Source organism: Stenomitos rutilans (assembly GCF_059505485.1).
Map to the genome: position 1 here is coordinate 1 of NZ_JCACKR010000048.1, position 57671 is coordinate 57671.

General features: G+C 50.3%; 42 protein-coding genes. 19 read left to right on the forward strand and 23 right to left on the reverse strand.

Annotated elements, in window-relative coordinates; translation table 11 throughout:
• Both AC5JLP_RS07725 and sipA read right to left on the reverse strand, forming a co-directional pair.
• Positions 1-3982: cadherin-like domain-containing protein (locus AC5JLP_RS07725; protein WP_496067345.1), on the reverse strand; the 3982-nt coding region annotated here is incomplete at its 3' end.
• Between the two features lie 180 nt (positions 3983-4162).
• Positions 4163-4387 carry a regulatory protein SipA gene (gene sipA / locus AC5JLP_RS07730; protein ID WP_496067346.1) on the reverse strand — a complete coding sequence of 75 codons (225 nt, stop codon included), beginning with the start codon at positions 4385-4387 and terminating at the stop codon, positions 4163-4165.
• Positions 4388-4543: 156 nt separating this feature from the next.
• On the opposite strand from sipA, the gene AC5JLP_RS07735 reads away from it, so the two are divergent.
• Positions 4544-5362, forward strand: coding sequence for an ion transporter (locus AC5JLP_RS07735; RefSeq protein WP_496067347.1), 819 nt, complete (start codon positions 4544-4546; stop codon positions 5360-5362).
• A gap of 359 nt (positions 5363-5721) precedes the next feature.
• Here AC5JLP_RS07735 and AC5JLP_RS07740 read toward each other — a convergent pair whose 3' ends face one another.
• The gene (locus AC5JLP_RS07740) at positions 5722-6324 is read right to left on the reverse strand and encodes a hypothetical protein (RefSeq protein ID WP_496067348.1); all 603 of its coding nucleotides are present in this window, start codon (positions 6322-6324) and stop codon (positions 5722-5724) included.
• A gap of 127 nt (positions 6325-6451) precedes the next feature.
• On the opposite strand from AC5JLP_RS07740, the gene AC5JLP_RS07745 reads away from it, so the two are divergent.
• From AC5JLP_RS07745 to AC5JLP_RS07760, 4 genes are all read left to right on the forward strand, one after another.
• Entirely contained in the window at positions 6452-7708 is a 1257-nt protein-coding gene (locus tag AC5JLP_RS07745; RefSeq protein ID WP_496067349.1) for an ABC transporter ATP-binding protein, read from the forward strand.
• The gene (locus AC5JLP_RS07750; protein ID WP_496067350.1) at positions 7709-8497 is read left to right on the forward strand and encodes an ABC transporter permease; all 789 of its coding nucleotides are present in this window, start codon (positions 7709-7711) and stop codon (positions 8495-8497) included.
• A gap of 207 nt (positions 8498-8704) precedes the next feature.
• The gene (locus AC5JLP_RS07755; RefSeq protein ID WP_496067351.1) at positions 8705-10507 is read left to right on the forward strand and encodes a GldG family protein; all 1803 of its coding nucleotides are present in this window, start codon (positions 8705-8707) and stop codon (positions 10505-10507) included.
• Positions 10508-10657: 150 nt separating this feature from the next.
• On the forward strand, positions 10658-11362 hold the full coding sequence (locus tag AC5JLP_RS07760) for a DUF4340 domain-containing protein (RefSeq protein ID WP_496067352.1): 705 nt from the start codon (positions 10658-10660) through the stop codon (positions 11360-11362).
• A 12-nt stretch (positions 11363-11374) separates the two neighbouring features.
• On the opposite strand, the gene AC5JLP_RS07765 is transcribed toward AC5JLP_RS07760, so the two are convergent.
• Both AC5JLP_RS07765 and AC5JLP_RS07770 read right to left on the reverse strand, forming a co-directional pair.
• On the reverse strand, positions 11375-11728 hold the full coding sequence (locus tag AC5JLP_RS07765; protein WP_496067353.1) for a hypothetical protein: 354 nt from the start codon (positions 11726-11728) through the stop codon (positions 11375-11377).
• Positions 11729-11868: 140 nt separating this feature from the next.
• On the reverse strand, positions 11869-13452 hold the full coding sequence (locus tag AC5JLP_RS07770; RefSeq protein ID WP_496067354.1) for a bifunctional aminoglycoside phosphotransferase/ATP-binding protein: 1584 nt from the start codon (positions 13450-13452) through the stop codon (positions 11869-11871).
• A gap of 536 nt (positions 13453-13988) precedes the next feature.
• Between AC5JLP_RS07770 and AC5JLP_RS07775 the strand changes: the two genes are divergently transcribed.
• The 4 genes from AC5JLP_RS07775 (at position 13989) to AC5JLP_RS07790 (ending at position 18709) form a co-directional block, all read left to right on the forward strand.
• Positions 13989-15728, forward strand: a complete 1740-nt coding sequence (locus AC5JLP_RS07775; RefSeq protein ID WP_496067355.1) for an iron uptake porin — start codon at positions 13989-13991, stop codon at positions 15726-15728.
• Between the two features lie 231 nt (positions 15729-15959).
• Positions 15960-16838, forward strand: coding sequence for a transporter substrate-binding domain-containing protein (locus AC5JLP_RS07780; protein ID WP_496067356.1), 879 nt, complete (start codon positions 15960-15962; stop codon positions 16836-16838).
• A gap of 140 nt (positions 16839-16978) precedes the next feature.
• Positions 16979-17893, forward strand: a complete 915-nt coding sequence (locus tag AC5JLP_RS07785; RefSeq protein WP_496067357.1) for an amino acid ABC transporter permease — start codon at positions 16979-16981, stop codon at positions 17891-17893.
• Between the two features lie 81 nt (positions 17894-17974).
• Complete coding sequence (locus AC5JLP_RS07790; RefSeq protein WP_496067358.1) at positions 17975-18709, forward strand: amino acid ABC transporter ATP-binding protein; 735 nt, start codon at positions 17975-17977, stop codon at positions 18707-18709.
• A gap of 277 nt (positions 18710-18986) precedes the next feature.
• Here AC5JLP_RS07790 and AC5JLP_RS07795 read toward each other — a convergent pair whose 3' ends face one another.
• Positions 18987-20276 carry an acyltransferase family protein gene (locus tag AC5JLP_RS07795; RefSeq protein WP_496067359.1) on the reverse strand — a complete coding sequence of 430 codons (1290 nt, stop codon included), beginning with the start codon at positions 20274-20276 and terminating at the stop codon, positions 18987-18989.
• 404 nt (positions 20277-20680) lie between these two features.
• Between AC5JLP_RS07795 and AC5JLP_RS07800 the strand changes: the two genes are divergently transcribed.
• The 3 genes from AC5JLP_RS07800 to AC5JLP_RS07810 all read left to right on the forward strand — a co-directional run bounded on the left by AC5JLP_RS07800 (position 20681) and on the right by AC5JLP_RS07810 (position 25387).
• Positions 20681-23413, forward strand: coding sequence for an MGH1-like glycoside hydrolase domain-containing protein (locus tag AC5JLP_RS07800; RefSeq protein WP_496067360.1), 2733 nt, complete (start codon positions 20681-20683; stop codon positions 23411-23413).
• Positions 23414-23481: 68 nt separating this feature from the next.
• Positions 23482-24138: a cadmium resistance transporter gene (locus AC5JLP_RS07805; protein ID WP_496067361.1), complete on the forward strand. Its 657-nt coding sequence runs from the start codon at positions 23482-23484 to the stop codon at positions 24136-24138.
• A gap of 13 nt (positions 24139-24151) precedes the next feature.
• On the forward strand, positions 24152-25387 hold the full coding sequence (locus tag AC5JLP_RS07810) for an MFS transporter (protein WP_496067362.1): 1236 nt from the start codon (positions 24152-24154) through the stop codon (positions 25385-25387).
• Here the strand turns inward: AC5JLP_RS07810 and AC5JLP_RS07815 are convergent, their stop codons facing one another.
• Positions 25388-26599, reverse strand: coding sequence for an acetate kinase (locus AC5JLP_RS07815; RefSeq protein WP_496067363.1), 1212 nt, complete (start codon positions 26597-26599; stop codon positions 25388-25390).
• Positions 26600-27037: 438 nt separating this feature from the next.
• Positions 27038-27469 (reverse strand): TOBE domain-containing protein, encoded by a 432-nt coding sequence (locus tag AC5JLP_RS07820; RefSeq protein ID WP_496067364.1) that lies wholly within the window; start codon positions 27467-27469, stop codon positions 27038-27040.
• Between the two features lie 89 nt (positions 27470-27558).
• On the opposite strand from AC5JLP_RS07820, the gene modA reads away from it, so the two are divergent.
• The 5 genes from modA to modB all read left to right on the forward strand — a co-directional run bounded on the left by modA (position 27559) and on the right by modB (position 35456).
• Complete coding sequence (gene modA, locus AC5JLP_RS07825; protein WP_496067365.1) at positions 27559-28350, forward strand: molybdate ABC transporter substrate-binding protein; 792 nt, start codon at positions 27559-27561, stop codon at positions 28348-28350.
• A 329-nt stretch (positions 28351-28679) separates the two neighbouring features.
• Complete coding sequence (locus AC5JLP_RS07830) at positions 28680-31181, forward strand: TonB-dependent receptor domain-containing protein (protein ID WP_496067366.1); 2502 nt, start codon at positions 28680-28682, stop codon at positions 31179-31181.
• A gap of 53 nt (positions 31182-31234) precedes the next feature.
• A complete protein-coding gene (locus AC5JLP_RS07835) occupies positions 31235-32128 on the forward strand; it encodes an MbnP family copper-binding protein (protein WP_496067367.1) in 894 nt (297 codons plus the stop codon).
• Positions 32129-32133: 5 nt separating this feature from the next.
• Positions 32134-33306 (forward strand): MbnH family di-heme enzyme, encoded by a 1173-nt coding sequence (locus tag AC5JLP_RS07840; protein WP_496067368.1) that lies wholly within the window; start codon positions 32134-32136, stop codon positions 33304-33306.
• A 299-nt stretch (positions 33307-33605) separates the two neighbouring features.
• Positions 33606-35456 carry a molybdate ABC transporter permease subunit gene (modB, locus tag AC5JLP_RS07845; protein ID WP_496067421.1) on the forward strand — a complete coding sequence of 617 codons (1851 nt, stop codon included), beginning with the start codon at positions 33606-33608 and terminating at the stop codon, positions 35454-35456.
• Between the two features lie 405 nt (positions 35457-35861).
• Here the strand turns inward: modB and AC5JLP_RS07850 are convergent, their stop codons facing one another.
• A complete protein-coding gene (locus AC5JLP_RS07850; RefSeq protein ID WP_496067369.1) occupies positions 35862-36428 on the reverse strand; it encodes an NADPH-dependent FMN reductase in 567 nt (188 codons plus the stop codon).
• 267 nt (positions 36429-36695) lie between these two features.
• On the opposite strand from AC5JLP_RS07850, the gene AC5JLP_RS07855 reads away from it, so the two are divergent.
• Positions 36696-39185 (forward strand): glycoside hydrolase family 31 protein, encoded by a 2490-nt coding sequence (locus AC5JLP_RS07855; RefSeq protein ID WP_496067370.1) that lies wholly within the window; start codon positions 36696-36698, stop codon positions 39183-39185.
• A gap of 57 nt (positions 39186-39242) precedes the next feature.
• Positions 39243-39548 carry a hypothetical protein gene (locus AC5JLP_RS07860; protein WP_496067371.1) on the forward strand — a complete coding sequence of 102 codons (306 nt, stop codon included), beginning with the start codon at positions 39243-39245 and terminating at the stop codon, positions 39546-39548.
• A 103-nt stretch (positions 39549-39651) separates the two neighbouring features.
• On the opposite strand, the gene AC5JLP_RS07865 is transcribed toward AC5JLP_RS07860, so the two are convergent.
• The 14 genes from AC5JLP_RS07865 to AC5JLP_RS07930 all read right to left on the reverse strand — a co-directional run bounded on the left by AC5JLP_RS07865 (position 39652) and on the right by AC5JLP_RS07930 (position 57239).
• Positions 39652-40278, reverse strand: a complete 627-nt coding sequence (locus AC5JLP_RS07865; protein WP_496067372.1) for a TMEM165/GDT1 family protein — start codon at positions 40276-40278, stop codon at positions 39652-39654.
• Positions 40279-40699: 421 nt separating this feature from the next.
• On the reverse strand, positions 40700-42463 hold the full coding sequence (locus AC5JLP_RS07870; RefSeq protein WP_496067373.1) for a glycosyltransferase family 39 protein: 1764 nt from the start codon (positions 42461-42463) through the stop codon (positions 40700-40702).
• Between the two features lie 21 nt (positions 42464-42484).
• Complete coding sequence (locus tag AC5JLP_RS07875; protein WP_496067422.1) at positions 42485-43141, reverse strand: DUF1295 domain-containing protein; 657 nt, start codon at positions 43139-43141, stop codon at positions 42485-42487.
• 423 nt (positions 43142-43564) lie between these two features.
• Positions 43565-44278, reverse strand: a complete 714-nt coding sequence (gene urtE, locus AC5JLP_RS07880) for an urea ABC transporter ATP-binding subunit UrtE (protein WP_496067374.1) — start codon at positions 44276-44278, stop codon at positions 43565-43567.
• The gene (gene urtD, locus AC5JLP_RS07885) at positions 44253-45050 is read right to left on the reverse strand and encodes an urea ABC transporter ATP-binding protein UrtD (RefSeq protein ID WP_496067375.1); all 798 of its coding nucleotides are present in this window, start codon (positions 45048-45050) and stop codon (positions 44253-44255) included. The genes urtE and urtD overlap by 26 nt, the downstream gene beginning before the upstream one ends.
• 99 nt (positions 45051-45149) lie before the next feature.
• On the reverse strand, positions 45150-46403 hold the full coding sequence (gene urtC / locus AC5JLP_RS07890) for an urea ABC transporter permease subunit UrtC (protein ID WP_496067376.1): 1254 nt from the start codon (positions 46401-46403) through the stop codon (positions 45150-45152).
• Between the two features lie 27 nt (positions 46404-46430).
• Positions 46431-47378, reverse strand: coding sequence for an urea ABC transporter permease subunit UrtB (gene urtB, locus AC5JLP_RS07895; RefSeq protein WP_496067377.1), 948 nt, complete (start codon positions 47376-47378; stop codon positions 46431-46433).
• Between the two features lie 145 nt (positions 47379-47523).
• Complete coding sequence (locus tag AC5JLP_RS07900) at positions 47524-48924, reverse strand: ABC transporter substrate-binding protein (protein ID WP_496067378.1); 1401 nt, start codon at positions 48922-48924, stop codon at positions 47524-47526.
• 191 nt (positions 48925-49115) lie between these two features.
• Complete coding sequence (gene ureG / locus AC5JLP_RS07905) at positions 49116-49721, reverse strand: urease accessory protein UreG (protein WP_496067379.1); 606 nt, start codon at positions 49719-49721, stop codon at positions 49116-49118.
• A 31-nt stretch (positions 49722-49752) separates the two neighbouring features.
• The gene (locus AC5JLP_RS07910; protein ID WP_496067380.1) at positions 49753-50817 is read right to left on the reverse strand and encodes an NAD-dependent epimerase/dehydratase family protein; all 1065 of its coding nucleotides are present in this window, start codon (positions 50815-50817) and stop codon (positions 49753-49755) included.
• A gap of 67 nt (positions 50818-50884) precedes the next feature.
• On the reverse strand, positions 50885-53155 hold the full coding sequence (locus AC5JLP_RS07915; protein WP_496067381.1) for a glycosyltransferase family protein: 2271 nt from the start codon (positions 53153-53155) through the stop codon (positions 50885-50887).
• Between the two features lie 52 nt (positions 53156-53207).
• Complete coding sequence (locus AC5JLP_RS07920) at positions 53208-54275, reverse strand: NAD-dependent epimerase/dehydratase family protein (protein ID WP_496067382.1); 1068 nt, start codon at positions 54273-54275, stop codon at positions 53208-53210.
• Positions 54268-55038, reverse strand: a complete 771-nt coding sequence (locus AC5JLP_RS07925; protein ID WP_496067383.1) for a glycosyltransferase family 2 protein — start codon at positions 55036-55038, stop codon at positions 54268-54270. Before AC5JLP_RS07925 ends, AC5JLP_RS07920 begins: the two co-directional genes overlap by 8 nt.
• Positions 55039-55262: 224 nt before the next feature.
• Complete coding sequence (locus tag AC5JLP_RS07930) at positions 55263-57239, reverse strand: hypothetical protein (protein WP_496067384.1); 1977 nt, start codon at positions 57237-57239, stop codon at positions 55263-55265.
• Between the last annotated feature and the right edge of the window lie 432 nt (positions 57240-57671).

Here is a 57671-nt window from a genome sequence, read left to right on the forward strand (position 1 = left end):
TGGTGAAGGTGCTGTTCTGGCTCAGGGTGAAGCTATCGGCGACGGCCGTCGGTGCCTGGTTGGTTGGTGCCGTCACACTCAGACTCACAGTGGCTGTGGTGGAAGCGGCTCCAAGGGCATCTTTTGCCACATACGTGAAGCTATCGGTACCGCTGAAGTTGGCGGTGGGGATGTAGGTGAAGGTGCCGTTGGTATTAAGGGTGAGGCTACCTTGCGTTGGTCCAACCACGAGCGTCGCCGTGAGCGGCACATTGTTGTCTGGGTCACTGTCATTGGTGAGGACATTCCCGGTGGTGAAGGTGCTGTTCTGGCTCAGGGTGAAGCTATCGGCGACGGCACTCGGGGCTTGGTTGGTCGGTGCGGCGACCGAAAGATTTACGGTTGTTGGATTGGAATTGCCAATGCCATCGCTTGCTAGATACATGAAGCTGTCATTGCCGATATAGTTAGCGTTTGGCGTGTAGGTAAAGGTGCCGTTGCTGCTGAAGACGACGCTGCCATTTGTTGGGGTGGTTAGCAGGTTGGCCGTGAGTGTATTGCTATCAGCATCAGTATCGTTGGCAAGGACACCTTGCCCAGTGACAGTAAGAACTGTGTTGCGAGTTGTACTGTAGCTGTCAGGGTTAGCGGTTGGCGGGGTATTGACGGCTCCGCCCACGTTCACATAAAGCGTTTTGGTATCAGATAGGGCAGTGCCGATACCTGTATTCCCACCATCGTTGACGCTGATGGTGATGGTGTCAAAGCCTGTAAACCCAGGATAGCTGCGGTAAACGAGATTACCGATCGCTGTATTAATGGCAGCCAAAGTCCCCTGGAACGTCACGCGATTATTTTGATTACCCGTCCCCTGAGTGAAGGTGAGTCCGGCGTTAGACGGTAGAGACAGCACCCCATTCGCGGCAGCGATCGTGACGGTTTCATTGCCACCTGCGGCATCTAGATCGCTAATGCTGACCCCTGTAATGGTCAGGTTGGTGTTGGCTGTAGTGGATGGTGCTAAGGGAACCTGGATGACAGGAGCCTGATTGACTCCCAGCACGGTTAGCGCGATCGTCTTGCTATCACTCAGCGGAATACCAAAGCCCGTATTGCCGTTGTCATTCACATTCAGACTGATGGAATCAGCCCCGCTGAAATTAGCGTTTCCTTGATAGATAAGTGTGCTCAGAGCGCTGTTGATTGCTGCCAACGTGCCGCTGAAAATGAGGCTCGTGCTGGGAGTGCTGCCATTCCCACTGGTGAAAGATAAACCTGTGGTTGAGCCAAGGGACAGTTTGCCGTTGGTAGCCGCGAGGCTAACCGCGATCGCGCCACTGCTAGCATCTACATCGCTAATACTGACTCCCGTCACATGTAGGGTTGTATTCTCGTTGACGACCTGAGCTGTGGGTACCGTTAAGATGGGTGCGTCATTGACGGGCGTAACGGCGATCGACAGGCTCTTGGTGGCTGAGAGCGCTACGCCATTGCCTGTATTGCCATTGTCATTCACGTTGACGGTGATGACATCAGACCCGTTGAAATCTTTATCAGCTTGGTACGTCAAGCTCTGTAGCGCGGCATTGATGAGTGCCAGAGTGCCTGACATCGTGATATTGCGGTCTTTCAAGCCAGTTCCTGTTGAGAATGTCAACCCTGCGGTTGTACCCAGGGAGAGCACGCCATTGATGGCTGAAAGGCTAACGGTCTCATTGCCGCCATTTGCGTCTACATCCCCGATGCTGATACCAGACAGGGAGAGACTTGTATCTTCGTTGACTGACTGAGACGCTGGTACGGTAATCGTGGGTGCTTTGTTGACTGGGTTGACCGTTACCGCGATCGTCTTGCTGTCAGTCAGCGCGCCACCTTTACCCGTATTGCCCTGGTCATTTACAGAAATGCTGATGGTATCCGTCCCCTGGAAGGACGCATTGCTGCGATAGACCAGGCTGGTCAGTGCATTATTAAGGGCACTCAGTGTACCGCTCATGGTGATAGATGTCGCCGGACTACCGTTGCCCTGAGCAAACGTTAAGCCTGCGGTTAAACCCAGTGATATAACGCCATTAGCGGCTGAGATCGTAATCGTCTCAGAGCCTGTACCCGCATCTGGATCAGCAACGGTAATGCCTGCAATCAACGAGTTGGCATTTTGATCAACAACTTGCGCCCCCGGAACCGCCAGCACAGGGGCATCATTCACCGCATTGACGGCAATGCTGAACGTGCTAGCCGCCGTGCCGCCCGCGGAATCTGATACGGTGAAACTAAAGGTGTCAGAAAGCGTTTCGCTACCGTCATGACGATAGCTCAGTTTGTTGGTGTTGATATCGGTTTGCGTGAATGTCGCCCCTGCACCGATCGCCGCCCCGTTCAAAGACAACGCCCCATGTCCTGGCACACTGCCAAGCGTATAGGTCAATTGCGTGACGGCATTGTCGTTATCAGTTACCTGGAGCAAGCTACTGCTGATGGTGGTTGTGGCACCTTCATCCAGTGTCAGCCCTGCATTTGTAATGATGACAGGCAAATTGTTAACCAGCAGGTTGAGCGCATACGCACTGGTGCCCCCATTAGCCGCATACACGCGCACATAATAAGTACCAGCCGCTAGAGTGCTCGTAATGGTTTCGGCACTGGTGCCACTCAGCGTGGAACTTTGCAAGACTTGATTGCTGCTATTGACGAGCTGCACATCTAAATTCGCGGTCAAGCCTGCCAGGGTGAGATTAACCGCACTGGGCGTGCCTACATTGAGCTGATAGTAGTCGTTATTTAGGCTGCCAACCGAGTTGCGGTAGGTGGCGCTGCCTGTGAGATTGCTGCCCAAGTTAAAGGCATTTGACAGCGCGTTTCCGGCAACGCTGATGGGAGAAGGTTCAACCGCGCGTACAAAGGGTGAGAGCGATCGCCAGTTCAAATCACCAACCGGATTAAGTAAATAACTCGAACTGAAGGTCGTGCCGTTCAGCAACCAAACCGCATTCTCACCATTGCCACCATTGCTATAGTTACGCCATAACAGATCGGTCTTTCCATCCTGATTGAAATCGCCGACCCCAGAGATGATCCAATTACCACCCACAGAGTTGATTAAAATGCCCGTACTGAGTGTGCTACCGTTCATCAACCAAATGGCATTCTGACCTGTGCTGTAATTACGCCACACCAGATCAGACTTTCCATCACTGTTAAAATCGCCAGCAGCCTGAATGTGCCAGGTCGGATCGTTAAGCGACAGGAAAGAGGCTGTTCCCGTTCTAACGGTGCCATTCATCAACCAGGCAATGTTGGTGCCTGTCTTATAGTTGCGCCAAACAATATCTGCTTGACCATCCTGGTTGAAATCGCCGACTCCCTGTATTTGCCAATTCAGATCGCCGACTGTCTCCAGGATGGCTGCACCAGTCCTGACAGTGCCATTCATCAACCAGATCACGTTGTCGCCCGTCTTAGAGTTGCGCCAAACAATATCCGCTTGACCATCTCGGTTAAAGTCGCCCGACCCTTGCATGACCCAATTGGGATCTGCCACCTTCTCTAAAGACGCGAATGCTTCTAGCGACGTGCCAGATACCTGCCAGGAAAGATTCTCCCCGGTGGCATAATTCCGCCAGAGGATATCTGATTTGAGGTCACTCTTAGCCGAGACATTCAAACTATAGCTGGCGGTATTTGCAGAGGCACCAGGAGCAACCCGAATGTAATACGTTCCCACATCTAGGGTGGTATTAATTGACTCAGCCAGATTGCCCGTATTGCTGGATGATTGCAAGACCCCATTGACGCTGAGAACACTGCCTGTACTGCTTAAGAGCGCAACATTTGCGTCAGCACTTAAATTATTGAGGGAAAGGTTAAAGCTGCTCCGATGACTCAAGGTGAAGCGGTAGTAATCGTTCGCAGTGGTGGTCACAATGTCCGGGAGGGATTGAACATTGGATGTAAGGCTCAGCGATGTAGCTGTTCCTAGCGAGTTCCCAGCAATATCAGGCATAGTGACTAACCAAGCAATGGCATAGCTATCTTGCCCGGATATGTTTTTTTACTAACGAATCTGCCCTTGTTTCATAAAAATTGTCTTTTTAAACAATCATTCTGAGTGGAAATACGGACTAATTTGAAAGGCCGTTTTTTCCCCTTACGGTTTTCACAGAGTCAGCAGTATTCACGATCGCTAACCAGGCTCGATCGCTTCTAGATATTGCGGCTCTAATAAAAACGTGCCATTCGCAAAATGAATACTCCAATAGCCACCGGGTCGTTGATTGATGACAGTGCCTTCTGTTCCTATCGCAAGCACGTTAGGAGAGCGTAGCGCAGGCATCGGATCGGCTGTTTTGACAAAAGCAGGGAGTGCTACGAGACGAACACGATCGCCAGCGGAAAGAGGTTTTGACATAAAAATAAAAGAGGGCTGAAAGAGGGGAGTGGGGAATCGGAAGGCAATTAAAGGCTGATCGCTGACCGCTGAAACCAATGGATCTATTAAATGACTGGGGATCCTTATACTGTCTGAATACTTGCTTTATACTCTCATCCTATCAGTCCAGGTTTTATGCAGCTACGACAAAAAGTTACCTTTTATTTGGAAGACATTGAAACGTCGATCGGCAGAGCCATTAATTTGGGAATCACCGGACTGGTATTGCTTTCATCTGCAATTTTTGTGGCTCAGACGTATCCCCTCTCTAGCAGCCTAAGGCAGACATTGGAGGCGATCGACAACGGCATTCTCGTCATTTTTGCCATTGAATATCTGTTGCGCTTCTGGTGTGCTGAGCATAAAGCACGCTTTTTCTTTAGCCTTTTTTCTTTGATTGATTTGTTCGTCGTGTTGCCCTTTTTTATTGGCATTTTCAATATTGACATTTTCAATATCAGCTTTCTCCGAGTATTTCGCTGGTTTAGAATTCTACGGCTGGTTCGCTTTATTGAAGGAAAAACCGTTTTTGGCTACGTTACCACCGAAGATAGTGCCATCTTTACTCGCATTTTGCTCACGCTCTTCATCATCATCTTTGTGTATTCTGGCTTGATTTATCAGGTAGAGCATCCTACTAACCCGCAGGCGTTTGGCACATTTCTAGACGCCGTTTACTTTTCGGTAGCGACCATGACGACGGTTGGTTTTGGCGATGTTACTCCCATCTCAGAACTGGGACGCCTGCTCACTGTGCTCATGATTTTGACGGGTATTGCGCTGATTCCGTGGCAGTTGGGAGATTTGGTGAAGCGGCTAGTGAAAACGGCCAACCAGGTGCAAACGACGTGTGTGAGCTGCAAACTGGCACTGCATGATCCGGATGCTCACTTTTGCAAACGGTGCGGTACGAAGCTGGAATCGATCGCTGCGTCTGAAGCCTCTGAAGCTTGAACGGTCGCATTGTAGCCGTCAGCTGTCAGCGGTCAGAATGCCATTCAAAGAAGCTGAAAGCTATAGCTGTAGGCGCATTGCTCAGGGCGCACCGTAACTATATAGTCCGGCAATGTTTGTTCGTACCTATTTGCAAAGTCTTCTACGATTGCGTAGGGTGTGTTAGGTTTTGCCGTAACGCACCGCTGGTCTTGAGCTTGGTGCGTTACGCTGTCGCTAACACACCCTACGCGGTTGTGCACGATCTTTGACTGCCGATTTAATAGTAAAGCACTCAAGGATAAGGCTTACCTTCTCCATCTCATCATGCCTTTTGCTATCAAAGCTGATCGCTGACTGCTGACTGCTGAAAGCCCTTTTCACGGTCGGCTTTGAGAGGTGCCTGAAACAGCGTTGTTCGCCATAATGGGAGTGTTGTTTGCCATATATACTGCCATGTAGAGCATATTTTGGCGCTCTGAGTTGGCAAAACTGATGGTGTAAACCATGCCATCTTGCTGCCACATAATGGATGCATAGGCAGAGGAGGGGTGTTTAGCAGTGCCCATTAGCACATAACCACGAATAGTTTTGGCGAGTTGGATGGGAGATGCGGCTGCAATATGCTGTTGGTATTCCTGCTGTGCCTGCATAGTGTCAGCATTTGCGGCTGAAAAGGTACCAATGCGGCAAAATTGTGAATCATCTTCACAGCTATATAGCCCGACGGTGACGCGCTGTGGTGAGTCGAATGTGGCAATGCGCACAGACAAGGTTTGAATGAATTCGTCATCGGCTGGCTCGTTCAACACGATTCGCGATGGCAGTCGCATCACAAATTTTGGGGGCAAATTTTGACGGATGCGATCAAGGTGTCGCGTAAAAACGCTGGCAGGGTTGGCAACGGCTACTATCTCATTAGACAGGCCCAACCACAGCAGCGATACGATCGCCATTTGCCTGAGGAGGCGCTTCCTAAGCATGTTTGTCTTGCCTTTATAGCGCAGAAACTTGTTCAAGACCCTGTTCAGGAACATGATGAACGCTACCCCTCTACACCTGCTGCCACTCTCTAAGCAAAATCTTACATTGAAAGGATTGTGTCATTCAGTGGCTTGGGCATCTGGACAGCGGATAAGCCTTCAGCGGCTTCGAGGTTTACTGCTCTCCAGCAGCTTTGAGGTTTACTGCGATCGCGCAAATTATGGTGCAACAGGGATGACTGAACCCACGATCGGGCACAAAGATTCTGGTCTTTCAGTCTTGAGAGGACAGGTTTGTCGTTGTAGGATCGCAACTGATATAACCTGGGGTAGAGAAGGGTACTATCTAGCTGCCCTGATTCGTGAGGTTCACATGATTGAAGTTGAGCACTTAAGCAAGGTTTACGGCTCAACCCCTGCCATTGAGGATGTCACGTTCGCGGTGGAACCAGGGGAAATTTTGGGCTTTTTGGGCCCGAACGGAGCCGGAAAGACGACGACGATGCGGATTTTGTCGGGGTATTTACCTGCATCGGCAGGCACAGCAAAAGTCGCTGGGTTTGAAGTCCACGAAAATTCGATGGCTGTGCGAAAGCATATTGGCTATCTGCCTGAAACGCCACCGCTGTATACCGATATGACAGTGGCAGGTTTTTTGCATTTTGTGGCTCGGATTAAAGGGGTGAATGCAGGCGATCGCCCCCATCGCGTGCAAACGGCGATCGACCGCTGTAATTTGACCGAAAAAACCCACACGTTGATTCGAAAGCTCTCAAAAGGGTATCGGCAGCGAGTCGGCATTGCACAGGCGATCGTGCATGATCCACCCGCCATTATTTTGGATGAACCGACCGTTGGTTTAGACCCACGGCAGATTGCCGAAGTTCGCAGCCTGATCAAAAGCCTGGCAGGCGATCATACGGTGATTCTTTCGACGCACATTTTGCCCGAAGTCAGCATGACCTGCGATCGCATTGCCATTATCAACAAGGGGCGCGTCGTGGCAACCAATACGCCCGAAAACCTGATGGCGCAGCTCACGGGTGGTTCTGGCTATGAGCTAGAGGTGGATGGCGACGCGGCAGATATTCACGCCCGCTTAATGGTGTTTCTCCAGGGCTTGCCAAACGTCAGGCTGGTCGAGCGGCTATCGACTGACCTGCCAGAGCACCATAAGCTGCGGGTAACGGCTGAACCAGGAACCGAACTGATCGGCCGAGACATCGCGAAGACAGTTGTGGGTGCGGGAATCGGGCTGTACGAAATGCGGCGATCGCAGGCCACGCTGGAGGATGTCTTCTTGCAACTGACCACGGAAGAGAAGCCACTGGATGCCACGATCGATCCAGACGAGGCAGAACCATCAACGGGAGAAGCAGCTTAGATGCGTGTGATGATGAGCAACATTCTGGCAATTTACCGACGCGAGCTACAGAGCTATTTCGCTTCACCCCTTGCCTACGCGATCGCGGGTGTGTTTTGGCTGCTGTCCGGCTTTTTCTTTGTCACCATTTTGGGCGGCATTACGCAACAGGTGGCCTATGCCGATAGTGCGGGGTATGCCTCTCCGATCGATGTGCCCTATCAGTTTTTGCAGTTTTTCTTAGGCACCCTGGGTTCGATCGCGCTGTTCATTTTGCCGATTCTGTCGATGGGGCTGTATGCCGAAGAACGCAAGCGCGGTACCCTGGAGCTTTTAGCGACGTCACCCGTGACAAACTGGGCGGTGGCGCTGGGCAAACTACTGGGCGTGCTGACGTTTTTTACCACAATGGTGCTGCCGCTTTTGCTCTACGAAGCGCTCGTCTTTAGCACCACCACCCCACCCTTCAACTTTGCGATCGTACTGGTCGCGCATCTGGGCTTGATTCTGCTGGCGGCGGCTGTACTCTCATTAGGGATGTTTGTATCTTCGCTGACCGACAGCACGATTTTGGCGGCGATCGGCACCTTTGGCATTATCCTCTTCCTCTGGGTAGTCGAAGTGCTCGGTCAAAAGCTGGGTGGCCCAATTGGAGCAGCCCTGGGGCATCTTTCCCTCCTCAAGCATTACAACAATTTGAACCAGGGCATTTTGGATAGCAGCAGCCTGGTGCTCTTTGCCAGCTACATTGTGTTGGGACTGTTTTTAACCGCGCAGTCGATCGATGCGTTCAGGTTCCAGAGATCGTGAGAGAAAAGTTTTGAGTTCTGAGTTTTGAGTAGTCACTGAGCATCAGTTATGAATCGGTGGCTAGTGAAACAACAAACTCGCGGTAATCGTAAATGGAATTGTCAACTCTTGACTTCTTTCTTTTCCCCAAACTCAAAACTCTTAACTCCTAACTACTGCTTCCTTCTCCCCAACTCAAAACTCAACACTTTTAACTCAAAACTTCCTGTGAAAACGCTTTCTACCAACCTTAAATTCCTCAAATACCTGTTCTGGCTGGGGCCGATGCTGGTGATTGCTGGCGCGATCGCGGGTCTCGTCTCTGCCTCCTTTAGCCCCATTCCCTTGGGTTTGGTGATTGCAGGCATTGTGATCATTGGTCTATGGCTGGTTTTCCAATCTACGTATCGAGATGAGTCGCAACCAGGCTTCTGGCAGCAGCGATCGACACAAGTAGGTGCAAATGCGCTGATTACCACACTATCGGTGCTTGCCATTTTAGGCTTGGTCAACTACCTGGCGGCAAACCATGTGGGACGGCTGGATTTGACGGAGAATCAGCTTTTTTCGCTGGCTCCCGAAACCCAGCAGTTGGTGAAGAATTTGAAGCAACCCGTGAAAGTGTGGGTGTTTGTGCCACAGCCTAACTCACGCGATCGTGAACTGCTGGAAAGCTACCATCGCCAGAGCGATCGCCTGAGCTATGAATTTGTCGATCCCAACACGCAACCCTCACTTGTGCAGCGGCTAGAAGTCAAGAGCGGTGGGGATGTTATTGCTGAAATGCAGCCAGAGGGACGCAAGCAGTATGTGCAAACGATCGCGCCCACAACTGGGGATAGCCTCGTTGGTGAAGGGGGCTACCTGTCTGAGGTAAAGCTGACCAGCGCGCTAGAACAATTGATCAGCGATCGCAAAGCGTTTGCCTACGTGATCCAGGGGCATGGGGAGCACCCGATCGACCAGTCTCAGGGCGCGATCTCCCAGGCTGTGAAGACCCTGCAAGAGAAAAACTTTACGGTTAAACCGCTGAATCTACTGGAAGCTGCCACCATTCCTGCGGATGCGAATGTGCTGGTGCTGGCAGGCCCGCAAAAACCCTTGCTAGAGCCAGAAGTTAACGCACTGGAAGAGTATGTGAAAGGGGGTGGCAACCTGTTTGTGATGGTTGACCCCAATACCAATCCAGGTATAGGCAGTCTGCTGAACGGTTGGGGCGTGACAGTAGACAAACGAGTGGTGATTGATGTGTCAGGCAGACTGGCTCAACTGGGACCTGCCTTCTCGTCTGTTAGTCAGTACGGCAACCACCCAATTACAAAGGACTTTAACAATTCAATCTCAATTTATCCACTCGCACAGCCGATCGATGTCAAACCCGAAACCGATGTTAAATCCGTACCCTTGTTGTTTACCAGCGAGCGAAGTTGGGCAGAAAGCAATGTGAAGGAACAGCCCTTAAAGTTTGACTCGGCGATCGATCGACCCGGCCCGTTGGTTATTGGCTTTGCGCTCACCCGTACCATCACTCCGCCAGCGGCTTCCACACCCAAACCCTCTCCCAGCCCTTCTTCATCTGCCTCGGCCAACCCCAAGCCTTCACCTAGTCTCTCTCCCTCTGCCTCAACCAGTCCCAAGCCCTCTCCTAGCCCGTCTGCTACTTCCAGCCCTTCACCCAGCCCCAAACCTGCCGCATCTGCAAGTCCTTCACCCAGCCCCTTGCCCTCTGCCTCAGCCACTCAAGGGACTGAGCAAAAACCGAAAGAAGCGCGGCTGGTCGTCATCGGTAACTCTCGCTTCGCTGAAGATGGGGCCGTGAACCAGGGCATTAATGGCGATGTTTTCATCAACTCAGTGCGCTGGCTCAGCCATGCCGATGATCAATCTCTGTCCATTCGCCCCAAAGAAGCCAAAAACCGTCGGCTAGGGTTGTCTGCTCAGCAAGCTAGTCTAGCAACCTGGTTAGCGATCGCAATCTTTCCCTTAATCGGTTTTGGTACCGCGTTTGGGGTTTGGTGGCAAAGGCGGTAGTAAGGGGTGAAGGATAAAGTTTTGAGTTTTGAGTTTCGAGTTTTGAGTTGGAAAGAGCGGTCAGCGATCAGCCGTCAGCTTATATCCCTTAAATGCCTTTCCCCCTTCCCCCTCTGTCTTTTGCCCTAACCCCTGTCCCCTCACTTCGTTATGAAACTGCAACGGACTCCTTTGATTTTGTTGGCGATCGCCCTAGTTCTAGGGGCTTTTGTCTACCTGTATGAGGTGCAGGGGAAGCCTCAGCGCGAGGCGGCACAGGCACAGACAGAGCAACTGTTTGCCTTTAAAGAAGAAGAGGTGCGATCGCTCACGCTGACAACTCCTAGTGAGACGTTAGCGTTTGCCAAAACTCCGGCAGCGCGGGTAGCATTCCCTTCTGGTAACGATCCAAAAGCGGCGCAACCCCAAGCTGGCACATTGGTTTGGGCGATGACTGTGCCAGATAAGGCTGTAGCAAATGATGCGTCCGTTGCCTATCTGCTCAATTTGATGGCAACGGGCAAACGGCAGCAAACGCTAAAGATGCCGCTTGCACAGCAGGCAGAGTTTGGGTTTGACAAACCGATTGCGATCGCTGATGTCAAGCTGGCAAATCAGCAAACCCATCGTCTCGTGCTTGGGAAACCCAATTTTAACCGCAGCGCGCTCTATGCCCAGGTTGATCCGCCTGCCCAAGCGACGACAGAGCGATCGGTGGTGCTGGTGTCTACCGATTTTGAAAATGCCGTCAATCGTCCTTTAGCCGACTGGAAAGCTAAGGCATCAGATGCCCAGGTGCCAGCGAACCAATCAACTCCGAAGCCATTGAAGACGCCATCCTTAAGTGAGCCAACCCCAAAGCCGACAGCACCCTGAGACTCTGACGGTTTAAAGCCTTCTGCGAAAAAGCCAGCCAAAGCGTCTATTCGCTCTGGTTTGATGCTGGCGTTGAACAGCGGGCGTGCCGTATCTGCGGAATCTGACTCGACGCACAGGTTCATCAACTGTTTTTTCTGCTTTCCCTTCAGAAGCTTCCTTCACGTGTGGCTCTGCTGGCTTCGGCACATAAACATCCTTCGGTTTTAGCCATGCTGCAATGATGCCACTCGCAATCCCGCCGATCGCGCCAAAGGTGATGCTAAGAATCGGGCCGTACCCTAGTACAGCCAAGCCGAGCATAAAAACTAGCCAGTACTTTAAGCCAGTCGATAAACCCAAGTTTGCATCAGGCAGTTTGGACATCGTTGGGAGGGGGAAGGGGAAGCGGAGGAAGCAGGCGGAGCAGGGGAAGCAAAGGGGGCGAGGGGAATGGGGGAAGCAGAGGAGGCAGGGGAAGCAGAGAAGGCAAGGGGAACTTAATTCTCATCCTTTGTCCTTATCCCTCATCCTTTATCCTTCATCCCTCTGCTTACCTTCTCCAACTGTGCCTCTAGATTTTGTGTCGTGTCTAACGTAACGAGATAGGGCTGTTCGGTGGGGCTGAAGTCATCCATGTCCTGTTTGGGAAGTAGGTCGGCGGTTGCGTCGGAGATGTCATCGTGGCGTTGTTGCAGGCGTTGTTGCAGAACGGAGAGTGGCGCGGTGCAGTAGATGATTTGTACGGGGAGTTGATGGGCGATCGCGTGCTCAATCGCGGTTTGTCTCAGAGGTTGGCGATCGTACTTGGCATCCAGAATGACAGTGTAGCCCTGGGTTGCTAAGGTGATACCGAGCTTGAGCAGGCGATCGTAGGTTTTTTGCGTCATCTCAGCCGTGTAGAGATCAGAACCACCGTGGGCTTCTAGCGGGATGCCAGCCAGGTGTTTCCGCACTGCATCAGAACGAATTTGGATGGCCCCTCTTGTTTGAGCCAGTTGACGAGCCACCGTACTTTTGCCAGAGCCAGATAAGCCTGCCATGAGGATGACACGGCCCTGCTGGGGTTGGGTGTACTCCCACGCTAGACGGTAGTAGCGGGCAGCCGTCGCGGATGCCTCCTGCTTTGTGGCTTCAGGAACAGCGGGATCACTCAAAAGGAAGGAGGTCACTTTCGCACGGACGTAGGACTGACGGCTGAGGTACAGAGGTAAAACCTGTAAGCCTTCCCAATCACCCGTTTGCTCAATGTACGCATTTAAGAAGCGGTTGCTCAGGTCACGCCGATCGCGAGCATCCAGATCCATGATGATGTAGGCAATGTCGAACATCACATCAACAAACCGAAATGGCTCGTTGAATTCGATGCAGTCAAATAACAAGATTTTGTCGTGCCCCGAAGCATCGTGCCAAAGAGCAATGTTACGTAGATGCACGTCGCCGTGGCATTCACGAATCCAGTTTTGAGCGATGCGGCTCTCAAAGAGGGCTTGCTGCTCGGCGAACAAGCGATCGGTATAGTCCCTGGTTTCGTCTAGCTGCTGCTGGGTTTGAGGCCCGCCAATGTACTGGAGGGTTTGCTCATAGTTTTCGTCGATCGCCGCCCGAATTTTGGCGACCGTACCAAAGCTGCGAATGTAGTCGTTGGTCTCGGCACGGGCATGAAAGTCTGCCAGCACTCGTGCTAACTGTTCCAATAAGTCTTCGGTGAGTTCGCCTCGATCGAATAATTCTGTGAACAAACTCGACTGGGGAAACTGCTGCATTTTCACCACGTATTCCACAGCGTCTGTACCGTCAGATTCGCCTGTTCCACTGAGGTAAAAGCGATCGTCCGTTTGGATGATAGGCAGCACCTCCAGGTACAGCTCGGCGGCACCACGTTGATTTAGCCGCAGTTCCTCGGCACAAAAATGCTGTCGCTTTGCCAGCGTAGAGAAATCAAGAAACCCAAAGTTGACGGGCTTTTTCACCTTATAGGCATAATCACCCGTGAGCAGTACATAAGAGATGTGCGTCTGAATGACCTGAATGGGTGCCGTAACGGGATGGGGATAGAACGCAGGTGCGGTCATTTGTTGGATCAGCGCTGGCAGCAAAGCATCAGTCATGAGTCTTGATTTCGGTGAAAAGTGATCAAATCTAACAGAATCTCTGGGGTCGCAAGCTTTTTAATCATAGGATTCTCGATCCTGAAGTCAAACGTGTTTTAGTTTTCTCAATCAATTGTTTAATGAATTCAGTGTTCTGAGCGATCGAGCGACTTTGCCAAGAAATTAGATGTTGCTGAATCTGGGATGAATCGCTGCTTTTACCCAACCCTTCGCCCTTGAGGAGAAGGCGAGGGGACAGGATCTCTGACTCCCTTTTCCTTCGTGCGAAGGGTTGGGGATGGGGCAAAACATCCTTGTATGCAACAACACCAGAAATCCTTGAATCTTGATCGCAGGGTTCTTGATTACTGTATCTTTCAGAGTTTAGAGCTGTGAAAGAAAGAGTTCATCTCTGTGTTTATTGAATATTGTAAACGGAGAAAAATTGAAACAGGTTAGAAGAGGCCACTGGCCTTTGGTCGAAACGATTGTCATCAGCTTTGGAGTGTACGGGTTTCGGTTGTGAATTTCATCTGTGGTGTGAGTGAGGCGATATGATGACTAGGCTTTTTGGAATCACCCTGAGCGCAACTCTCGCGCTTGTGGGTCATGGTTTTTTGATGCAAGCACCTGCAAAGGCCGATTCTAGCCAGACTAAAAGCAGGCTTCCGGGCAGTGTAGTGGCATTAGAACAAAACGCTGTCCCTACGACGAATCGAGCGATCGGGGTAGAGAGCGATCAACGGTTGTCTGCTGCTCTGAACACGGTTGAGGCAGAGGATGCCTCCGTCAACGTGAATATGGAGCAAGTGACGTCAGTTTCTCAGCTAACAGACGTAAGACCGACTGATTGGGCGTTTCAAGCACTGCAATCGCTTGTGGAACGCTACGGCTGTATTGTTGGCTATCCCGATAAAACCTATCGTGGTAATCGCGCCCTGACTCGCTATGAGTTTGCGGCTGGGCTAAATGCCTGCATGGATCGCATTAACGAGTTGATTGCGGCTGGCACGGCTGATCTGGTCAAAAAAGAAGACCTGTTGGCGTTGCAGAAGCTGCAAGAAGAGTTTGCGGCTGAACTTGCAACGCTGCGCGGTCGGGTAGGTGCCCTTGAAGCTCGTACTGCTACGCTGGAGAAGCAGCAGTTTTCGACGACGACTAAAATCGGCACAGAGCTAGTGACGTATCTGGCGGATGCATTTGGCGATCGCGTTGACTCGCGCAACAACACCGCCATTGGGTACCGTCTGCGTCTCGATTTGGATACCAGCTTTACAGGTAAGGATCGGCTGCGGACTCGCTTGCAAGCAACGAACCTGCGGAAGTTCGATATCGGGTCTGACTTTGGGGTGTCGCCTGTGGGACGAGCGACCAGCGACCTCTCAGATGAAACCCGCTTCCTAGCGACGAGCACCAGTTCTAATAGCAATATCACGCTGAATCGGCTTCAATATCGCTTTCCCGTAGGCGAGAAGCTCACGGTGTTCCTGGATGCCAATACGATCGACCCGTCGATCGTCACCGATCCCATTACTCCGTTTAACGACCAGGTGACAGGATCGCCGTCTAACTTTGCCCAAATTGACCCCGTTTGGTTCCCGATCGGCAACCAGGCTGGCATTGCGGTGAACTATGCCATTAGCCCCAATTTCCAGTTTGATTTTGGTTATCAGGGTGAAGGGGATAGCCCCAATGACCCTCAACTTGGGGTGTTTAAGGCGGGCTACAGTGCCTTTGCTCATCTCATTGTTTATTCTGGCACCTTCAAACTGGGCTTCTTCTACATCAACTCATACTCCCCGCAGTTTGGGGTTGATACGCTGGCAGGTAGCAACGCCGCCAAGATCCTGGGAGCAGGGCCAGTGGTCGGCAACGGCTACAGCATCCAAATGGACTACCGCATTACCAGTTGGTTTGAGCTAGGAGGCTGGGTAGGGCTAACGCAAGCGCGAGCACTGGGCACAGGCACCAAAGGCGATGCCAATATCTGGAACTTTTCGATTGACTTTGCGTTTCCCGATTTGGGCAAAAAAGGCAACCTGGGCGGCATTGTGTTTGGGATGCAGCCCCGTTTGACGGGCACCAGTAATGCGGCTCTGGCTAGCGCGATCGGGTTACCTGCTGGGCAACGTGAAGACCGGGATACGGGCTACCACATTGAAGTGTTCTATCGCTACCAGATTACCGATAACATCTCGATTACGCCTGGTGTCATCTGGTTGACCGCTCCTAACCATGACGATCGCAACCCTGATGCTTTTGTAGGCGTGATCCGCACCACGTTTGTTTTCTAAGCACAAAACCTCGGAGGTTTAAGCGACTACATTTGGTTACGGCGCTTGATGCTTGATCAAAACCTCCGAGGTTTGCGTCAGCCCTACGATGATTTGGCTCGTCAATGGTGACGCTAAGAATTGTGCCAAGGGCTTTGCAACGTGCTGCGATCGTGTGAAATTTGCCTGATAGATTAACTGCCTGATAGATTGACTGCTCTTTATCCGCAACGCCCCATTGACAAGGAACTAATGATGAAACGTCGATCGCTTTTAACACTCTCTTTGATGACGATCGTGGCAACCACGACGCTGGCTAGCTGTGAACCACCTCAGCCAGGACAAAACGCCACCTCCAGCAGCGGCAAAAAAGTGCTGACGATGGTGACATCACCCGACTATCCGCCCTATGAGTACTACGATACAGCCAGTGGTGAACGCAAAATCGTGGGGTTTGATGTCGAAATTGCGAACAAAATCGCCAGTGAATTAGGCTACGAACTCAAAATCAACGAATCAGACTTCAACGGGTTGGTGCCTGCACTTCAGGCGAAACGGGCTGACTTTGTGATGGCAGGCATGACCCCTACCCCCGAACGCCAGAAAAACGTCGATTTCTCAACCGTTTACTACGAAGCCAAAAACACGATCGTTGCGCCTAAAGCCAGCAACTTGAAGACGACGAAAGACCTCGCGGGTAAAACGGTGGGTGTGCAGCTTGGTTCGATTCAAGAAGGCGATGCGAAAAAAATTGCCGAAAAAGTGCCTGGGATGAAAGTCAAACAACTGAACAAAGTGCCCGACCTCATTCAGGAAATTAAATCCAAGCGGATTGATGCGGCGATCGTGGAAGATACCGTTGCCAAAGGCTTTACTGAATCCAGCCCTGATCTGGCGTTCAACGTGATTCCATCCGAAGGGCCTTCTGGTTCTGCCGTTGCCTTCCCTAAAGGCTCGCCCCTGGTTGCAGATTTCAATAAAGCGCTGGAAAAAATGAAATCTAGCGGCGAAATTAAAACCCTCGCGGCAAAGTGGTTCGCCACCAGTGCTCCTGCATCACCGTCCCCTTCACCCTCTGGTTCCGCATCGCCGTCTGGTGCGATGTCGCCCTCTCCCAGCAAGTCGCCCTAGAAGCCTATAAATGTTTTTGCAAAGGTAGTTTGTTCTCTCTGTAGGGGCGTTACATGTAACGTCCCTACAGGATGCTTGGTGGAAGGTTTACCAACTGCGTTCTTGATTTGTCCTTTTGTCCGCTGCATTGAAAGGAATTTATGTTTCTACGCTTCAACAAACGTGCTGTGAGATTCCCTGCGTTGACTCGCTTACGATCGCGCTGGGCGATCGTGGTACTCCAAACCTTCCTGGTGATTGTCTTTGCAGGATACTTGGTGGCACAACCGCTACCCTCGATCGCGCAAAGCCCGACTCTATCCATTGAACGTGATACGGCTAGTCAACAGCAGAGTGCGATCGTTGCTCAGGTTCCAGCACCTCCGTCCACCGACGCTCCTGCCAGTACGGGTGGTCTCAATCTCGATTTTGGGCGCATTCAACCCGACATTCCGTTTATTCTGGCGGGCATTCCCGTTACCCTGATTTTTACCATCTCGTCCGTTTTGCTTGGGTTGGTCTGGGGTGGTGTGCTCTCGCTGTGCAAAATTTCGGGTGTAAAGCCACTGCAATGGTTTTCGTTCTTCTACACCAGCATCTTTCGTGGCACGCCGTTGCTGCTGCAGTTGTCACTGATCTATTTCGCTACACCGCAACTTACGGGTTACAACATTACGCCTTATCAGGCAGGGGTGCTGACGTTTACGCTTAACTCAGGGGCGTATATGTCTGAAACCATCCGGGCAGGCATTCAGGCAGTTGATAAGGGGCAGGCAGAAGCCTCCCTCTCACTGGGCATTCCTTACTGGCTCATGATGTGGGATGTCATTATGCCTCAAGCACTCAAAAATATTCTGCCTGCCCTGGTCAATGAAACCATTAGTTTGCTGAAAGATTCTTCACTCGTTTCGACGATCGGCGTAGTGGAAATTCTCCGTGCTGCACAAATTGTCGGTGCCAATAAGTACATCTATTTTGAACCGCTGCTGTTTGCAGGACTCATTTACTACATCCTGGTAATGGGGCTGACCTATGCAGCGAGTGCACTTGAAAGACGGCTAAGACGTAGCGAATGACGCAGTACTGCTTGCGGTTGTTGCGACATTCTAGTGTCAGACATTACCCTTAAGGTATTGATAAAAGGAGCTTTGAAAGCCGTGAGTGAAACCATCATTAAAACAGAAGGGCTGCACAAGTCGTTTGGCAAGCTGGATGTGCTCAAAGGCATTTCCACGGAGATTCGCAAAGGTGAAGTGGTCGCGGTGATTGGGCCGTCTGGGTGTGGCAAATCCACCTTGCTCCGCTGCATGAATTTGTTAGAAACGCCGACGCAAGGAAAAATTTACTTCAAGGGTGAAGAAATTACTGCCCCAAAAACGAATATTTCCAACGTGCGTCAACATTTAGGCATGGTGTTTCAGCATTTCCATCTGTTTCCCCACATGACGGTGCTGAAGAACGTCATCTATGCCCCTACGAAGATATCCAAAGTGCCATCAGAGAAAGCCCGAGAGTTGGGTATGGAACTGCTGGCAAAGGTGGGACTGGAAGAAAAAGCAGATGTTTACCCATCTCGCTTGTCCGGTGGGCAAAAACAACGGGTGGCGATCGCCCGTGCCCTTGCGATGCAGCCCGATGTGATTTTGTTTGATGAACCCACTTCTGCCCTTGACCCCGAAATGGTGCAGGAAGTGCTGGAAGTCATGAAAGGGCTGGCAAAAACTGGCATGACGATGGCGATCGTGACTCACGAAATGGGCTTTGCGCGTGAAGTGGCCGATCGCGTCTGGTTTCTCAACGAAGGCTCTCTCGCAGAAGATGCCGAACCTGATACGTTTTTCAGCAATCCTCAGTGCGATCGGGCCAAGCAATTCCTTGAGAAGATGCTTTAGTGGAATGGCTGAAATAACAATCCGAACTGCCCCCCACCCCCAAGTTTGGGGGAGCCAAATCTCAGAGTCCCCCAAATTTGGGGGATTTAGGGGGCGACCAGGGTGAAGCGTGTCCCCTTAAGTCAGCGCCATTCTGCTTTAGTGCGTGAAGAGAGCGATCGGCCATCAGCGATCAGCGATCAGCTTTTCTTTAACGGCGGTTTTGCTTTGGATTCACTCTACACCCCATACCTGCAAGCACATAGCTTTGCTCTGAAGGCTGCCCGCTGCTCGCTTTCTAGGTTTCGATCGCCTTTTGCCGACTGGAACGGGAAAATTCTGACATGAAAGGTTTCTCGAACAGCAGATGGAAGCCATAGCTTGCTAACAGTGCCATAGGTACCCCCAGCAGCAGTAATCCAAAAAACTTGCTCACAGGCGAATGCAAACCACTCAGCGGTAATTCAGCCAGACCCAGAATGGGTAGATGAATCAAGTACAAACTATAGGAGAATTTCCCCAACCAGACGACCCATTTTGATTCTAAAACGGCTAAAATGGCTAGGCGATCGTCTCGCTTTTCAGCCCGGTGAGTGGCACAGTCAACGATAACCGAGAGTGCAAAAAGGCCCACTAACAGATCGCTGATGAAAACAGTGGAGAAGTTGGCATCAATACTGGGTCGTAGGAAATATTCAGCCGCTAAGCCTGTCAAGGACATCCAGGCAAGGCTGCGCCAGGGAAAACGCTTGCGGAGAGCGATCGCGGTACGTTTTGGCGAGAACACAATATGTGCGCCGTACATGCCCAGCGCAAACAGTCCTAAAAACCAGGGAATCGCCTGATCTAAAGGGCTGTGAGGCAGGAAATGCAGCGCCAAACCGATCGCGAACGCAAGCCCAACTGCTGTCGCCAAATTGAGCCGCCGCCAGACTAGCAGCAGCAGGGGAAACACAAAGTAGATTTGCCACTCCGTAGCGACGCTCCACATCGGAATCTCCATTTTATAGATCCAACTCAAGCTCAAATTTTGAATCAGTAAAACGTGAGACAGAATCGTGCCTTCTGTTAAAGCTGGCATTGACTCATTCCAGGCAACCCCCATCAAGCTTTGTAGCGGTCTGGGAATGACCAAAAACAACAGCACCAGCAGGATGAGCGTCATGTAGTAGGGCGGTATAATTCGCCAAGCCCTTCGTTTGAGATATTGAAGTACGCCCCCTCTCAGTTGCCCTGTTGCGCTACGTACAACGGGCAGCATCAAGCAGAACCCGGAAAGCACAATGAAGATGGAGACCGCATTGCGACCGTGGGTCATCCACCGCGTTGCCCAGTAAAAGAGAACTGGTAATCCATCACCTTGCAGACCTGCATCAATTTCACGGTAAACATGCACTAGCACTACGTAGAAGGCAGTTAACCCACGCATGCCATCTAAAAATTCCAGCCGAATTTTAGGTGGTAGTGGTGGGTTTGCTCCCGGTTTCAGCCCCTCCCCTTCAACGTTTGCCATAGCGAGTCCCATGATGTGAGCGGGTTCAGTGAAATATTTTTTGCGATCGGTGCTAATTTTACCGTAATGCTCCATGAGCACAAGGGCTAACAGTCAGGCTTTAAAGTTCTTTCACAAGCGAGTTTTGCATCACCGCTTTGCGATCGACGGCTCAACTAATGACCTGCCTGTTCTTACTCCATTCTTATTTTTTTGGTTTAAGCTTCAGCCACAGTGAATTTAACATTCACTCGACCTCTAAATATGGCGATCGTATGTCGCTTGCGATCGCCCTTCCTAGCCCTTCTTCAAAGGTAAGAGCCAGCGCTATCAACAGGCATTGCGGCTTTTGCACTCACACGTTGAGCGGACGGCAACTGCCCCCATGCGGGTCAGCGACCGCTTGTAAGGTTTAGATGCTCCTGGTAGCTTAATTGAGGCTGGGTTCATTCTATAACTGAGTTCGTTGCATCAAACCCTAAGCTTTAGGACACACCATTATGACTTCAGAAAGCCAACGGTTGCAGGACTGCCGAGACGGAAAAGCCGTTTGGAAACTCTGGGGACCGTATCTCAGCGAGCGCCAGTGGGGTACTGTGCGAGAAGACTACAGTGATAACGGCGATGCCTGGAATTATTTAACGCATGACCAGGCGCGATCGCGTGCCTACCGCTGGGGCGAAGATGGTTTGGGTGGCATTAGTGATACGCATAGCCTGCTGTGTTTTGCACTGGCCTTGTGGAATGGCAACGATCCCATCTTAAAAGAGCGATTGTTTGGGCTGAATAACAGTGAAGGCAATCACGGCGAGGATGTGAAGGAATACTATTTTTATCTGGATAGTACACCTACGCACTCCTACATGAAGTATCTCTACAAATACCCGCAGGCAGAGTTTCCCTATGCCGACCTGGTGAATACGAACCGTAGCCGCAGTCGTGATGAATTGGAATATGAACTGCTGGATACGGGCATTTTTGATGACGATCGCTACTTTGATGTGTTTGTGGACTATGCCAAAGTCAGCGCTGAAGATATGTTGATTCAGATTAAGGTGTGTAATCGAGGGCCAGAAGCCGCTGCTTTGCATCTCTTACCGACTCTCTGGTTTCGCAACACCTGGAGCTGGAAAGACGGTGGCTCCAAACCTATTATGCAAAAGTACGAAGGTGCAGGGTATAGCGTTGTGCACGCGTATCACACCAATCCACTATTTAAAGAAAAGCTGGAAGACTACTATCTGTACTGCGATCGAGTCGTGCCCTTACTATTCACGGAAAATGAAACGAATAACGAGCGCTTGTTTGGAACTGATAATGACGGCCCTTACGTGAAAGATGCCTTTCACAACTACGTGGTGCATGGGCAGACAGAGATGGTGAATCCCTCTGCGATCGGGACTAAAGTTGCGCCCCATTACCAAATCATGGTCGAAGTGGGAAAAACCCAGATCGTTCGGCTACGCCTGTCGGCAACACACCCCAACCAGCTTGGAAACCCTTTTGATGCGTTTGAATCGGTATTGACCGCTCGGCAGAAAGAAGCGGATGAGTTTTACGCCAGCGTCACGCCAGCGTCGGTCAAGGCGGATGTCGATCGTACTAACGTCATGAGGCAGGCACTTGCAGGGATGCTGTGGTCAAAACAGTACTTCTATTACGATGTGGAAAAGTGGTTGGAGGAGCATAACGTTACCCCCTACATGCGCCCCGATCAGCGACGGCACGTGCGGAACAGCGATTGGCATCATATGTATACCGATGATGTCATTTCCATGCCAGATAAATGGGAGTATCCCTGGTTTGCCGCGTGGGATTTGGCGTTTCACATGATTCCTTTGAGCATTGTTGACCCAGACTTTGCCAAGCGGCAATTGGAACTCATGTTGCAAGAAGACTACATGCATCCCAATGGGCAAATGCCTGCCTACGAGTGGAATTTTGGGGATGTGAATCCACCCGTTCATGCCTGGGCTACCTGGGAGATTTATACCCGCGATCGAGAGCAGAATCATGGCGCTGGTGACATCAACTTCCTGAAATATGCGTTTTCTAAACTGCTGATTAACTTTACCTGGTGGGTGAACCGCAAAGACACCATTGGCAACAATGTTTTTGAAGGCGGCTTTTTAGGTTTGGATAATATTGGCGTGTTCGATCGCAGTGCGCCCTTGCCCACTGGCGGCATTCTAGAACAAGCGGATGGTACTGCCTGGATGGTCTTTTTTAGTCAGCGGATGTTGCAAATTGCGATCGAGCTGGCGATCCACGATCCTCTCTATGAAGACCTGGCGATCAAATTCTTTGAGCATACATTATGGATTGCTGGCGCGATGGATCGCATTGGTGAAAACTGCGATGAGCTGTGGGATGAAGAAGATGGGTTTTTCTACGATTTGCTGCGCTTGCCTAATGGCGATTGCCAGCGATTGAAGGTGCGATCGATGGTGGGATTACTGCCACTGATGGCGATCGCGGTTTTTCCACCCAACGTCTTCGAGAAACTCAGTAAATTCAAAAAACGGGCGCAGTCTTTTTTGATGCGTCATCCTGAATTGACAGCGAACATTCATCTACCCACAACGCCAGGTGTCAACGGACGGCTCATGCTTGCTCTGGTGAATGAGCAAAAGCTTCGTCGCACTTTAGCCATCATGTTAGATGAGACTGAGTTCCTTAGTGAATATGGGATTCGAGCGCTTTCCCGCTATCATCACGATCATCCGTTTCTCTTTGACCATGCTGGGCAGGAGTTTCGGGTTGATTATCTACCCGGCGATTCCAATACAGGGATGTTTGGTGGTAATTCCAACTGGCGCGGCCCTATTTGGATGCCTGTTAACTTTCTGCTACTACGATCGCTCATTCATCTCTATAGCTACTATGGCGATGCGTTTACGATCGAATACCCCACTGGATCAGGTCAACAAAAAACATTGTTTGACGTGTGGAAGGAAGTGAGCGATCGTCTGACCCGTATGTTCTTAAAAGATGAGTCAGGACGACGACCCATTTATGGCGGCGCTGAAAAGTTCCAAACTGATCCATACTGGAAAGATCTCATCCTCTTTTACGAATATTTTCACGGCGAAAACGGTGCTGGCATTGGTGCCAGTCATCAAACAGGCTGGACGGGCTGTGTAGCACGTATAATCCAGACAACAGGGTTTATGACGAAGGAGATTATTTCTCAAACCACCACTCCGGGCGATACGACTCGTTATCAGTATTAAGCCTTGATGTAGCCAACACACGTTTTTTAGCGGAGAGCTTTAAATGCGAGGAGCTTTAGGGGAACGGTATGAACTGGTTTATACAAGCTGTTGTTGCGGGCATAACAGCGTTTATTGCAACCAATATTGATGACATTGTGATCCTGATGCTCTTCTTTGCTCAGGTGAATACGACGTTTCGCCCAAAGCATATTTTTATGGGGCAGTACCTCGGTTTCGCGATCTTAATTGCGCTGAGTCTGCCTGGTTTCTTCGGTGGGCAGGTGTTGCCCAAAGCATGGATTGGGCTGTTGGGCCTGATTCCCATTGCGATCGGGCTTAAAGAGTTACTAAACCAGAAAACGGCTAAACCGGACATTCAGAACGTAGCTGATGAGCTGAGCCTACCTCAGACGGGCCATCCAATCCGTTCAGCGGTTACTAGCCTGCTTGCGCCACCAGTCTATCAAGTTGCGACCATTACCGTTGCCAATGGCGGTGATAACGTTGGCATTTATGTGCCGCTTTTTGCGAGCAGTAGCCTCTCTAGCTTAAGCGTTATTCTAACTACGTTTTTCGTGATGGTTAGCCTGTGGTGTTTCATTGCCTACCAGCTCACTCAACATCCATTGATTGCGCAGGGCTTAACTCGCTGGAGCGGTGCGATCGTTCCCTTTGTACTCATTGGCCTGGGCCTTTTTATTTTGGTTGACAGTGAATCGTATCGGCTTTTGCCAAGGCTGTGAGTGGGACAGGCGTATGAGTCTTATAACTTCCAAGAGCCAAACTCGATGGCGGATTTCCTTTGTTTTAGCTGTCACAGTTTTTATCAACTATTTAGATCGAAATAATCTCTCGCTGGCGATCCCTCGTATTGCTCAGGATTTTGGCTGGAGTGATCGCGAAATCGGTTCCAAGGGTGAATTATTATTAGCGGCCTTCTATGTCTCGTATGCCTTTTCTAACATGCTGCTGAGTCCTGCTGCTGAGCGGTTTGGGCCAAAGCGGAGTGTAATGGTGGCAATTGGAGCTTTCTCACTTATCACGCTCTTGAGTGCTCCCTTGGGATACTCTCTCACGGCGTTGATTGTATTGCGCCTCCTTTTGGGATTGGGTGAAGGCGTACATATTCCGATGGCGAGTGCGATTACCAGCCGTTGGTTTTCGTCGAATGAACGATCGCGTGCCAATGCAATTTGGGGCAGCGGCATTCTGCTGTCTACGGCGATCGCGCCGCTCATTGTGGTGCCGTTGATTCAGTCTTGGGGTTGGCGACAAACGTTTGCTAGTTTGGGTCTTGGCGGGATGGTGCTGTCGCTGCCATTGGTTTACGTGCTAGTGCGAGATCAGCCGTCTCGCAAGGAGCGTCCCCAGCCATTTGTTACCGCTATAGAGGATGAGCAGGCAATTGAGTCGTCGATCGCGTATCGTCGAGATGCTCGGTTTTGGCTTGTGGTCATTGGCGGGAGTCTCAATGCGTTTTGTGCGTTTGGCTTATTGAATTGGTTGCCGACCTACTTTAATCGTGCCAAGGGGATTGATTTTGAACAATTGGGCTGGCCCCTTGCCCTGGTGTTTACTGCTGGCATTGTGGGTATTGCTCTGATGGCTTACATCGGAGACAGGCTGCAACGGCGAACGCAACTGGCTGGTATCGGCTTTTTACTGGCTGGTGGCATGGTGTACATTGCGTCTCTGACAACGCAGGTGGAACTGCTGGTGCTGTTTTTTGCGATCGCCGTGTTCTGCCAAAGCGCGTATGGTGCTCAAGAATATGCCATTGTTCAACGTCTTTTGCCGAGCGATCAAGTGGGCGCAGGGACGGGGCTTTATAACGGGTTGGCAGTTTTATTGGGAGGAGTCGGTGGTTCCTTGATTCCAGGCACCATTGTGGCGATGACAGGCAGTTTTGATGCGGGCATGCTTAGCATTGTGGTGGGTGCATGGCTGGCATCGGGTGTGATGTTTGTGCTGGCACGGCTCATTCGCTACTGATTAGGACAAAAGACGGTAACAGTCTTGCGCGATCGCCCAATCTTCTTGGGTGTGGATGACAAAGATACGCACAGTGGAATCTGCTGAGGCGATATCTTGATCGATGGGATGGTGCTGGTTCTTTTCGGCATCGAGCTTCAAGCCCATAAAGCGAAAGCTTTCGCAGGCAAGAGAGCGCACGATCGCAGCATTTTCGCCTACACCAGCGGTAAACACGATGGCATCTAAACCACCCAAACTGGCAAGCATGGAACCCATACACGATCGCAACCGATGGAGGTAAATATCTAACGCAAGCTGGGCTTGTGGATTGCCAGCGTCGATCGCTTGCATAACCTGACGCAAATCGGCAGATACGCCAGAGATACCCAGCAATCCAGAGGCTTTATTAAGTTCCTGATCCAGACGATCAGTAGTGTAGCCCTCTTGCCGCATGAGATACAGCAGAATACTCGGATCAACCGAGCCAGAGCGCGTTCCCATCATCAGCCCTTCCAGAGGCGTAAACCCCATTGTGGTATCAATACTGCGTCCATGCTGAATGGCAGACAGGGAACACCCATTGCCCAAATGGCAAACCATCAACCGCAAGTCTTTGAGATCTCGGTGTAAAAGGTGGGCGACTCGATGAGCACAGTATTGATGGCTGATGCCGTGGAACCCATAGCGCCGAATCCCTAAAGTAACCCATTGGTAAGGTCCTGGATAGACTGCCGCCGCCTCTGGAAGATGGCTATGAAAGGCCGTATCAAAGGCCGCAATTTGTGGAATCTCTGCACCGAAAGCGCGTTCGATCGCCTCAATGCCTTCCAAGTTAGCGGGATTATGCACGGGTGCGAGAACGGCTAAACGGGCGATCGCGTCCTTCACATCGGCGGTAATTCGCACGCTCTCTCGATGGTCTTGCCCACCATGTACGATGCGATGCCCCACCACATCGATCGCGGATGGATGGTCAATGACTTTGGTTTTCCCACTCCAAAGGGTTTCTAGCATGTGAACAATCACATTTGAGCGCTGCTGGGCGGGCCCTTCTTCTTCTAACACAGTCGCCGCTGTTTTAACCTTAATTTCGGCAGCACTCTGATGATGAGTCCAGTCAACAGTAGCCTCCCAAAGCGGCTCAGGAGGAAGCTCTGGTAATGGATCACTTACCTCATACAGACAGCTTTTTTGGCTACTGGAGCCTGCATTGAGAATCAGAATTTTCATAGATCACGTTTGAAATGGGTGTCACAACATTGCTCCTGAGTTTGTGATAGCGGTTTGTTTAACGGCTCACCTCTATCAAACTGTACGTTTTTGATTCATTCTAGTGGTGATGGAATGCGATCGCATCAAGTTAGGACTTACGCAAACCTCAGAGGTTTTGACCAAGAATCAGGCATCGTCATCAAATGTGCTCGCTTAAACCTCCGAGGTTTTGGTCAAATGCGTAAGTTCTATAAGTAATACCGATTTAAAGAATGACGGCTACAGATCAATCGGTGGGTAGGGGCAAGGCATTGCCTTGCACCTACAGGATGTGTCGCATTTTCAATGCAAATTGGTATAAACGAACACACTTAAACGGAATCGACTGGAGGAGCTGACCGCTAACCGCTGAAAGCTGACCGCTCTGAACACATCAGTTCCATTACAAGTTTCTACTTATTCGATCGCGATGACAACGTCGCTGGATTTTATGACCGCGTATGCAACGTTGCCCTCTGCCAGTTCTAACGTCTCAGCAGACGTGGTTGTAATAATGGATGTGAGTTCGACGGCATGCACAATTTCCAACGTCACTTCCGTATTGACCGAGCCTTTGATGATGTGTTTAACCCTGCCCTCTAAAACGTTGCGAGAACTAACTTTAAAGGGTCGTTTGGGTAGAGCGCGGGGCTGCGGTTCACTGGTTTCTGGAAGCGGCACGTTGACAGGCTGTTCTGGTTGAGCTGTGGTGTCATCCCTTAAGCCTCGCAACATCTCCCGCAGGACTTCTGTCTTCGTGCGCTGAGACTGCTGACAAATTGTCTCCAACAGTTGACGCTCTTCTTCAGAAGCCTGGAATGTAATCCATCCCTGGTCTTTTCTAGGCATTTTATTACCAACTAAGTTGGAAAAACTGGCTAAATTGGTATGATTTTACCAACTCTAGCCGTTAAGCTTTTTATTCCAGTGAGGATTATATGAGACATAAGCAGTTTTTGATTTTTCTGCCTGTAGCGCTAATCAGTTTTTTCCTGGTGCTTGCTTTGCAGCTAGTACCCCCTGTGCCCGTTCAAGCCACTACTCCACTACTGGTTTCTGCGGCTGCTAGCCTAAAAGACGTGCTGGAAGACGTTAAGCCGCTGTATCAAAAGAGCCATGCTGATGTGAGTCTAGCGTTCAACTTTGGGGCATCGGGTGCGTTATTACAGCAGATTGAACAAGGCGCGCCTGCCGATGTGTTTATTTCAGCTGGGAAGCGTCAGATGGATACGCTCGATCAACAGGGAGCGATCGCTCCTGGCACCCGTACCAACCTTGCAAACAATAAGTTGGTCTTAATTGTGCCTAAAGATTCCAGAGGTGTAACCAGCTTCAATAGTTTGCAGCAGCCAGAGATCAAGCGGATTGCCGTTGGTGAACCACGTAGCGTTCCAGCAGGGCAGTATGCAGAAGAAGTTTTCAAAAAGTTGAACCTGGTGGATGCAGTGAAGCCCAAGTTAGTCTATGCCAACAACGTGCGGCAGGTTCTGGCAGTGGTAGAAAGCGGGAATGCCGATGTGGGATTGGTTTACCTCACAGATGCCAAAATTTCTAACAGGGTGAGAATCGTTGCTACTGCGGCTGATTCGTACCATTCACCGATCGTCTATCCGATGGCAGTGCTGAAGAGGAGCAAAAATATCGCTGCTGCCAAAGCGTTTGTGCAGTACCTCTCTGGCAGTGAAGCAAAAGGTGTTTTAAGAAAGTATGGGTTTATTGTGCCGAAGTAGAGAGGGGGAAGAGGTTGGGAGATGGGGCGGAATAGGAAATGTGTCCCCAATCATACCAATCTAATTTAAGCGGTAAGGCTGATACTCAAGGTTTTTGAGCTTAATTGATGACGCGCCCTACTTACATAAGCATCTAAACACAGGCATCCAACCTGTGGCAATGAAGAGATACAGAACCGCTGTCTTTCTCCATCAAGCTTGCTTTACGTGTTTTACAGCGTGTCTTTTGACAGTTGGTTCCATTCTATGCGACACCTCAACAGGAGTGTAAAAAGCTGCCTGTGCTGATGGCTGCCGCCAGCCATTATCAAGATTTAAAGGTGTGAGGAATGGTGAAGCGTAAGTGGTTCATTTACCTGAGTGTACCAGGGTTATTTTACCTGGGCTTTCAACCTGTTAATGCTCAATCTGCTTTAGAAGCGAAGACGACCCAAATTAAACGAGTGAAAGATTTTCCTCGTCCCATAATCAGCGTTCAACAGTGGTTGACGCAAGTAACTCCGATCGCAGGCATCGTTCAAATTACAGCAGTAAAGCTAAACCCGACTCAGGATGGTTTGCAAATCGTCCTGGAGACTAGCGGCGGGGAGCCGTTTCAGGGAACAACGACTGTTCAGAAAAATCGCTTGATTGCTGAAATTTCCAGGGCACAGTTGCAACTGTCAGATGGGAAAGAGTTTCGCCAGAACAATCCGGCTCCGGGAATTGCGGCAGTGCGTGTGAGCGCGATCGCTGCCAACACTGTACAAGTCGTTATCACTGGCATTGATGGCGCACCAGAAGGCACAATTCTCAAAAGCCAATCTGGTTTAGTTCTTAGTGTGCTGCCGTTTGAGCCAGAAGAGGAACTGGTAGTGACCGCTCAAAAACGACCGGAATCTGCTCAGAATGTGCCGATCAGTTTGACGGCGATTCCTCGACAAACGTTGGAAGATGCTGGCATCAACTCGGTTCGCAAAGTTGCCGCTAATGTCCCAAACTTCTTTGCCACATTGGGGCAACGCTCTTTTAATTTTCAAACCATTCGCGGCATCGGCAACAGTAATTATCTCGTGCGGGATGCGATCGGCTTTTACATTGATGGCGTTCCCTACGAAAATGTGCATCAGTATTTGCCCGGTGAGCTATTTGATTTAGAGCGGGTAGAAGTGCTACGTGGGCCGCAAGGCACGCTATATGGTCGCAGCAGTCAAGCGGGAGTGGTTAATATCATCAGCCGCGCACCCACCAATTTCCCAGAAATTCAAGTCGGTGGTGGTTACGGCAATTTCAACCAGCGACGGGCAAATCTCTCGCTCAGCGATGCCATTATCAAAGACCAATTGGCCTTTCGGCTGTCTGGTTCTTATAATGCGCGGGATGGTTTCACACGCGATACGCTGCTGGGTAAAGATGCTGACGCTCAATCGTCTCTGTTTGGACGCGCCAACCTCGTTTGGACACCGTCTAAGGAATGGAATATTGCCTTTAATGCAAACGGTGGCAGTAACCAGGATGGAGATGCCACATTTGTTTTACTCAGCCAGCGCGATCCGTTTAAGGTGCAGCGCAACTTTCCGGGTTCCCTGGATGTGTCGCTCAATACCCAATCAGTGCGAATTGCCTATGAAGGTGCAGCCGTCAATGTAATCTCAACCACAGCCCACAATCAAACTGATCTTACCTACATCTCAGATATTGACTATAGCCCGATCGACCTGCTGCGTGGAGAGTCTAGACAGCCTTCAACGATCTGGAGTCAGGAAATTCGCATCCAGTCACCTGCAACTGCCGATCGCTTCCGCTGGGTCATTGGAGGTTACTATCAGTCAAGGTCGCTCGATATTCGTTCAAAAACCTTCTACACGCCGTTAGCGGCATCGCTATTCGGCTTGCCTGGTAGTGGCGTTGGACGACTGACGGGCTTGTATGACCAAACAACGTTTGCTGGCTTTGGACAGATTGATTTCAAGCCGATCGATCCGCTCACGTTAACAGCAGGGTTGCGCTACGAAACCTTTGGCGATCGCTTGAGTCGCTCAAACACCTTTGAATCTTCTGGGTTAGGTGAGGTTCCCATTGGCCCAACCGTCAACAATTCTGAAATTAATGGGGATGTTGTGCTGCCTCGATTGGCGGTGCAGTATCGCTTTAGTCCCACAGTCATGGCCTATGGCAGTGTGGCGCGGGGGTATAAACCAGGAAGCCAAAATTATGGATCGGATGATCTGACCCAGTTTGTAGTGCGCCCAGAAAAAACCTGGAGCTATGAGTTGGGTGTAAAAACTAATTGGCTTGACAATCGCTTCACGGCAAATGTAGCGGTGTTTTGGAGTGACATTGATGACTATCAACTGCTCCTACCCGACGAGTTTGGCTTCGCCTTTGTAAGTACGAACGGAGGAGTTAGAACCCGTGGATTTGAACTAGAGCTAGCCGCAAAACCGTTTCAAGGCTTTGAGGTGAACGCTGGCTTTGGCTACACTAATGCAAAGTTTACTCAGTATCGCAACCCTTTCACAGGAGAGAACTTCAGAGGTAATCGTCTCACCTACGCACCCGACTATACGCTAAATTTGGGTGTGCAGTACCGCAACAGCGGCTTCTTTGGCAGGGTTGATTTGCAAGGGTTGGGGACTTACTTTTTTGATGATGCCAACACCATTAAGCAGCCGCCGTTTGCTTTAGTGAATGCTCGCATTGGGTACGAATGGAAAAGCGTAGGAATTTACTTCTACGTTGATAATCTCTTTAACAAGGAGTACGTTACAGCGGCATTTCGTCCTCCCGAAACATTAGCATCCTTTGGCGATCGCCGGACCTTTGGCTTTCAGGTGCAAGCGAAGTTTTAGCATTCAACATCCTATCATTGACCGAGGCAACCCTATTGTTTAACTCTGCAACTATGAAACTGACGCTTGAATCATCGCTCATCGCTCTCATGCCGCTTCTGACAAGCCTATTAGGCGCGATCGTCCAACCTGCAATGGCAGCCGAAACTCAATCGGTAACAATTCGGTTTGCAGCTAAAGTAAAAAATCAACCTTTTTCCTGTCAGGCGACTTATCAATTGGGTAAGCCTGCCGTAAATCAGGTCGCGTCTGACTTCCGGTTTTATGTTTCAGAGGTCGCACTGATTGATGCTACTGGAAAAGCAGTTCCTATCACATTAGAACAGGATGGCAAGTGGCAGTATCAGAACACTGCGCTACTGGATTTTGAAGATAAGACAGGAGCCTGTGCCAATGGGACGGTTGAAACCCGCGATCGCATTATCGGCACTATTCCTAAAGGCAACTACACTGGATTAAAATTCACCCTCGGAGTGCCATCTAATCTGAACCATGAAGATTCTGCCCTGGCTCCATCGCCCCTTAACTTGACTGGGCTGTGGTGGAACTGGCAGTTTGGCTATAAATTTGCCCGCATTGATTTGCAAAGTCCAGCAATGGCTTCAATGGGTAAACAAAAGCATCAGGGACATGGCGACTCGATCGGCTTTCCCATTCATTTAGGCAGCACCGGATGTGAGGGTGGCGCTGCCAGCGAAAAAACCACTGCCTGTCGCCATTCCAACCGAGCAACCGTTACCTTAATGCGCTTTGATTCGACAAAAAATACAGTCGTAGCCGATTTGGCACGACTAACGGCTAATACCGATTTGAGCCAAAAACAACCCAATGCCGTGGGATGTATGTCTGAGCCTAATAACAAAGGTTGTATCGGCATTATGGCAAATCTTGGGTTACCCTTTATGGGTAAATCTACAGCAAAGCAAACATTCTTTCGGGTTGAGTAGTGGCATTGAAAGGAAAACGAAAATTCGCACGGGCGATCGCGCTAGTGTTATCGTTTCTGCTTGCGATCGGGCTAAGCAAAGCATTTGCGGCATCCAGTCCACCCTCAACTTATGAATGGAATCTGCCTGCCAATTTACCCAGACCGATCGTACCTGCTGATAACCCAATCACCCCTGAAAAGGTCGAATTGGGGCGGTATCTGTTTTACGAGAAGCGGCTTTCAATCACAGGAAACTACTCCTGTGCATCCTGTCATGAGCAAAAACGTGCCTTTACCGACGGCAAACCCGTTGGCATCGGTGCGACTGGAGAAAAGCATCCCCGTAACTCCATGAGTTTGGCGAACATCGCCTATAACTCCGTACTGACCTGGGCAAACCCCCTGATGACAAGGCTAGAATCTCAAGCACTCGTGCCGATGTTTGGCGAACATCCCGTCGAACTGGGAATGGTTGGGCGGGAAGAGCAAATGCTTACCATGCTGCGCCAAAGCTCGACTTACAAAAAACTATTTGCAGCAGCTTTTAGTGCAGAGACAAACGCCATTAATTTGAGTAATCTCACAAAAGCTCTAGCATCCTTTGAGCGTAATTTAATTTCATTCAACTCGCCTTACGATCGCTATCGGTTTGGTGGTGACAAAAATGCCATTTCTGCCTCTGCAAAACGAGGTGAAACGTTATTCCACAGTGAACGCTTAGAATGCTTTCATTGTCATGGTGGATTCAACTTTTCAGACTCACTCAAGCATGATCGTTTAGCCTTCACTGAAATTGCTTTTCACAATACTGGTCTTTACAACATCGATGGTAAAGGTGCTTTTCCATCCAATAACACCGGAGTCTATGAAATCACTCAACAACCCATTGATATGGGACGTTTCAAAGCACCGACGCTACGAAACATTGCCTTGACAGCTCCCTATATGCACGATGGCAGCATTGCCACGCTAGAGGAAGTCATTGACCATTACCGAGCGGGTGGACGCACTGTTCAGGCTGGAGAGTATGCTGGAATTGGCAGCCAAAACCCATTTAAAAGCCACTTCATTTCTGGGTTCCAAATCATCTCTACAGAGAAACAGGACTTGCTCGCATTTCTCCACAGCTTGACAGATGAATCGTTTATTCACAATCCAGCATTTAGTGATCCCCATTTCAACAATGTGGTTGATTGATGGATAAAAGCAAGTATAGGGGGCGATCGCTGTTGAGTTTGCGATATGTCAGGAATTACACATGTCTTACAGCGTGTCTTTGACAGTTGGTTCCAGTCTTTGCCATATCCCAGTAGGAGTGTAAAAACTTGACTGTGCTGACGATTACCGTCAGTTGCTGAGGGATTCAAAGGTGTGAAGAATGTTTAACTTCAAGTGGTTCATTCACCTAAATGTATCAGTTCATAGTCCTCCACGGGGACTAAGGGAAATTGCCTTTGCGAGGTACCATGAGGTCTGTTTAAATCAGTGTGAACAGCATGAATGATGCGATCGCAGTGCCACTTGACCTGTCTCCACTCTGGATTTCGCTCAAGGTATCGCTGTTGGCAACGGGCTTCACATTCTTTGTGGGTATTGCAGTTGCTTACTGGATGTTGGGCTATCGCGGCAAGGGGCGATCGTTGCTGGAAGGGCTTTTTGTCTCGCCGCTGATTCTGCCACCGACCGTTGTGGGGTTTCTGCTGCTGTTGCTGTTTGGTAAGAATGGGCCGGCTGGACAACTGCTCATGTCAGTTGATTTCAGTGTGGTTTTTACGTGGTATGGAGCGGCGATTACGGCAACAGTCGTGTCTTTTCCCCTGATGTATCGCACAGCATTGGGAGCCTTTGAGCAAATTGATGCCAATCTTTTAGCGGTTGCTCGCACGTTAGGTGCCTCAGAATGGACGGTGTTTCGTTGCGTGATGCTGCCCCTGGCGCTGCCCGGAGTCATTGCTGGAGCGGTGCTTGCCTTTGCTCGCGCCCTGGGTGAATTTGGTGCCACATTGATGCTGGCAGGTAATATTCCTGGTCAGACGCAGACGATTCCAATGGCAATCTACTTTGCGGTGGAAGCAGGTGCTATGCAGGAAGCCTGGTTCTGGGCGATCGTGATCATGCTCATTTCACTGTCGGGCCTTTTTATGGTCGATTTTTGGCAGGAGCAGCAAAAAAAGCGACGCTTTGCGTTCAAGCTATCAAGTCCAGCGACGATCGCGCGAACAGTAACGGTACCTGCCCCGATCGCGTCACCCGAACAGCCAGCAGCTTTCCACAACGGGTTGTCTGGCTTACTGGTCAATATACAAAAGCGGCTGACCCATTTCGATTTAGATCTAACCTTTAATGTTGGGACATCTACGCTAGGAATTTTGGGCGGATCGGGGGCGGGCAAAAGTATGTTGCTGCGCTGTCTGGCAGGGATGGAAAGCCCAACCAAAGGGCAAATTGTTTTGAATGGACGAGTGCTGTTTGACGCCAAACGGGGGATTAACGTTTCCAGCCGCGATCGCCGCATCGGGTTTCTGGTGCAAAACTATGCGCTGTTTCCCCACATGACAGTGGCAAAAAATATTGCCTTTGGCTTGCCCAAAGCCCTTTCTGCTAGTGAAGCCCAACAGCGTGTAGAGGCTCAACTGGCAGCGGTGCAGTTGCAGGGTTACGGCGATCGCTATCCCAACCAGCTATCCGGTGGGCAGCAGCAACGGGTTGCGTTAGCGCGAGCACTGGCGAGTGAACCAGAATTGTTACTGCTGGACGAGCCTTTCTCAGCGCTAGACACACACCTGCGTAGCCAGATGGAACAGGCCATGATTACACGTCTCCGCAGCTTTCACGGCGTGAGCCTTTTTGTCACTCACAATTTAGAAGAAGCCTATCGAGTCTGTGAGAATCTGCTGGTGCTGGAGCAGGGTCACGCTCTGGCATATGGTTCCAAATACGATATTTTTGAACGACCGGGGCTGTTGGGCGTGGCTCAGTTAACGGGCTGTAAGAACATTTCGGTTGCAAAGGCGATCGATTCACAAACCGTTCTAGCAACCGATTGGGGTTTGTCATTGCAAGTGCTGGCCTTGCCCGATCACCTCGCGTATGTAGGGATTCGTGCTCATCAAATGCGGTTTGTTGATGCGGTTAATCAGGTCAATACTGTTCCGTGCTGGTTGGTTCTCATTAGCGAAACACCGCATCGCATGACGGTATTTTTGAAATTCAATACCCAACCCGATCACCCACAGGACTATCATGTGCAGGCAGAAGTGTTTAAGGAAACCTGGGAGTCGCTGAAGCAGAAGCCATTGCCCTGGCTCGTCTACCTCGATCCACTCCGACTCATGTTACTAAATTAGGTAATTCAGATCTTGCACCATTCTCAAGAAAGCATCTTTCATACCAATTTGCATTGAAAATGCGACACATCCTGTAGGGGCAAGGCACTGCCTTGCCCCTACCCACCGATTGATCTGTAGCCGTCATTCTTTAAATCGGTATCAGTCAGCTCGGCTATCGCATACTCCCGCCCTGAACTCAAAGTTCGGGCTAACAGCGGTAAGGCCACTTCAGTGGACTCAGAGCTACGAGGCGGCTTATCAGTCCGTTGAAACGGACTTCATTCGATTAACCCGTAATTTATTGCAGGGCGAGTGATTGGGAAAGGTGCAAGATTTAAGGTAACAGTCCCTATTAAACGGGTATGCTCCTAAAGCAAGTAGGAGTGTTACACCCGTTTAAATTCACCATTTTGTACGTATGTTTCAACTAGCAACCATTGCTCGTTGAGGCAGTCCCCTTAGCTTTTGAGTATTCTCAACCATGCTTTGTGCAAAGGTATCAATCCGCTTTGAGAGGTTCTCATCCTGCAGATTGCCATCTTGATCAAAGGCTTTCCACACTTGTCCGATCGCCACCTGTTCTGGAATCGTCCAGGCGTGAATCCATCTCGTAATGGTTCGCATATCATTCAGGGCATTACTATTAGACTGTCCACCTAAAACGCTCATGAGGCCAGTGACTTTGCCAGAAAAGTGGTCAAAACTCATGAGATCAAGCGCATTTTTGAGTACACCACTGAGGCTACCGTGATATTCGGGCGTCACCAGAATGATGCCGTCCGCCTCTAGCACCGCTTTGCGAAGCTTTTCGACATCGGGGTAGTCCGGGTACTCGTCACTACCATCACAAAAGGGGAGGTTTAGCTCCCGTAAATCTAGCAACTCTACTTCAGCGCCCAATGCCCTGACGCGTTCTATGACAACGCTCAAAGCCTGCTGGCTGTACGATGTCGACCTTAAACTTCCAGCAATACCCACAATCTTAACCATAGATACCAAACCTTCTTAATCGCTCAAGCTTCATGTGTTTCTAGTATAGCTAAAACGGATTCATTATGAGTACGCTTTAGTGTAAAATTCAGCCTGCTGTCTTGATGGTGCCTCAGGCGCAACTGCCTCTACCTCTCAAGGTAATCAGAAGCGGCAGAAGGTTGAAATCTGCCCCTGGGTGAATAGCGTTTTGGATAGACGTTACGCATGATGGGAGCGTTTGACACATGCAATGACCCATGCAAGCGGTAATACGGTGGAAACGCTATGCTCTGGACTAAGCAGCTATCGCTCAAGATCAAGTTTTTCATCGGATCGCTGTTTTACCTCAGTTACGCACCGAAGGCGTTTCGTTATTCGCGCTGGAAGGAAAGGGTTGAACGTGACGTTGCGATCGCCCCGTCTGTAGAAACCTTTGAACGACCGGGAAAATTATTGCGAGCTGAGCCGACTGCCAGCGGTGCCCAGTTTTACTTTGAGCAAGCCGAGCTAGACGTTTGCTTCCTCAAGCCTGATTTTGCACGGATGGATTGGCAACCAGGGCTACGACCCGTTCCTTACGCGATCGCTTGTCATACGTGGGAACCTGTTGCCACTCATCTAGAGGAAACAGCAGACGGTTGGACGCTCACCAGTTATGTGGATGATGCGCCAGTGCTTCAACTTGCTGTGGCCTCTGACGGTCGGGTGACGGTGCTTGACTCGCAGGGCGCGATCGTGCGAGGAGAACTGCCACCCCAAAAGACCGGGGATGGATGGACACATCGATCGACCTTACGACCAGAAGAAGCCATTTACGGGTTGGGCGAACGCGCCGTGCCGCTCAATCTACGTCTTGCCAGAGAGGTGACAGAGAAGCAGGAAATCACCCAAACGCCCAAAACCTTTCGCATGTGGAACTACGACGCAGCGGGTAAATACGACGCTGGGGCTGATCCCATGTATATTTGCATTCCACTCTACTGGGGCTTGCATCACCAGGGCAGCTACCTCGTTTTCTATGAAAACTCGTTTGATGCCCATTTCACGTTTAGCGATGTTGCCACTGCCAGCTTTAAAGGTGGTTCTTTGCGCTATTACATGGCTGTAGGCGAACCTCAGCAGCTAATAGAGCGTTATACCGAGCTAACGGGACGATCGCCCCTACCACCCCGTTGGGCTTTAGGCTATCACCAATCGCATTGGGGGTATCGCACAGAAGACGCGGTGAGAAAAACCTACCAGGGGTTTGAGGCACATCACTTACCCCTCAGTGTGTTTCACCTCGATATTGATGTGCAGGTGGGCTTTCGAGCGTTTACGGTTGACCCCGATCGCTTTCCCAATTTGAGAGGCTTTATTCAAGAATTGCTGGAACACGGCGTGCAGTTTGTCACGATTCTCAATCCGGGTGTCAAGCTGAGCCGTAAGAGCAACTTATTTCTGGAAGGGCGCGTGCTGGATGCTTTCTGTCGGCTAGCCAATGGACAGTTGGTGGTTGCTCCCGTGTGGCCCGGTTGGTGCGTGTTTCCTGACTTTACCAATCCGGTAGTTCGTCGCTGGTGGAGCCGTCAGTATGAGTTTCTGCTGACTGTGGGCGTTGCGGGCTTTTGGCATGATATGAATGAGCCTGCTGCGTTTATTGCCTGGGGCGATCGCTCGCTCCCTCCCCTTGCCACACAGCATTATATGGAAGGCAGAGGGGGCAATCATCTGGAAGCCCACAATGTCTATGGTTTGTTGCAAGCTCAGGCTGGCTACCAAAGCCTGTGTGAAGCTCGTCCCAAGCAGCGTCCGTTTATCGTCTCTCGTGCGGGATGGGCCGGATTGCAACGCTACGCCTGGACGTGGACAGGTGATATTGAATGTACTTGGACGGCGTTACGCCAAACCATTTCAACGGTCATCGGCTTAGGTCTGTCAGGCATTCCGTACAGCGGCCCTGACATCGGTGGGTTTCAGGGCAATCCATCGGCAGAATTGTATCTACGCTGGTTTCAAATGTGTAGCTTCATCACCTTCTGTCGCACGCATTCGGCCAATAATGTGGAAGATCGCACACCCTGGTCGTATGGCGAGCCAACCCTGAGTGTAATTCGCTCGTTTCTGCAACTCCGCTATCGGCTGCTGCCCTATTTCTACACGCTGTGTTGGGATGCGTCGCAGAAGGGCTATCCACCTGTGCGTCCTGTGTTTTGGCTCAATCCAACGAACCCAACCTTGTGGAATATCGATGATGCCTTTCTGCTAGGCGATCGCATGCTAATCTATCCCATTTTGCAGGAGGGGCAGCGATCGCGTGCCATCACCTTGCCTACGGGGCACTGGTATCACTTCTGGGATGATCAATTGTTGGAAGGATCCGTAACGCTCGATGCGCCTCTGGAGCAAATTCCTGTTTTGGTGAAAGCAGGAACCATTCTGCCGATGGCAGAGGGCGGCTCGTTTAACCTGATACCTAAGCAAAACTTGGAGGGAAAACACCTAACGCTACATCTCTATCCACTCACGGAAGGGTCGAGTGAATGGACGCTTTACACCGATGTAGGGGATGGGTATGAAGCGTCTCGGCTCGATCGTCTCTCTATGCAGCGTATTGCGGGTGGTTTAGATCTTTCCTGGGAGGCTGAGGGCGATTTTCCTTTTCCTTATGCATCAATTCAAGTGCATGTGCATGGAATGAGCATCCAGCAAGCCTGGGTGGATGGAGAGGCCACAACGGTTCAGGAGAATCAGGTCAATATCCGCGATCGCTTTGCCCACATGCATGTGAAGTAAGCCGCCTCATTGGTTGATGGATAAAGCTAAAACGAGCAGTGAGTTAGAGAATGAATCATGGATCGTTTGACGCGACTCCGCCACCAGTATCTTGAGCTAACCAACCATGTCTTGCCGAACCTGGCTACTGCTCGCCACTTTCCAGTGCGCTACAATCACTGCTTTCAACGTATCATTTTAGACAACCTTTTTGGTCGCTGCTGGTATGAAGTGTTAGAACGCCAGCGAGAACCTGCCTATAAGCAATTAACCGCAGCACATTTAGAGCAAGCGATCGCCCTGGCTCATTGCATTATTGACCAACCGGATTCTTACCTGCGATCGCTCAATCAGAACGGCCTAAACTGGCGTGGGAAGGTATAGTACCAGTTTTCAGTTTTAAGTTTTGAGTTTTGAGTGACCGAACCTGCGTAGCATCGGTGGTTGGAGTGCCTCAGCGGTAGCTCAATGAAAAGGAAATGGATCGTCAGTGCATGCCACTGCCCTCAAACCACGCAAGCACCCCAAACAGGATGAACAGTGCTCCGCCGCTCCCTGTAATCAGCTTTTCGGACAGGTGTGCGGCCAGTAACCGTCCGCCCATTACTGCGATCGCGGCGCAAACGGCATGTCCGGCAATGGCACCTGCTGTCACGCCCCACGGATCTTTAGCGGCAGCCAGCGCGATCGTCGCAAACTGTGTGCGATCGCCCCATTCGCCCATAAACGTGAGTGCAAACGCTTGCAGAACGATGCCTCGTCTCATGCCTCGCTTCTTGGTGAGCGTGTCAGCCTGTTGAATAGTTTCCTCTGCCTCTTTCACTTCCTCACAGATTGCCGTATTCGACATTTGGCTGGCATCGTATAGTAACTTAACGCCAAAGCCAACAAATAGCACAACCTCGGCTATGTGGAGCACCATTTTGGGCAACAGCGACACCACTTGCCCCATCAGCACTGACAGCACGGTCATCGTTGCCAAGGCCGCGATCGCGCCCACAAAGACCAGGCGGCGAGAGTGGCGCATCGCCAAAAGCATGGCGATAAAAAACGTTTTATCGCCCAATTCTGAAACTGTAATTAACAACAATCCAGCCGTAAACGCTGCTAACATTGCTCTCAAACTCCTCAGGATCGCGGTATCTGAGTGAGCTTGATGAGAACTGCAACAGCTTCACCAAGCTCACATCTGTGAACTCAGTGAAGGTCTCGCTTGCAAATCGTTGTTAGTGTTTAGTGGTTTCCTCTCAGCAATGTTTCAAAGGCTAAGAACTAAAACCGTTCAACTAAATTTTTATTTGTCATCTGAACCAGGCTTATCGCCAGTATGTTGACTCAGATGGGCTGACGTATCGTCAGCAGCTACTCCCCTTCAAACATTTGTATTGTACAGGCACTTGACTACTCAAGCAATCCACAAATCTGGAAGAAGGCAGAGGACAGAGGGCAGAAGGTAAAAGACAAAAGACAGAGGAATGGGGCAGGGGGTAGAGTTAAAGCTACCTCGTCCTTCCACAAGCCTTTGCTTTAACAAATTAAACGCCTCTCTCTGGGGCTGACACCTGCCAGACGTAAGCTTCGGGCAGGAGAGGTTGGAGGAAACGCGATCGCTCCAATGCCTGTTTCAACGGCTGTGACGGGCGAAACGCGATGACTGTTGAGCCATCTGTTTGCAACGTGAAAGCTGCGCTGGTCACCCAATTGGCATCTTGCAGGAGCAGCAGTCGCACGTTGGGGCTTAGCCGATAGCTGAGCGAAATCAAATTACCCAGGTTTGTGGCATCGTCGCCAGCATCACTCACCAGCAGTGGAGAGGGTTCTGCATTAAGCCGATGAGCAATGGTGGCATTGAAGTAGCTCTGGTGTTCGTGCCACCAGGTCAGAGAGGCTGCGCTCATCATAAAGGAGGCGAGGCTGGCAATCAAAAGAGCCAACAAAACGATGCGCCACGCCATGCGGCTGGCAAACGTCCAGGTGTAAGAGGTGAAGCGCAATATAAAGCGGGATGGATTGATCGATCGACGCGGTCTGGCGCTGAGGTAATGGGGTTTTGGTGTCAGTCGGGTGGCTAAGAAAGAGGCGATCGCCAACTGCACACCGGGATAGCACAACGCGAAAGCAGGATTAACCGTTGATTGCTGACTGTTGAGGACGAGGTCTGACAGCACCAGAACTAGAAAGGGCATGATGGTTGAGGTCAGCACAAACAACCAGGCACGATCGACCCGCTGGTAAAGTGCATAAAACGCCCACACAATCAATGCAGCAAGGCATAACCGTATCACCCACAGCCAGGGCTGACCAAACCCAGAATCCACGTCTAGAAACACCGTGGTTACGCTCAAGAGCCAAAGCGTTGCTACATGCCCCAGGCTTGATGAACTGGGGTGCCATTGACTGGTTGTAAAGGAGTGCTGAACGTGCGTGAGCCAAACCAAAAGCCAGGGCATAAACAGCAAACCAGCCACCAATAGAGAGAGCCAGAAACCGTTGAGCCTCTGATGAAGGCTGATCCGTGACTTAGAGGCGATCGCGCTCTGCATAATCCAAAGGGTATGTCCGATGAGTATAAGCACAAACAACGGATGTGTATACAGCCCCAACGTAACGACCAGTGTATACAACCCCCAATGCTGCCAGGCGAACGGCGGACGCTTGAGAACGTCGCGAGAACGAATTTTAGGCACGTCGGATAGTCGGGTTGCGCGCAGGAGGAGGTAATGACTAGCAATGACGGCAAGCGTCAGCAAGGTCAAAGGGCACGCTGTCTGCGCAAACAGAATCTCAAAAGGAGAAAGCGCAAGAAACGTGGTTGCCAACAAAGCAATGGCAGATGAGGCAAACAACTCCCAAGCAAGAGCGGCCATCAACGGGAGCGCGAGCAGGCTCAGCCACGCAGGCAGTAAGCGTGGTGCGGTGAGTGGGCTACCAAAGAGTGCCTGTATGGGTCTACCTAACGTTTGCACCCAGAGGCGATCAAGCAGAAAATACAGAGGAGGGTGCTGTGGGGTTTCCAGCGCCAGCGATCGCACTGTATCAACCAACGTACTGTCTGGCTTTGGTTGTTGAAAGCGCAACAGGTCTTTTGCCGGAATCACCTGATTCTGGAAGATTGCTTGAGCGACTGCCTGCTGAGTGTAGCCTGCTGCCCGCAGCGATGTCTCTACCTCACTGGGTGCATACACTTTGTGGTTCAGGTTGACGAAGTGAAACACAATTCCCATCACCAAAAAATGGATGACGAGCAACCGCAACCAGGTGGGAGACAAGGGACGATTCTGGTCAAAAACAGCTTTCATGTGGGCTTGTGCCTATGTCATTTAAGGCTTCTCAGTCGGCACCGTTGTTTCGGCAGTGGGCAACCTAAAGAACTTTGGCAACAGCAACCCCGTCCTGGCTTGATAGTCAGTAAACGTGGGATAACGTGCGAGAGATTGATCTTTCTTACGCATGCTGGGCAGAAACAGCACGCTCACAAATAGCGCCAGAATAGCGAAGGGAAGCCAGTGCTGAGCTAGCAACGCAAACGAGCTATAAATCAGAATCTCACCCAAATAATTGGGGTTGCGGCTGCGGGCAAAGCACCCTTCGGTAATGAGACCTGGCTGATATTTGAGCGTGTAATACTTTTGAGCATCGCTGACGTAATGGAGGAACGTCCCAACAAGGTTCAACGCGATCGCCAGTGCCACCAGAGGCAGAGGCGGCACGGTACCACGGCTGACCAGTAAGAAGGGCGTGACCCAGTAGAGCACAAGCAGCATGAATACGCCGATCGCGCCACTAAGAGACATTTCCTGCTCCCATTGGCGATCGGGGTAGAGCTGATCTTTCAGCAGCCAGAGAAACCCATAGGTGCCATGTAGTGCCAGGTAAACCCAGGGGCCAAGCGTAAAATTTTGGTACACCAGCATGAGACCAACGACGATCGCAGCCGTGAGTCCCTTGTGCAAATTGATGGCATGTTTTGCTTTCATCACACCGTGATACACCACTACAAGGATGAACAGAATTTACCCAGTTAAAAACTTGTTCCTTGCTTGTTGTATCAGATTTGCAGCCGTATGTAAGCAGCCAAGCATTTAGTAATACCAATTTGAATTGAAAATGCGACACATCCTGTAGGGGTAAGGCAATGCCTTGCCCCTACCCACCGATTGATCTGTAGCCGTCATTCTTTAAATCGGTATAACACTGCGCATGACAGCGCCCAAAGCTATTCGGCAAAGCCCAGCAATGGTGGCATTCTCGTTCAACTTGCCAATAGCTTTTTGATGTGACGGTACGATCTAACAGACTCAGCGGTGTAACCGCATCTACAGAGCGCTGCTCTCATCGAGCAGTGCCATGCGTCGTTGCTGCGAGGCTAGCCCAATCAGGCATTTGCTACAGGGAGGAAACTAGACAGCAAGATACTTGTGCACAAGCGCATCGCTGAGATCGGCGGTATGGCCCTTTGCGACGACCGAGCCTTTTTCCATGATGAAAAACTTTTGGGCAAGCTGACGGGCAAAGTCAATTTTTTGCTCCACCACCACTACCGTGATGCCTTTTTCGCGATTAATGCGTTTCAAGGTATCTTCAATCTCTTGCACGATCGAGGGTTGAATGCCTTCCGTTGGCTCATCCAGCAGCATGATTTTAGGATTGCTCAACAGCCCACGCGCGATCGCCAACTGCTGCTGTTGCCCACCGCTCAACAACCCGCCCTGCCGCTTGAGATGCTGCTTGAGCATCGGGAAAAACTCAAACACCTCTTCTGAGATTTTCTTCGGCTTGTCTTTGGCGGCTGTCATGCCCAACTTCAAGTTATCCAGCACCGATAGGTAAGGGATGATTTCGCGTCCCTGGGGGATGAACGAAATGCCATAGCGAGCACGCAAGTATGTGGGGGTTTTGGTAATCTCATCAGCATCAAATACAATGCTGCCAGACATGACTTTATTCAAGCCAATCACACTCCGCAAAAGCGTCGTTTTACCCACACCATTGCGCCCCAAAATACATGCAATTTCACCCTTTTCAACCGCCATATCGACGTTGAACAGCACAGGCGTTTGACCGTAGGAAACAGTCACATCTGTTAAATTAAGCAGCGGCATCGATTCGTTCACGACCTAAATACACCTCAATAACTTTGGGATTTGACTGGACTTCCTGGACGGAGCCTTCGGTTAATTTCTCGCCCTGATGCAACACCACAATACGCTGGGCAATCTGCTTCACAAACTCCATGTCATGCTCAATTACCACAACGGCATGATGGTTAGCAAGGGTTTTGATAATCTCACCCGTTTCATGGGTTTCATCAGGCGTCATCCCTGCGGTTGGCTCATCCAGCAATACCACAGTGGGATCTTGAGCCAACACCATGCCGATTTCAATCCATTGCTTTTGACCATGAGATAAGGAAGAGACTCTGCTAAACGCTTTGTCCAAAAGACCAATGCGCTCTAAGACCGTTTCAATTTTGGCTTTTTTAACGCTGGTAAGCTTGGCTTTGATGGATGAAAAGACGCTGTGAGATCCCTTTAAAGCCAACAAAATGTTATCAAAGACGGTCAGCTCGTTGTAAACGTTGGGATTCTGGAATTTGCGCCCAATGCCCATGTGCGCGATCGCGTGAGCACTGCGATTGGTAATATCTTGCCCCTGATAGTAAACATGCCCAGATGCCACTGGAGATTTGCCCACAATGGCGTCAAGCAGCGTACTTTTGCCAGCACCGTTTGGCCCAATGATGGTCACAATTTCTCGATCAGCAACATCCAGGCTCACGCCCTTGATGGCCTGAAAGCCTGAGAAAACGACCTTGACATCTCTGACAGAGAGAATGGCTTCGAGGGGTTCTGCCCTGGATTCATTGGCAGACACAAGTGTATCCATAAACCTAGCCTTGTACGTTCAGTTTGTTACCGTAACCTAACATCCCCGGTCAATGCGTTCTGTGACCTAAGTAGCGATTTGCATTGGGGATGAATTGGCTTATTTAACCCGTGAGCGCCCTTTTATCGGACGAGGAGTACCACTGGATGAGGGACGTACAGCTTTGAAGGCCATCAGCGATCGCCCAACCCACCGCGACCCCTGTTGAAGCGGCGTGACCCAATCAAACACCCGCGCCTGTACAAAGCCTGATGTCGAACTGGTGCTTGTGAGGGGAGCGGATTTCTCCTTGGCTACCGATTTGATCTGCTTTGGCAACAAACCCATCAACCCATCCGGTAGAAACAGCACTACGACCAGCAGAATAATACCAACGATCAACTGCCAGTCTTGCGTAACGCGATCGACCGAGTTTTGCAACTGTCCCAGCAAAATGGCTGCAATTAGAGGGCCTACCAGCGTACCCCGTCCGCCTACCGCAACCCAAATCACCACCTGCGTCCCAAAGGCCACGCCCAAATAAACGGGTGAGATGAAGCGATTCAACGGCACAAACAAGCCACCTGCAATACCCGCAATCCCAGCCGATAACGTCCAGACGAAGATCTTGAAGCTGGCAACATCGTACCCCAGGTAAGAAATGCGCTTTTCGTTCTCTTTAATGGAACGCAGGATCAAACCGAAGTTTGATTGCGTTAACCACCAGCTTCCAGCCAGCACACAGGAAGCAAAGATCAAAATCATAAAGTACAGACCGATCGGCGGAATGACTAAACCACCAAAGAGGGTGAGCTTAGAAACATCTGTAATGCCGTTTGTACCTCCGGTATAAGCCTGTTGGCTCACAAAAAACGTCGTCAGCGCTGAGGCGATCGCCAGGGTAATGATGGTGATGTAAACCCCACTGACCTTAGACCGAAAAATGAACCAGCCGATAATGTAAGCAAAAGCCGCTGGAAGCGCCACCATTGCGATCGCCGCAATGGGAAAGAACTGCAACGGCGCAATAAACCACGGCAACTCTTTCAACCCATTCCAAACCATAAAGTCTGGCAATGTGCCCCCATAGTTATTGGCAGTGGCAGAGAGATTTAACTTCAGGTAGTACGCCATCGCATACCCGCCCAGCGTGAAGAAAACGCCGTGAGCAAAGCTGAGAATGCCCGTGAAGCCCCAGACCAAATCTAGCGAAATCGCCAGTACGCCAAATAGGAGTAACTTCGCCATCAAGTTGGCTTGAAACTCGCCCGCGACAAACGGCAGAATGGCGAGAATCAAAAAACCAATGCCCCCGATCGCCAGTAGCTTAACTGGCACGGTTGATTGCCGCAGCCGACCCATTACCTCTGTCACGTTGAAATCTCCCTACATTGATAATCTCTAAGCTCGCTTCTGCACCGTAAACAGACCTTCAGGACGGTAGCGAATCAGCACAATCACCGAAAAGAGCACAATCACTCGTGCTACAGGGTCGTTCAGCAAATAAGCGATCGCTGAGTTCGCTTCCCCAATCAGCAATGAACCTGCGAGTACACCGATTAATTTGTCTACACCACCCGTTACCACCGTCATCCAGGCATCCACCAGGTAATCTTGTCCCATCGGCGGTGCAACACTCTTGAGGGATGAAATGACCGACCCTGCAATGCCTGCCAGACCACAACCATAGGCAAATGTCACCATATCCACCAGGCTCGTGTTGACACCCAGGCAACGGGTCATCTCACGGTTCTGTGTGACGGCACGAATTTGACGACCCAGGGATGTTTTATAGAGCAAGAAGGCCGTCAATCCCAACAGAACCAGTGCGACAAAAATGATAAAGAGTCGGTAGTAGGAAATTTCAACTGACTGGCCGCCCGCCTTGAAAAGTGACAGGTTGCCCTTAATATACGGTGGCGCTTTCACATACTTGAGTTGCGCCGTAAAGATGAGTTTGACAATGCCTTGCAGCACAATGCTGAGTCCCCACGTTGCCAGCAGCGTCTCCAGCGGTCGCCCGTAGAGCTTGCGGATGATGGTCAGCTCCACGATCGCGCCAATGATGGCTGTCAGCAAAAACGCGAAGGGAATGGTGAGCAACAAATCCATCTTGAAGTTTTTCTGAAGCACAAACGTGGTGTAAGCGCCCAACATAATGAATTCACCATGCGCCAGATTGATGATGCGCATGACTCCAAAGGTGATAGCCAACCCCAAACCCGTGAGCAGCAAAATACCGACAATGCCAATACCATTCAAAAGCTGATTGGCAAAGGCGATCGGGTCAATGCTTTTGGCAGGTGGAGATGACTGTGCCAGGTATACCAGAGACGAAACAAAATCCATGACCCCCTACTTCGCCAAAACGGCATCTATACCATCAGTCTCAGTAACATCAGTCTCAGTAACATCAGTCCCAGCAAGACTCAGTCCCAGTCAAAGAAGCCCGACCAGAGGCGATCCCATCTAGTCAGGCACAAACTTAACCGTGCTAAGCCTGCTTCAGAAACTCAGCTGGAATGTCTTTCTTGGTTTCCACAGTGGGGTTGCTGCGATCGTCCGGTGTCTTATGCTTGCACAGACGACCCTTGTAGAGCGCCTGACTCCAGGGAATTGGCTTCACCGCTGCTTTCGTTGCAAAGACGATTTCTGCTTGTCCGTCAGACTTCCACTTACCAATGCGGGAGTACAAATAGGTGTGGTAGTTGTCTGGATCCACTTTCACCGTACCCTGTGGTGCCTTAAACTCTTGTCCACGAGTCGCTTCACGCAGGTTGGCAGTGGTCAGTTCCTTACCTTCACCCATCGCTTTCTCCATCGCTTGCGCCATGAAAAATGTCTGAAGATAAGCCGCTTCCATCACACCGTTGGTCACACGGTCTTGCCCAAATTTTGCTTTGAACTGTTCCACAAACGCTTTGTTTTCAGGCGTCTCAACCGACTGGAAATAATTAAAGCTGGTGTAGTGCCCTTCGGCGAACTCAGAACCCATCGCCAAAATTTCTTCTTCTGTGGTGGGGTACGCCATGATGGGCGTGTCTGCCGACGTCAAACCCGCATCTTTGTACTGCTTGTAAAAGGCAGGAATACTGTCACCTACCAGATTGCTCAACACAAAATCGGGCTTTGCCTGCTTGATCTTGTTGATGATGGTGATGAATTCGGTGGTGCCCAGTGCGGCGTATTCGTCACCGACTACTTCGCCGCCAGCTTTCACCAGTTCTGCCTTGGCGATCCGATTACTTTCTTTAGGGTAGATGTAGTCAGAACCGATAAAGAAGCCTTTTTTCCCAAAGTTCTTAGCGCAGTATGGAATGGAGTCTGTGATCTGCTGGTTTGGTGCAGCACCCGTGTAGATGACGTTGGAGCTACACTCGTTGCCTTCGTAATACACCGGGTAGTACAGCATTTTGTCTTTCTCTTCAAAGACAGGCAGCACAGACTTGCGGCTGGCAGAAGTGTAGCAGCCCAAAACGCAAACTACTTTGTCTTCATCGATCAAGCGCTTGGACATCTGGTTGTACAAGTCCCAGTTGGAGTCTGGGTTTACAACCACCATGTCAAGCTTTTTGCCTTTAATGCCCTGCTTGCCAGCCCAAGGGCCTTTGCCTTCATTGATTTGCTCGATCGCCAGGAAGGTCGCGTCTTGCAGAGACTTCTCTACAATGGCGATCGACCCTGTGGTGGAGTACATCACCCCAACCTTGATGCCGTCACCGGATGCGGTCGATGCTACTGGGCTAGCACCCGGTGAAGCAGAGGTTTCAGCCGTTGGAGCGCCGCCACTCGAACAGGCAGCGACGATACTAGAGCCAAGTGCAAGCGAACCATACTGGATAAACCGGCGACGATTCATACCACCCAGTATGAACAGGGGCTGACGCGACTTCATGAAGCAATTCTCCTTACCGTTTAAAGCACTTATCTGCACAAGCTAAGGAAGCAAAGACAACATCGGCGCTCGTCAGCCGTTGTTAATTCGTTCCGCGTATAGATGGAGTGCTGCAATACTGTGTGATATTAGAGTTACGACTGCATGGTATTTGTATTGGATTATACAAACTGTGGTCGTGGACTCACAATTCATCTGCAGGGCGGTAAATTGGCAACCAGAAAGTCAATCACGATCGGTAGCCCGTCCTGAGTTTTAAGATTAGAAAACACAAAAGGCTTGGCACCCCGCATTTTTCTCGCATCTCGATCCATCACGTCTAGATCGGCACCCACATAAGGAGCTAGATCAATCTTATTGATGATTAAAAGATCAGACTTTGTAATACCCGGCCCACCTTTACGGGGAATTTTGTCGCCGCCCGCTACATCAATAACGTAAATGGTGAGATCGACTAATTCGGGGCTGAACGTGGCTGCCAGGTTGTCTCCCCCACTTTCGACAAACACCAGATCGAGATTGAGAAAGTGTTGCTCCAATTCTTCGATCGCCGCCAGGTTCATCGACGCATCCTCCCGAATCGCAGTATGAGGACAGCCACCCGTTTCCACACCACGAATGCGATCGCCCTCCAACGCCTGACTCCGCACCAAAAACTGCGCGTCTTCCTGGGTATAAATATCATTGGTGACGACGGCTAAATGGTAGCGATCGCGCATCGTTTTGCACAATGCCTCCACCAGCGCTGTTTTACCAGACCCGACTGGCCCTGCCACTCCCACTCGAAATGCGCTCATAGGATTTCACGACCTGTAACGTTCTGCTTTCTTAACTAGCTCTAGCAATCTGCGCAGTGTAAATATCTTTGAGAATGGCTGGCAAATCGTACTGATATTGCCAGTTGGGATAGTGCGACTGGAACTTCCGTACATCGGAAATATACCAGATGTGATCGCCAGAGCGGTTGTCTTCCGCATAGGTGTATTGCAGCTTTTTGCCAGACATCGCTTCACAAATGGCGATCGCTTCTAGCATGGAACAATTGCTATGGCGCGCCCCCCCAATGTTGTACACTTCTCCACAGCGAGGATTTTGGTAGAAGTGGTAGAAAGCATTGACTAAATCATTGCTGTGAATGTTGTCTCTAACCTGTTTGCCCTTGTAGCCAAAGATGGTGTACGGTTCCGACGCGATCGTGCATTTCATTAAGTACGCGAGAAAGCCGTGTAACTTGGCTCCTGAGTGGGAAGGCCCGGTAAGACAACCGCCTCGGAAGCTAGCCGTCTTCATGTCAAAGTAGCGCCCATACTCTTGCACCAACACATCTGCTGCCACTTTCGACGCACCAAAAAGCGAGTGTTTAGACTGGTCGATCGACATAGATTCGTCGATACCAATCCAATAGGGATGATCGGTAGCAATTTCCCAACGGGACTCTTGTTCTGCTAATGGCAACAGGTTTGGCGTGTCGCCATACACTTTGTTGGTAGAAGTAAAGATAAATACTGCATCAGGGCAGTGCTGCCTCGTGGCTTCTAACAGCACCAGCGTACCATTTGCATTCACGGTAAAATCCATATGCGGATCGCTAGCAGCCCAATCATGGGACGGCTGTGCAGCCGTATGGATGATCAGGTCGATCACGCCAGCATGGTCTTTAAAGATGGCTTCGATTGCATCACGATCGCGAATGTCCAGGTCGTAGTGATGATACTGGTCGCCATACTTGTCTTTGAGGACGTTACGATTCCACTGCGTTGAAGCCGCTTGCCCAAAAAAGTAAGCACGCAAATCATTATCAATGCCAATCACATGGAACCCCAAGCGTGCAAAGAAATGCACCGACTCAGACCCAATTAATCCAGCAGAACCCGTAACTAAGACTGTAGGCATACCTGAACACTCTTTATCAATACTCAATGCAAAGTATCAATACCTTACAATTAAACCGTTAAAATCTCTACGACGTTTCAGGTAGAGTCTTCGTGTGAGGCTCTATAACCGCGATCGTGTCAGTAAAAGATGCCTGCATGATCCGTCTTAAAGTTTGGCTAATACTAAGTAGGCAAACAACCGCGACCCCTGACAGAAAAAGATTGGGAGCCGTCAGAAGATATCCTTGCATACTCCAGGAGGGTGCGAGTACCCAATTGATGACAAACCAGAGAGCTTGAAGCGCAAGTACAGCGTACACCAGCAGTTGAGGCAATCGAGTTATCACACCAGCTAACCCAATGAATAAGAGGATCACCGTGGCATAGGAGCCTTGATGAAGAATCGTCGTAGCAGGCCCAAACATGACCAGAACCCAAAACAAAAGGCTAAAAACACTCACTCCCAAGACAAGAGAGATAGGTTTAATTTGTGGCGACAGCTTGGTTCGTTTCAGTAATAAGATGGCGCACCAAAGAAACCACCCAAGATTCAAAAGACCAAGGCTTCTGGTGAGATGAAAAAACTCTTTCTCACGAGTTAATTTGGGAGACAGCATCCCTGTCTCTGGACTAGCGGCAAGTATCTTTAAATTCTCCCACTTGTTATTAGCAATCTGAGCCAAGCTCAAGCGGTTATAAGAGTCTTTAATAGCCTGTATGGTTGAACGAGAATCGATTTGAACCACGCCTGCAATGTGCCATTTTGCTAAACGATTGCCAGGTGGCTCATAAAATTTCTGATAGGCTGACCACGGTGCAAGCAACAGGCCAAAGACTAAACAGCCAAGCACGATCTGGTGCCTCTTTGGGAAAGAGCGTGGCCTGATCAGCATGAGCACGATCGCGGGCAAGGTAAACACTACCCCTCCGTGCGATAACATCCCCAACGCCGCACTACCCGCTGCTAGCCCACACTCAAGGGTTGAGGGACGACGCGACTCCAATACTGACGAGAGCAACAGCGTGAAGGCAAGGACAACGAACGCGGCGGCTAGTAATTTGGGCCAAACGTAGACACTATTGAAGAAAAAGAAACCGGAGCCGATCGAAAACGCCAGCGTTAGAGCGATCTGCCATCCTGAAAAAGTCAAGCGGCGGCACAGTGCCCACATCGTCGCAACCCAGGAGCATTGCGCGATCGTGCTCAGGATTTGGTAATGTAGCCCTCTTGCCCCACTTAAAAATGAGAGGGGGCGCTGTACCAGCATGATGCCTGTTTGCAGCGGTGGGCGATCGCTGCTCAGCCATTCACCCAGCAAGGGGCGAGGATCTTTACCGTCATAGAGGCGATCGGCAAAGAGTTTGGGCAACACGTTGTCTGGAGGAAAGCCATCAAAAAAGCGAACTTGAGCCACCATTTCTGGTACGACACCCAGATTGATTGTGTAGAGGATGGCGGTATACCCCAGACCTACCAGCAGCATTAATAAGAGAGGCCATGCAAGATCTGGAGTGGCAAGAAACAAGTGCATCTTTCGTTGACGACCCCAGGCGATGCCTACAACGGTTGCCAAAAGTATACAAACGCTAAGGCCTGTACCGAGATTGGCGTTGAGCAGGTAAACCCAGAACGTTGCATAGCCAATCAGCGCATTGATCGCCATTGCCAGGATGACGGTTAACGCAGGGTGAAGCGTGCCACGTTGCACCAGGACTTTAGCAAGCAGCAACCCTGGGGTAAGAAACAGAGCAAAGTAAAGCAAATAGAGGGGCACTAACCCGATCGCCGACCATTGCCGACCCAGGAAACTCAGAAAGCTCACCTGCAACGGCGAACTCACGCCCAGCCAGCCTTGAGCCTTTTGGCTACCGTCAATAGCAATGACCTTGATTAGTTGGTTGCGCCAGTCCAGCGGCAACACCCAGTACAATTCTTGCCATCGCTGACCTAAAGGCGGTAGACGCAAGTCACGCTGTTCTCTGGTCGAGATGCGCTCAATCAGTAGCCTATTGCCGTCCGTAGAGGGTTCGCCTGAAACAAAGAGACTCAACAACAGCGGTGCTGGAAAAGAGGGTGACATGAGTTGACCTGTCTGTCGATCGCCCTGAGTCCACGAACCCCAAAGAACAATCCCTTCACCTCGTTTTTTCAGCGTTTGAACCGTACTTTTTCTGACCTCAGGACTGCCATTCAAGGCAAACTGGCCTGTGACGACATACCCAGATCGGCTCGGTGCTAGGACACGATCGCTCCCACAGATGACGGTCAGCGTTACACCAACCAGCACAACGCCCAGGCACACTAGCCCCAAAGCTCTTATCAGGAGTGGATGGCATCGAAGCATTTGAATCGGCATACGACCCTGCGAGTTCCTTAACGTCACGCTGAATTCGTTGCCGCAACCTTCGTCACCCCAGGACGGAGCGTAAAATCGCTTCGTTGTCAGCAATCCAGTGATAAATCGATCGGAGCGTTTCCTCTGGAGTCAGCTTCGGCTGCCAGCCTGTTTGCTGGATCACCTTCTGCGAATCGGTAATAAAAAGGGGCACATCACCGGGACGGTCTTCAAGGACAGACTGGATCGAAATCGTTTTTCCGGTAATCGCTTCGCAAAGCTGCGTCGTTTCAACCAGTGATAGACTACTGTTCGTGCCCCCACCCACATTGAACACTTCACCATCCAGAGCCGAAAAATGCGCTAACTGATACTCCACTAAACGGAGCAAATCATCAATGTGCAGCAGATCCCTTACCTGTTTGCCTGTGCCGCCAAAGCCGATATAGCTTAGCGCTTTTCCAAAATAATGCGCTGCCATCCAGAGGGTAAACACCCCTTGATCCACCTTTCCCATCTGCCACGGCCCAGTGAGAACGCCACAGCGGTTGACGATCGCAGGCATAGCGTATGCGTCCTGATACTCCGTGATCAGCAGTTCGGACGCTAGCTTGGTCGCACCGTAGAGCGATCGGGCACCGTCCAGACCAAAAGTTTCGGCAATGCCATTGGGCGAAACACCTGCTAATGCCTGCTCCGGAGTTAGCTCAAAGCGAGTGGCACCTTCTTTCAAGGTCAGCGACTTCAGCGCCTGAATGGGATAAACCCGGCTGGTCGAGAGAAATAGCACCCGTGCCTGCGCCTGCCGTGCCAGTTCCAGAATGTTGATCGTCCCAATGAGGTTGGTTTGCAGGACGTATTGCGGCGAACTGAACCCGGCTAATACTGACGGTTCGGCTGAACAATCGATGATGGTCTGCACTGGAAATGCACTCGGCTCTAAGTCAGAAGGCGATCGCACATCGCCATGCACAAACGCAATATCCAGCTCTTTCAAACGCGATAGATTCAGCTCGGAGCCGCGTCGCCGTAAATTATCGAGGCAGGTAATGTTCCAATCGGGATGGTATTGCTTTAGCCCGATCGCCAAAGCACTGCCTACAAACCCGGCACCACCCAAAATCAACACATGCTCAGGCATTCAGCTTTAACTCAGAAACAGCCGCCCGACCTTTGCTGCGGTGATAATCGCCCCGTGACAGGTACTTTTCCAACCAGATGTACAGCACAATAAACAGATAACGACTGCCCATTTCTTTAATCTTGAGCTTGGAAATGCCCGTTTTGCGGTTATACCAGCGATTGGGAATAACGGCATAGGAAAAGCCACGCACGATCGCCTTTAAGGGCAATTCAACCGTGAGATTAAAATGGTGGCTCAGAATCGGTTGTACCCCTTCGATCACATCACGCCGATAAAGCTTAAACGCATTGGTTGTGTCGTTGTAGTGCAACCGAAAGAGCACTTTGATGAACCAGTTTGCCAATCGGTTAATATACAGCTTGTGAATCGGATAATCGACAACCTTGCCGCCTTTAATGAAGCGAGAGCCAAACACGCAGTCATACCCTTCTAGCAGCTTGTAGTACCCTGCAATTAGATCGTTTGGATCGTCCGACGCATCAGCCATCACGATCGCCACCGCATCGCCATCAAACTCTGCTAGGCCGCGACGAATTGCAAAGCCAAACCCATTAGGTGGTTGGTTACAGAGATAGCGCACGCTAGAAAAGTCTAAGGTCAACTGCTGACAAACGGATAAAGTATTGTCGCTGCTGTTGTCATTAATAATCAAAACTTCGTGATGAATTCTCTCTCGCTGTAGTATCTCAACCAGAGCGCTCACCGTTCCATATAAACAATCCTGCTCGTTGTGAGCTGGAATCACGATCGATAGTTTCATCACTCCTCCGCGCCTTTGTCCTTGGTTTAGCCGTTTAAAGAGCTACTGTCCCACCACAACGTGCAATCATAACATCCACAATGCTTAGCAAGCGATAGCCTCAAAGATGATTGCCGCAGCGATGCCTTTAGGGTTCAGGGCTGATTAACTGACAAATCTTTTGACTGATTGCCCGCACCACCCTCACCCTAGCCGCTCTGGGAGCGGTGAGAGAGTCCTGTCACTCAACCAGGGGGGGCAGGATTTAATTGAGGCAGCACAACTTGCCGTTGAGCAATACGTAGGGCCGTCTGGTTAGATGCATCATAGACCCAAGCATCAAAAGAGTGTTTCCCTCGCGGTAAGCCTGCTAGATCAAGAGTAGCTGACCAACCGGAGTTTTGATAACGCTCATCCTTCAAAGCGTTTGCCACATCGGGTCGAGCAGTGCCAGTTTTGACGATGCCCAGTATTCGATGTTCCGTTCCTATTGTGAGGATGACCCAATGGCTAGCCGCAGAGTTCTTAGCCAATGCCCACCCTGCAAAAGTCAGCGTATTCTTAAGGGAACCACTCTCATTTACCTGGGCTATGTCAATATAACCAGCCAAATTAGAATCTGGCTGAGCAATAAATGTCGTTTGCTGAAGCTGTGCTAGATCAAACACTGGCTGCTGCTGAGGCAGATTGACTGGGAAAGAGGCGAGTTTTACTTCCACGTCAGGTTGAAAGACCATTGGGTTGTTCGTCAATAGCTGAAAAGAGCTGACGGCTGTTAGGGGATGACCACTCAATAGCGAGACAGCTTCTGCTTGATCTTTTGGTAAGTAGCTTAGCAAAAGGCCATTTTGAGCGTTGTCTGGCACAACTCTGTAGATGCCAACAGTGCCATTGGTGTATGTCACTCGCATTCTGATGGGTGGGGTTCTAAAAAGGGCTTTGTAAAGCTTGCCTAACCATGAATAGCGAAACTCGATCGCAGCATAGGTTACAAGTCCATTCTCAGGTAAAGACTTTGTCTCTCGCCACTTCAAAGCAAAGGTTTGCTCCGCTGTTTCTGGTAAGCAAATACTTGTTTGGAGCTTTTCTAGCAAGGCAGCCTGCATCGCTACGGTTTCTGAGCCTAATGTAATGGAATCAGGCAGTTGCTGAGAAACGTTGTAATGGCAAAAAATATAGCGAAAGGTTTTTGGTTCTTCAAAAAAAGGATGTCTCTCGTCTATCGCCATAAACGAGTAAAGCAAGTAATCTCTCGGCGCTTTGGCTAAGCTCTCCAAATTAGTGTTGTCGAGGAAAGCGGTGTAGGCCGAGTAAGACTGAAAAATCGGTCTTGGCTGCCAGTTAATGTCATTTGCAGCCGCGATCGCGGCTTCCCAGGGCACAATATCGATCGATCGATTGCCAATCATTTTCTGAACTGACAAAGGCAACCGCCGTTGCTTAAAGTTATCATGACTCAATTTGTCTAGATTCGCTCGATACTGGTCAAAGTGTATGACATTAACCAGATTATTCATTGCAGCTTGTGGCGCTAGAAACTCAAGGAAGCGATCGATACTAGAAAGGTAGGGGAGAAACAAACTCGCACCCCAGAGGGATACCACCAGCGTATAGCTAAACAGAATGGATGCGAGCTGAATTCCTCGCTTTGAACGAAGCCTGGAAATTTGCATGGCTACAATCCAGGGCGCTAGAGCAAAAAAGATTAATTCATGGCTACCCTGGCGCACAAAACCATGTTTAAAGCTAAGGAATAGGAGCACCGCAAGTGATAAGGAAAAACCCAAATCATTGCGGTATAGACCCGACGCTAGAAAGGCTAAAACGAACAGTAAAATAGAGGCTGCAAGCCAAACGTGGCGAAACTCTCCTACAATCCCCATTGCACTTGAGTATCCTGACGCAATCTCTAGTGAGCCTTTAATGTAAGCAAGCAGTGATGGTGAGGAAAACAGGATGACAAGCAGTAAAGTCAAGCCATAGGTGAGATAGAAAAGGTACTTACCAGTGACTCTTTGCCTAAATTGGGTCTCACTAGCGGCGGCTTCGGGCTGCGATCGCCATCGAGAAAAGGCCGCTACAGCAACCTGTTTGATGAGCACTACAGTGCCAGAGACGATAAGGCATAGCCCAACGTAAGCGAAGCCTTGCAGGCGGTTAGGATTCAACAGAATTAGGGAAACGGTTCCTAACGTGATGAAGAAATCAGTAATCGCAAGCAAAGAGATTTCTTGATGTAACTTATGCTCAATGGCTTGATATGCCCTGAAACTTAAGAAAATCAAGATCACTACAAAGGTGCATACACTAATTGTAAACTTAGTAAACAGTGCAAAACCTGAAAATACTCCCAGAAAAATGGCCTGCTGTCTGATCTTTTGGACGGGTAATAACAGCTCATTTGATAATAAAGTGAACAATAAGAGCAGAATCTGATACTCAGGGGGTACACCTAATCCAGTTGCCAGAAGATAGAAAAAGCATAAGCCAATGAATAGTATGAGCTGCTGTAGAAAGCTTTTAAGACTACATAGTTTAATGACTGTGAGAATAACAAGCGAGGCGTGTAATAATAATTGAAAACTAAACGTCAGCCACGTATTGTTTTCAAAGCCCATTGTTGTCAGAAGATAGCCAAGCGGCCCATACGTAAA

Coding starts and splice junctions, on each gene's coding strand:
- sipA (WP_496067346.1), bottom strand. CDS start 4,387: ATGTCAAAACCTCTTTCCGCTGGCGATCGTGTTCGTCTCGTAGCACTC.
- AC5JLP_RS07735 (WP_496067347.1), top strand. CDS start 4,544: ATGCAGCTACGACAAAAAGTTACCTTTTATTTGGAAGACATTGAAACG.
- AC5JLP_RS07740 (WP_496067348.1), bottom strand. CDS start 6,324: ATGCTTAGGAAGCGCCTCCTCAGGCAAATGGCGATCGTATCGCTGCTG.
- AC5JLP_RS07750 (WP_496067350.1), top strand. CDS start 7,709: ATGCGTGTGATGATGAGCAACATTCTGGCAATTTACCGACGCGAGCTA.
- AC5JLP_RS07760 (WP_496067352.1), top strand. CDS start 10,658: ATGAAACTGCAACGGACTCCTTTGATTTTGTTGGCGATCGCCCTAGTT.
- AC5JLP_RS07765 (WP_496067353.1), bottom strand. CDS start 11,728: ATGTCCAAACTGCCTGATGCAAACTTGGGTTTATCGACTGGCTTAAAG.
- AC5JLP_RS07770 (WP_496067354.1), bottom strand. CDS start 13,452: ATGACTGATGCTTTGCTGCCAGCGCTGATCCAACAAATGACCGCACCT.
- AC5JLP_RS07775 (WP_496067355.1), top strand. CDS start 13,989: ATGATGACTAGGCTTTTTGGAATCACCCTGAGCGCAACTCTCGCGCTT.
- AC5JLP_RS07780 (WP_496067356.1), top strand. CDS start 15,960: ATGATGAAACGTCGATCGCTTTTAACACTCTCTTTGATGACGATCGTG.
- AC5JLP_RS07785 (WP_496067357.1), top strand. CDS start 16,979: ATGTTTCTACGCTTCAACAAACGTGCTGTGAGATTCCCTGCGTTGACT.
- AC5JLP_RS07795 (WP_496067359.1), bottom strand. CDS start 20,276: ATGGAGCATTACGGTAAAATTAGCACCGATCGCAAAAAATATTTCACT.
- AC5JLP_RS07800 (WP_496067360.1), top strand. CDS start 20,681: ATGACTTCAGAAAGCCAACGGTTGCAGGACTGCCGAGACGGAAAAGCC.
- AC5JLP_RS07805 (WP_496067361.1), top strand. CDS start 23,482: ATGAACTGGTTTATACAAGCTGTTGTTGCGGGCATAACAGCGTTTATT.
- AC5JLP_RS07810 (WP_496067362.1), top strand. CDS start 24,152: ATGAGTCTTATAACTTCCAAGAGCCAAACTCGATGGCGGATTTCCTTT.
- AC5JLP_RS07815 (WP_496067363.1), bottom strand. CDS start 26,599: ATGAAAATTCTGATTCTCAATGCAGGCTCCAGTAGCCAAAAAAGCTGT.
- AC5JLP_RS07820 (WP_496067364.1), bottom strand. CDS start 27,469: ATGCCTAGAAAAGACCAGGGATGGATTACATTCCAGGCTTCTGAAGAA.
- modA (WP_496067365.1), top strand. CDS start 27,559: ATGAGACATAAGCAGTTTTTGATTTTTCTGCCTGTAGCGCTAATCAGT.
- AC5JLP_RS07830 (WP_496067366.1), top strand. CDS start 28,680: ATGGTGAAGCGTAAGTGGTTCATTTACCTGAGTGTACCAGGGTTATTT.
- AC5JLP_RS07835 (WP_496067367.1), top strand. CDS start 31,235: ATGAAACTGACGCTTGAATCATCGCTCATCGCTCTCATGCCGCTTCTG.
- modB (WP_496067421.1), top strand. CDS start 33,606: ATGAATGATGCGATCGCAGTGCCACTTGACCTGTCTCCACTCTGGATT.
- AC5JLP_RS07850 (WP_496067369.1), bottom strand. CDS start 36,428: ATGGTTAAGATTGTGGGTATTGCTGGAAGTTTAAGGTCGACATCGTAC.
- AC5JLP_RS07855 (WP_496067370.1), top strand. CDS start 36,696: ATGCTCTGGACTAAGCAGCTATCGCTCAAGATCAAGTTTTTCATCGGA.
- AC5JLP_RS07860 (WP_496067371.1), top strand. CDS start 39,243: ATGGATCGTTTGACGCGACTCCGCCACCAGTATCTTGAGCTAACCAAC.
- AC5JLP_RS07865 (WP_496067372.1), bottom strand. CDS start 40,278: ATGTTAGCAGCGTTTACGGCTGGATTGTTGTTAATTACAGTTTCAGAA.
- AC5JLP_RS07870 (WP_496067373.1), bottom strand. CDS start 42,463: ATGAAAGCTGTTTTTGACCAGAATCGTCCCTTGTCTCCCACCTGGTTG.
- AC5JLP_RS07875 (WP_496067422.1), bottom strand. CDS start 43,141: ATGAAAGCAAAACATGCCATCAATTTGCACAAGGGACTCACGGCTGCG.
- urtD (WP_496067375.1), bottom strand. CDS start 45,050: ATGGATACACTTGTGTCTGCCAATGAATCCAGGGCAGAACCCCTCGAA.
- urtB (WP_496067377.1), bottom strand. CDS start 47,378: ATGGATTTTGTTTCGTCTCTGGTATACCTGGCACAGTCATCTCCACCT.
- AC5JLP_RS07900 (WP_496067378.1), bottom strand. CDS start 48,924: ATGAAGTCGCGTCAGCCCCTGTTCATACTGGGTGGTATGAATCGTCGC.
- ureG (WP_496067379.1), bottom strand. CDS start 49,721: ATGAGCGCATTTCGAGTGGGAGTGGCAGGGCCAGTCGGGTCTGGTAAA.
- AC5JLP_RS07910 (WP_496067380.1), bottom strand. CDS start 50,817: ATGCCTACAGTCTTAGTTACGGGTTCTGCTGGATTAATTGGGTCTGAG.
- AC5JLP_RS07915 (WP_496067381.1), bottom strand. CDS start 53,155: ATGCCGATTCAAATGCTTCGATGCCATCCACTCCTGATAAGAGCTTTG.
- AC5JLP_RS07920 (WP_496067382.1), bottom strand. CDS start 54,275: ATGCCTGAGCATGTGTTGATTTTGGGTGGTGCCGGGTTTGTAGGCAGT.
- AC5JLP_RS07925 (WP_496067383.1), bottom strand. CDS start 55,038: ATGAAACTATCGATCGTGATTCCAGCTCACAACGAGCAGGATTGTTTA.